54 protein-coding genes, 1 pseudogene and 1 riboswitch (2 of these 56 cut by a window edge) are annotated in these 57671 nt (G+C 43.2%); of the genes and pseudogenes, 43 read left to right on the forward strand and 12 right to left on the reverse strand.

Features of this window, described 5'->3' with window-relative positions; genetic code table 11:
- From J2Z69_RS17005 to J2Z69_RS17015, 3 genes are all read left to right on the forward strand, one after another.
- Nucleotides 1–2434: the 3' portion of a heavy metal translocating P-type ATPase gene (locus J2Z69_RS17005; RefSeq protein ID WP_209865392.1), read on the forward strand. 14 nt of this gene lie to the left of the window's left edge; the window shows 2434 of its 2448 coding nt (coding positions 15–2448); its start codon lies off the left edge, out of view; it ends in the stop codon at nt 2432–2434.
- A gap of 282 nt (nt 2435–2716) precedes the next feature.
- Complete coding sequence (locus tag J2Z69_RS17010) at nt 2717–3691, forward strand: ring-cleaving dioxygenase (RefSeq protein ID WP_209865395.1); 975 nt, start codon at nt 2717–2719, stop codon at nt 3689–3691.
- Between the two features lie 34 nt (nt 3692–3725).
- A complete protein-coding gene (locus J2Z69_RS17015) occupies nt 3726–4583 on the forward strand; it encodes a VOC family protein (protein ID WP_209865396.1) in 858 nt (285 codons plus the stop codon).
- A 64-nt stretch (nt 4584–4647) separates the two neighbouring features.
- Here J2Z69_RS17015 and thrS read toward each other — a convergent pair whose 3' ends face one another.
- Nucleotides 4648–6561, reverse strand: coding sequence for a threonine--tRNA ligase (gene thrS / locus J2Z69_RS17020; RefSeq protein WP_209865399.1), 1914 nt, complete (start codon nt 6559–6561; stop codon nt 4648–4650).
- Between the two features lie 547 nt (nt 6562–7108).
- On the opposite strand from thrS, the gene J2Z69_RS17025 reads away from it, so the two are divergent.
- The 3 genes from J2Z69_RS17025 to J2Z69_RS17035 all read left to right on the forward strand — a co-directional run bounded on the left by J2Z69_RS17025 (nt 7109) and on the right by J2Z69_RS17035 (nt 10664).
- Nucleotides 7109–7552, forward strand: coding sequence for a GNAT family N-acetyltransferase (locus J2Z69_RS17025; protein WP_209865402.1), 444 nt, complete (start codon nt 7109–7111; stop codon nt 7550–7552).
- A gap of 111 nt (nt 7553–7663) precedes the next feature.
- The gene (locus J2Z69_RS17030) at nt 7664–8596 is read left to right on the forward strand and encodes a manganese-dependent inorganic pyrophosphatase (protein ID WP_209865404.1); all 933 of its coding nucleotides are present in this window, start codon (nt 7664–7666) and stop codon (nt 8594–8596) included.
- 184 nt (nt 8597–8780) lie between these two features.
- On the forward strand, nt 8781–10664 hold the full coding sequence (locus J2Z69_RS17035) for an LTA synthase family protein (RefSeq protein WP_209865407.1): 1884 nt from the start codon (nt 8781–8783) through the stop codon (nt 10662–10664).
- 208 nt (nt 10665–10872) lie between these two features.
- Here J2Z69_RS17035 and ytxJ read toward each other — a convergent pair whose 3' ends face one another.
- Entirely contained in the window at nt 10873–11211 is a 339-nt protein-coding gene (gene ytxJ / locus J2Z69_RS17040; RefSeq protein ID WP_209865410.1) for a bacillithiol system redox-active protein YtxJ, read from the reverse strand.
- Between the two features lie 192 nt (nt 11212–11403).
- Here ytxJ and J2Z69_RS17045 point away from each other — a divergent pair, with 192 nt between their 5' ends.
- The 3 genes from J2Z69_RS17045 (at nt 11404) to J2Z69_RS17055 (ending at nt 15514) form a co-directional block, all read left to right on the forward strand.
- Nucleotides 11404–13668 (forward strand): PAS domain S-box protein, encoded by a 2265-nt coding sequence (locus tag J2Z69_RS17045; RefSeq protein WP_209865413.1) that lies wholly within the window; start codon nt 11404–11406, stop codon nt 13666–13668.
- A 143-nt stretch (nt 13669–13811) separates the two neighbouring features.
- Nucleotides 13812–14306 carry a MarR family winged helix-turn-helix transcriptional regulator gene (locus J2Z69_RS17050; RefSeq protein WP_209865416.1) on the forward strand — a complete coding sequence of 165 codons (495 nt, stop codon included), beginning with the start codon at nt 13812–13814 and terminating at the stop codon, nt 14304–14306.
- On the forward strand, nt 14306–15514 hold the full coding sequence (locus tag J2Z69_RS17055; protein ID WP_209865419.1) for an MFS transporter: 1209 nt from the start codon (nt 14306–14308) through the stop codon (nt 15512–15514). The genes J2Z69_RS17050 and J2Z69_RS17055 overlap by 1 nt, the downstream gene beginning before the upstream one ends.
- A 197-nt stretch (nt 15515–15711) precedes the next feature.
- Here J2Z69_RS17055 and J2Z69_RS17060 read toward each other — a convergent pair whose 3' ends face one another.
- A complete protein-coding gene (locus tag J2Z69_RS17060; protein ID WP_209865422.1) occupies nt 15712–16455 on the reverse strand; it encodes a YwaF family protein in 744 nt (247 codons plus the stop codon).
- Nucleotides 16456–16594: 139 nt separating this feature from the next.
- Here J2Z69_RS17060 and J2Z69_RS17065 point away from each other — a divergent pair, with 139 nt between their 5' ends.
- The 5 genes and pseudogenes from J2Z69_RS17065 to J2Z69_RS17080 all read left to right on the forward strand — a co-directional run bounded on the left by J2Z69_RS17065 (nt 16595) and on the right by J2Z69_RS17080 (nt 19390).
- Nucleotides 16595–16855 carry a YqkE family protein gene (locus tag J2Z69_RS17065; RefSeq protein WP_342591612.1) on the forward strand — a complete coding sequence of 87 codons (261 nt, stop codon included), beginning with the start codon at nt 16595–16597 and terminating at the stop codon, nt 16853–16855.
- Between the two features lie 148 nt (nt 16856–17003).
- On the forward strand, nt 17004–17639 hold the full coding sequence (locus J2Z69_RS17070; protein ID WP_209865427.1) for an NAD(P)-dependent oxidoreductase: 636 nt from the start codon (nt 17004–17006) through the stop codon (nt 17637–17639).
- A gap of 240 nt (nt 17640–17879) precedes the next feature.
- A complete protein-coding gene (locus J2Z69_RS17075; RefSeq protein WP_209865430.1) occupies nt 17880–18344 on the forward strand; it encodes a hypothetical protein in 465 nt (154 codons plus the stop codon).
- Nucleotides 18345–18504: 160 nt separating this feature from the next.
- Nucleotides 18505–18813: pseudogene (locus tag J2Z69_RS19215) on the forward strand (MBL fold metallo-hydrolase); the annotation flags it as partial.
- Nucleotides 18713–19390 carry a TetR-like C-terminal domain-containing protein gene (locus J2Z69_RS17080; RefSeq protein WP_245339428.1) on the forward strand — a complete coding sequence of 226 codons (678 nt, stop codon included), beginning with the start codon at nt 18713–18715 and terminating at the stop codon, nt 19388–19390. The pseudogene J2Z69_RS19215 and the gene J2Z69_RS17080, both read left to right, overlap by 101 nt.
- A 358-nt stretch (nt 19391–19748) precedes the next feature.
- Here the strand turns inward: J2Z69_RS17080 and J2Z69_RS17085 are convergent, their stop codons facing one another.
- Nucleotides 19749–20318 carry a type II toxin-antitoxin system PemK/MazF family toxin gene (locus J2Z69_RS17085; RefSeq protein ID WP_209865435.1) on the reverse strand — a complete coding sequence of 190 codons (570 nt, stop codon included), beginning with the start codon at nt 20316–20318 and terminating at the stop codon, nt 19749–19751.
- 342 nt (nt 20319–20660) lie between these two features.
- Here J2Z69_RS17085 and def point away from each other — a divergent pair, with 342 nt between their 5' ends.
- On the forward strand, nt 20661–21257 hold the full coding sequence (def, locus tag J2Z69_RS17090) for a peptide deformylase (RefSeq protein WP_209865439.1): 597 nt from the start codon (nt 20661–20663) through the stop codon (nt 21255–21257).
- 97 nt (nt 21258–21354) lie between these two features.
- Here def and J2Z69_RS17095 read toward each other — a convergent pair whose 3' ends face one another.
- Nucleotides 21355–22272 (reverse strand): NAD(P)/FAD-dependent oxidoreductase, encoded by a 918-nt coding sequence (locus tag J2Z69_RS17095; protein WP_245339429.1) that lies wholly within the window; start codon nt 22270–22272, stop codon nt 21355–21357.
- Between the two features lie 362 nt (nt 22273–22634).
- Here J2Z69_RS17095 and J2Z69_RS17100 point away from each other — a divergent pair, with 362 nt between their 5' ends.
- The 10 genes from J2Z69_RS17100 to J2Z69_RS17145 all read left to right on the forward strand — a co-directional run bounded on the left by J2Z69_RS17100 (nt 22635) and on the right by J2Z69_RS17145 (nt 32089).
- Nucleotides 22635–22772: a hypothetical protein gene (locus J2Z69_RS17100; RefSeq protein WP_209865442.1), complete on the forward strand. Its 138-nt coding sequence runs from the start codon at nt 22635–22637 to the stop codon at nt 22770–22772.
- Nucleotides 22773–23029: 257 nt separating this feature from the next.
- A complete protein-coding gene (locus J2Z69_RS17105; RefSeq protein ID WP_209865445.1) occupies nt 23030–23911 on the forward strand; it encodes a LysR family transcriptional regulator in 882 nt (293 codons plus the stop codon).
- 150 nt (nt 23912–24061) lie between these two features.
- Entirely contained in the window at nt 24062–24337 is a 276-nt protein-coding gene (locus J2Z69_RS17110) for a glutaredoxin family protein (protein ID WP_209865448.1), read from the forward strand.
- A gap of 63 nt (nt 24338–24400) precedes the next feature.
- A complete protein-coding gene (locus J2Z69_RS17115) occupies nt 24401–25729 on the forward strand; it encodes an LLM class flavin-dependent oxidoreductase (protein WP_209865451.1) in 1329 nt (442 codons plus the stop codon).
- 56 nt (nt 25730–25785) lie between these two features.
- Nucleotides 25786–25944, forward strand: a complete 159-nt coding sequence (locus J2Z69_RS17120; RefSeq protein WP_209865454.1) for a hypothetical protein — start codon at nt 25786–25788, stop codon at nt 25942–25944.
- Nucleotides 25889–26962 carry an LLM class flavin-dependent oxidoreductase gene (locus tag J2Z69_RS17125; protein WP_209865458.1) on the forward strand — a complete coding sequence of 358 codons (1074 nt, stop codon included), beginning with the start codon at nt 25889–25891 and terminating at the stop codon, nt 26960–26962. Before J2Z69_RS17120 ends, J2Z69_RS17125 begins: the two co-directional genes overlap by 56 nt.
- Before the next feature lie 180 nt (nt 26963–27142).
- Nucleotides 27143–28438, forward strand: coding sequence for a homocysteine synthase (locus J2Z69_RS17130; protein WP_209865461.1), 1296 nt, complete (start codon nt 27143–27145; stop codon nt 28436–28438).
- Nucleotides 28439–28759: 321 nt separating this feature from the next.
- Complete coding sequence (locus J2Z69_RS17135) at nt 28760–30727, forward strand: heavy metal translocating P-type ATPase (protein WP_209865463.1); 1968 nt, start codon at nt 28760–28762, stop codon at nt 30725–30727.
- A gap of 149 nt (nt 30728–30876) precedes the next feature.
- Nucleotides 30877–31818, forward strand: a complete 942-nt coding sequence (gene trxB / locus J2Z69_RS17140; protein WP_209865466.1) for a thioredoxin-disulfide reductase — start codon at nt 30877–30879, stop codon at nt 31816–31818.
- Between the two features lie 43 nt (nt 31819–31861).
- A complete protein-coding gene (locus J2Z69_RS17145) occupies nt 31862–32089 on the forward strand; it encodes a glutaredoxin family protein (protein ID WP_209865469.1) in 228 nt (75 codons plus the stop codon).
- Between the two features lie 138 nt (nt 32090–32227).
- Here the strand turns inward: J2Z69_RS17145 and J2Z69_RS17150 are convergent, their stop codons facing one another.
- Nucleotides 32228–32425, reverse strand: coding sequence for a hypothetical protein (locus tag J2Z69_RS17150; protein ID WP_209865472.1), 198 nt, complete (start codon nt 32423–32425; stop codon nt 32228–32230).
- 287 nt (nt 32426–32712) lie between these two features.
- Here J2Z69_RS17150 and J2Z69_RS17155 point away from each other — a divergent pair, with 287 nt between their 5' ends.
- Complete coding sequence (locus J2Z69_RS17155) at nt 32713–33846, forward strand: transglutaminase domain-containing protein (RefSeq protein ID WP_209865482.1); 1134 nt, start codon at nt 32713–32715, stop codon at nt 33844–33846.
- A 66-nt stretch (nt 33847–33912) separates the two neighbouring features.
- Here the strand turns inward: J2Z69_RS17155 and J2Z69_RS17160 are convergent, their stop codons facing one another.
- The gene (locus tag J2Z69_RS17160) at nt 33913–35376 is read right to left on the reverse strand and encodes an amino acid permease (RefSeq protein WP_209865484.1); all 1464 of its coding nucleotides are present in this window, start codon (nt 35374–35376) and stop codon (nt 33913–33915) included.
- A gap of 161 nt (nt 35377–35537) precedes the next feature.
- Nucleotides 35538–35741, reverse strand: a riboswitch (Lysine riboswitch).
- Nucleotides 35742–35857: 116 nt separating this feature from the next.
- Nucleotides 35858–37003 carry a virulence factor gene (locus J2Z69_RS17165; protein WP_209865486.1) on the reverse strand — a complete coding sequence of 382 codons (1146 nt, stop codon included), beginning with the start codon at nt 37001–37003 and terminating at the stop codon, nt 35858–35860.
- A gap of 180 nt (nt 37004–37183) precedes the next feature.
- On the opposite strand from J2Z69_RS17165, the gene J2Z69_RS17170 reads away from it, so the two are divergent.
- Together J2Z69_RS17170 and J2Z69_RS17175 are read left to right on the forward strand one after the other, a co-directional pair.
- Nucleotides 37184–37879, forward strand: coding sequence for a response regulator transcription factor (locus J2Z69_RS17170; RefSeq protein ID WP_209865488.1), 696 nt, complete (start codon nt 37184–37186; stop codon nt 37877–37879).
- Nucleotides 37876–38967 carry a sensor histidine kinase gene (locus J2Z69_RS17175; RefSeq protein ID WP_209865490.1) on the forward strand — a complete coding sequence of 364 codons (1092 nt, stop codon included), beginning with the start codon at nt 37876–37878 and terminating at the stop codon, nt 38965–38967. The genes J2Z69_RS17170 and J2Z69_RS17175 overlap by 4 nt, the downstream gene beginning before the upstream one ends.
- A 50-nt stretch (nt 38968–39017) precedes the next feature.
- Here the strand turns inward: J2Z69_RS17175 and J2Z69_RS17180 are convergent, their stop codons facing one another.
- Nucleotides 39018–39176 (reverse strand): hypothetical protein, encoded by a 159-nt coding sequence (locus J2Z69_RS17180; RefSeq protein ID WP_209865492.1) that lies wholly within the window; start codon nt 39174–39176, stop codon nt 39018–39020.
- On the opposite strand from J2Z69_RS17180, the gene J2Z69_RS17185 reads away from it, so the two are divergent.
- From J2Z69_RS17185 to J2Z69_RS17200, 4 genes are all read left to right on the forward strand, one after another.
- Nucleotides 39163–40452 (forward strand): cell wall-binding repeat-containing protein, encoded by a 1290-nt coding sequence (locus J2Z69_RS17185; RefSeq protein WP_209865494.1) that lies wholly within the window; start codon nt 39163–39165, stop codon nt 40450–40452. The genes J2Z69_RS17180 and J2Z69_RS17185 overlap by 14 nt on opposite strands.
- 244 nt (nt 40453–40696) lie before the next feature.
- Entirely contained in the window at nt 40697–41056 is a 360-nt protein-coding gene (gene cydS / locus J2Z69_RS17190; protein WP_209865496.1) for a cytochrome bd oxidase small subunit CydS family protein, read from the forward strand.
- Between the two features lie 110 nt (nt 41057–41166).
- On the forward strand, nt 41167–42132 hold the full coding sequence (locus tag J2Z69_RS17195) for an MBL fold metallo-hydrolase (protein ID WP_209865506.1): 966 nt from the start codon (nt 41167–41169) through the stop codon (nt 42130–42132).
- Nucleotides 42133–42224: 92 nt separating this feature from the next.
- Nucleotides 42225–43859, forward strand: coding sequence for an ABC-F family ATP-binding cassette domain-containing protein (locus tag J2Z69_RS17200; RefSeq protein ID WP_209865509.1), 1635 nt, complete (start codon nt 42225–42227; stop codon nt 43857–43859).
- Between the two features lie 71 nt (nt 43860–43930).
- Here the strand turns inward: J2Z69_RS17200 and J2Z69_RS17205 are convergent, their stop codons facing one another.
- Nucleotides 43931–44116, reverse strand: a complete 186-nt coding sequence (locus tag J2Z69_RS17205; RefSeq protein ID WP_209865512.1) for a hypothetical protein — start codon at nt 44114–44116, stop codon at nt 43931–43933.
- A 124-nt stretch (nt 44117–44240) separates the two neighbouring features.
- On the opposite strand from J2Z69_RS17205, the gene J2Z69_RS17210 reads away from it, so the two are divergent.
- A complete protein-coding gene (locus J2Z69_RS17210) occupies nt 44241–45134 on the forward strand; it encodes a cation diffusion facilitator family transporter (RefSeq protein ID WP_209865515.1) in 894 nt (297 codons plus the stop codon).
- Between the two features lie 286 nt (nt 45135–45420).
- Entirely contained in the window at nt 45421–46185 is a 765-nt protein-coding gene (locus tag J2Z69_RS17215; protein ID WP_209865518.1) for a C40 family peptidase, read from the forward strand.
- Nucleotides 46186–46317: 132 nt separating this feature from the next.
- On the opposite strand, the gene J2Z69_RS17220 is transcribed toward J2Z69_RS17215, so the two are convergent.
- Nucleotides 46318–46719: a hypothetical protein gene (locus J2Z69_RS17220; protein ID WP_209865521.1), complete on the reverse strand. Its 402-nt coding sequence runs from the start codon at nt 46717–46719 to the stop codon at nt 46318–46320.
- A gap of 144 nt (nt 46720–46863) precedes the next feature.
- On the opposite strand from J2Z69_RS17220, the gene J2Z69_RS17225 reads away from it, so the two are divergent.
- Complete coding sequence (locus J2Z69_RS17225) at nt 46864–47430, forward strand: hypothetical protein (protein WP_209865524.1); 567 nt, start codon at nt 46864–46866, stop codon at nt 47428–47430.
- Between the two features lie 200 nt (nt 47431–47630).
- Here the strand turns inward: J2Z69_RS17225 and J2Z69_RS17230 are convergent, their stop codons facing one another.
- Entirely contained in the window at nt 47631–47795 is a 165-nt protein-coding gene (locus J2Z69_RS17230) for a DUF1328 domain-containing protein (RefSeq protein ID WP_209865526.1), read from the reverse strand.
- Nucleotides 47796–48032: 237 nt separating this feature from the next.
- Here J2Z69_RS17230 and J2Z69_RS17235 point away from each other — a divergent pair, with 237 nt between their 5' ends.
- The 8 genes from J2Z69_RS17235 to J2Z69_RS17270 form a co-directional block, all read left to right on the forward strand.
- On the forward strand, nt 48033–48542 hold the full coding sequence (locus tag J2Z69_RS17235) for a DUF948 domain-containing protein (protein WP_209865639.1): 510 nt from the start codon (nt 48033–48035) through the stop codon (nt 48540–48542).
- Between the two features lie 40 nt (nt 48543–48582).
- A complete protein-coding gene (locus J2Z69_RS17240; protein WP_209865528.1) occupies nt 48583–49125 on the forward strand; it encodes a hypothetical protein in 543 nt (180 codons plus the stop codon).
- Nucleotides 49126–49245: 120 nt separating this feature from the next.
- The gene (locus tag J2Z69_RS17245; protein ID WP_209865532.1) at nt 49246–49587 is read left to right on the forward strand and encodes a YflT domain-containing protein; all 342 of its coding nucleotides are present in this window, start codon (nt 49246–49248) and stop codon (nt 49585–49587) included.
- Between the two features lie 224 nt (nt 49588–49811).
- The gene (locus J2Z69_RS17250) at nt 49812–50972 is read left to right on the forward strand and encodes a PP2C family protein-serine/threonine phosphatase (protein WP_209865535.1); all 1161 of its coding nucleotides are present in this window, start codon (nt 49812–49814) and stop codon (nt 50970–50972) included.
- A complete protein-coding gene (locus J2Z69_RS17255) occupies nt 50973–54632 on the forward strand; it encodes a response regulator (protein WP_209865538.1) in 3660 nt (1219 codons plus the stop codon).
- 58 nt (nt 54633–54690) lie between these two features.
- A complete protein-coding gene (locus tag J2Z69_RS17260; protein ID WP_209865541.1) occupies nt 54691–55563 on the forward strand; it encodes a CheR family methyltransferase in 873 nt (290 codons plus the stop codon).
- Nucleotides 55564–55602: 39 nt separating this feature from the next.
- On the forward strand, nt 55603–57270 hold the full coding sequence (locus J2Z69_RS17265; protein WP_209865544.1) for a response regulator: 1668 nt from the start codon (nt 55603–55605) through the stop codon (nt 57268–57270).
- Nucleotides 57271–57387: 117 nt separating this feature from the next.
- Nucleotides 57388–57671, forward strand: the 5' portion of a protein-coding gene (locus J2Z69_RS17270) for an STAS domain-containing protein (protein WP_209865547.1). It continues 55 nt past the right edge of the window; only the first 284 of its 339 coding nucleotides appear in the window; it begins with the start codon at nt 57388–57390; its stop codon lies off the right edge, out of view.

A 57671-nucleotide genomic window follows, 5' to 3' on the forward strand; every position in this document is an offset into this window, starting at 1 on the left:
AAAAGCAACCGAAGAAGGTAAAAATAATAAACACGCGGTCCTCCAGATTACGGGGATGACATGTGCAGCATGTGCGAACCGCATTGAGAAAGGGCTTAGCCGGATGGAGGGTGTATCCGAGGCCAACGTTAATTTTGCACTGGAAAAAGCCTCGGTGACTTATGATGCCTCCCAACTTCATCCTCATGAACTTGAACAAAAAATAGAACATCTCGGTTATGGCACGGTCAAAGAGAAAGTAGATCTCCAAATTACGGGGATGACGTGTGCAGCTTGCTCAGCTCGAATCGAGAAGGGGCTGAACCGCATGGAAGGGATATCCCATGCCTCTGTGAACCTAGCCTTAGAGACGGGGCGAGTAGAATTTGTGCCCGGTGAGATTACCGTGCAGGATGTGGTCCGCAAAATAGAGCAGCTAGGCTATAAAGCTATCCCTAAGCAAGATGTCCCTAATTCAGGTGATCACCGCAAAAAAGAAATTACAAGGCAAAAACGTAAATTGCTAATTTCAGCTATCCTTTCTTTTCCATTACTATGGGCGATGGTAAGTCACTTTTCCTTCACCTCGTTCATTTGGCTACCTGACCTATTCATGAATCCGTGGTTCCAGCTGATCCTTGCCGCCCCGGTTCAATTTATCATTGGAGCGCAGTTTTATGTAGGAGCCTACAAGGCATTACGCAATGGTAGTGCGAATATGGATGTGTTGGTTGCGCTTGGAACATCGGCGGCATTCTTTTATAGTCTGTATCAATCGATTATGAATGCAGGACATGGAGGGCATCATGAAGTTCAGTTATATTATGAGACGAGTAGTATTCTAATTACGCTGATTCTAATGGGTAAATTGTTCGAGGCTTTGGCTAAAGGTCGATCCTCAGAAGCAATCAAAACGTTAATGGGACTACAAGCGAAAACCGCCCGAATTATGCGAGACGGTGAAGAGGTTGAGGTACCGATTGAAAACGTGATAAGTGGAGATATCTTATTAGTAAAACCGGGAGAAAAAGTGCCTGTGGATGGAGAGGTCGTTGAAGGTTCTTCTTCCATCGATGAATCGATGCTAACGGGGGAAAGTCTTCCTGTGTCCAAAGAACCCGGCAGTCTGGTCTTTGGAGCTACGTTGAACAAGAATGGTGCGCTGCGTGTACGGGCAACAAAAGTTGGCCGGGACAGTGCATTGGCTCAGATTATTCGTGTGGTGGAAGAAGCGCAGGGGTCTAAGGCACCTATTCAACGGATAGCCGATCGTATCTCGGGCATATTCGTTCCGATTGTGGTAGGTATTGCAGTGATCACTTTTTTGGTCTGGTACTTCTTAGCAGATCGGGGTAATTTCTCGGGAGCGCTTGAAAAAGCGATTGCCGTACTGGTCATTGCTTGTCCGTGTGCATTAGGGTTGGCTACACCTACCTCTATTATGGCTGGCTCAGGCCGTGCCGCAGAACTCGGTGTTCTGTTCAAAGGCGGAGAATTCCTAGAGGCGACACATCGGGTAAATGCCATTGTACTCGATAAGACAGGGACCGTAACGGAGGGAAAACCTTCCCTGACAGATGTATGGCTCATATCTAGTAATTATTCCGAGCAGCAATTGCTGGAATGGGTGGGTGCCGCAGAGCGTAACTCTGAACATCCACTAGCAGATGCTATTGTGGAAGGTATTATTAAGCGAGGAATCCAGCCACCAGCTGTGCAATCTTTTGAGGCGGTTCCGGGTTACGGAATTCGCGCTGAGGTCTCGGGCCATCAGCTTCTCGTGGGTACACGAAAGCTTCTAGCTCAATCTGAGATATCATCAGATGAACTTGAGGAGAAGATGACGGCACTTGAGTCTGAGGGCAAAACAGCCATGTTGATCGCTATAGATCAGCAAGCTGTAGGGCTTGTAGCTGTTGCTGATACGCTCAAAGCTACTTCCAAAGCAGCTGTTGCTCGTATAAAAAACCTCGGCATTGAGGTGACCTTGATGACTGGAGATAATGAGCGAACTGCCCGTGCGATTGCGTCCGAAGTAGGTATTGATCAAGTGCTTGCAGAAGTGCTTCCCGAAGGCAAAGCTGCTGAGATTCAGCGACTTCAAAGCACGGGACTCAAAGTAGCGATGGTTGGTGATGGCATCAACGACGCGCCTGCGCTCGCCACGGCTGATATTGGCATGGCTATCGGTACAGGGACAGACGTAGCCATGGAAGCCGCAGACATCACGTTGATGCGTGGGGACCTGAATAGTATTCCTGATGCGATCTCAATGAGCCGCAAAACGATGAACAATATTAGACAGAACCTATTCTGGGCTTTAGCTTACAATATAATTGGCATCCCTATAGCAGCCCTTGGTTTCTTGGCGCCTTGGTTAGCGGGAGCCGCAATGGCATTAAGTTCTGTATCTGTAGTGCTCAATGCACTCCGTCTGCAGCGCATGAAGGGATGAAATATATCCAGCTAAGCATTTTAAAGTAAGCAAGCTCAGCTTGTCTCTGCATTGTGGAGATGAGTTGGGCTTTTATATATTTCCACACAAATGGGAGCAAGCATGCTTATTAATTAGTTACATATACTACATCGATGCATTTTTGAATTTCACTTGAAATAAGAAGAAAGGTAAGTTATTATTTAAAAGTAACTTACTTTTAGTTAATTAATGAATATAATTTAATGTGCTATTTACACTTATATAACACTCTCTCAATTTAACTCGATGGAGGTATGCATAATGGAACTTAAAGGAATTCACCATGTATCTGCAATTACAGCACATGCCTCACACAATTTTGAATTCTATACAAAAGTGCTTGGACTTCGTCTCATTAAAAAAACAGTCAATCAAGATGATATCGGGGTATATCATTTGTTTTATGGAGATGAACAGGGTAATCCAGGAACAGAACTTACGTTCTTTGAAATCCCCAATGCAGGGCGTAACCGTGATGGTGTAGATAGTATATCGGCTCTATCTTTACGTGTTCCAAATGATGCAGCGCTTCAGTATTGGCAAAAGAGACTTACCGAGTTTGGCGTGGAGCAGGATGAGATCATAGAGCTTGGTGGACGTTCAGCTCTAGCCTTCCGAGACGAAGAAGGGCAACGTGTGATTTTGGTCTCTGACGAGAACAATCAGGGGGTTGCGGCAGGTAAGCCATGGGTAAAGAGCCCTGTGCCGATAGAAGTGGCTATCACAGGCTTAGGTCCTGTTAAGCTTACAGTTAGTAATCCCGAACCTACGGTCTTGGTACTTCAAGATCTTCTAGGTTTCCGAGCTAAAGGAACGTACCCATCGTCGATCTCTGGACAGCCAGATATTCTTGTCTACGAGACAGGAGAAGGCGGTTCAGGAGCCGAAATTCATGTGGAAGAACGGCGTGATTTGGACCCCGAACGCTTAGGGAGAGGCGGCGTGCATCATGTTGCTTTTCGTGTAGATAACGATGATGAACTTCAAGCTTGGATTAAGCGCATCAGCCAAGTGCAGCTGCCCAATTCGGGGTATGTAGATCGCTTCTACTTTCACTCCCTATATTTCAGGGAGCCGAATGGTATTTTGTTCGAACTAGCGACCGATGGCCCGGGATTTGCAACAGATGAGGAGATTGAACATCTTGGCGAGACCCTGGCCTTGCCACCTTTTTTGGAATCCAAACGGGCACACATTGAAGCTAATTTGAAGCCGCTTGATACGAAGCAAGGATAACATAAATTTGTTACTGAATAAGGAGAGTTAGAATATGACGATCATTCACCCACAGACTACACTTGGGGTAGTGCAACTCAGAGTCAGCGACTTGGAGACTTCAACTATATTTTACACAGAAGTAATAGGACTAAATATATTGCATCAATCAGATTATAAAGTTGAACTTACAGTAGATGGGGAGCATTCCATCGTAATCTTAAGTGAGCTGACGAAAGGGACCGTACTCCCTCAAAGATCAGGAGCAGGGTTATATCATTTTGCGATTCTGGTCCCCGATCGTGCCTCTTTGGGTCTTGTTGTCCGAAATTTAGTGAAGCACAATATTCCTGTTGGACAGGGGGACCATCTAGTCAGTGAAGCCCTGTACATTAGTGATCCCGATAATAATGGGATTGAAATCTATCGCGATCGTCCGCGGGATACATGGACCCGTGATGAGCAGGGGCTCATTGTAATGACGACAGATCCTGTGGATGTGGAGGGTCTGCTTGCGGCATCGGAAGGGCTGACTTGGAGCGGACTTCCCGAAGGAACCGTGATTGGACATGTACATTTCCATGTGGCTGATCTCAATCAAGCTGAAGCTTTTTACGTAGGTGTATTGGGGTTTGAGATTGTAGCACGTTACGGTGATTCTGCATTATTCATCTCTGCCGGGGGATATCATCATCATATTGGCCTGAACACATGGGCAGGTGTTGGAGCAAGTCCAGTGCCTGAGAATGCTGCCGGGCTAGACTTCTATGAGATTATAGTACCGAGTCGGCAGGAACTTGATGTGGTTGTAGGACGCTTGCGAGCCTCTGGAACTGAGGTGCATGACGGGGATGACGGGGTCTATTATGCCAAAGATCCTTTTAATATCAAGGCGAAACTTAGCGTAGCTTAAACTTTGAGGGTATTCCTCTATAACAAAACGGTGTTCCTCCTTCAGGAGAGAACACCGTTTTTGTTTATTTCCGAGCTACTATTAAGGCACTTACCTCATCGATGAATGTCTTTACAGGTACAGCACCTAGTTCACAAGCCCCTTTGCGCCGAACAGATACTTCTCCAGCAGTCTGCTCTTTTTCACCTACGACAAGAGTGTAAGGGATTTTCTGCATGTTCGCTTCTCGAATCTTGTACCCGAGCTTCTCACTACGGATATCTACCTCTACCCGTAAATTCACAGCAGCCAGTTGAGCTTTAACCGATAGAGCATAGTCTAGAAAATGCTCGGACACCGGAACAATCATCGCCTGCACAGGGGCTAGCCAAAGCGGGAAATCGCCCCCGTAATGTTCGGTAAGGATACCTACGAATCGATCGAGAGAACCATAGATAGCGCGGTGTATCACAACAGGACGATATTTCTGATTATCTTGGCCAATGTAGGACAATTCAAAATTCTCTGGCATCTGGAAATCAAGTTGAATGGTTCCACACTGCCAACTGCGTCCGATGGCATCGAGAATATGAAAGTCTATCTTAGGACCATAGAAGGCACCGTCACCTTCATTTAACTGATACGCTACTCCACGCTTATCTAGCACATGCCTTAGAGCATTCTCTGCTTGATCCCAAAGTTCTGGAGCGCCCATGCAATCTTCAGGACGAGTGGATAACTCTATATGGTAAGTGAAGCCGAACACGGCATAGATGCGGTCAATCAGTTCCATAATCTGCTGGATTTCTTCCTCGATCTGATCGGGCCGGACGAAGATATGCGCATCATCTTGGCAGAACGTCCGAACACGCATCATCCCATTCAGTGCTCCAGAGAATTCATGCCGATGCACTTGGCCGAACTCTGAAAGGCGTATGGGCAGTTCTCGGTAAGAGTGCAGACTATTTTTGTAGATAATCATGTGTCCGGGGCAATTCATTGGTTTGAGTGCAAATTCTTGTTCGTCTACCTGTGTGAAATACATATTGTCCTTATAATGATCCCAATGGCCCGATTGTTCCCATAGCTTCTTATTCATCATGAAAGGTGTTCGTACTTCCTCGCATCCCCATTGCCGCTGCATGTCGCGTGAGAACTCCTCCAGTTCTGTGCAAAGCGTCATTCCCTTAGGCAAGTAGAAGGGCATGCCCGGGGCTTCTGCGGAGAACATGAATAATCCGAGTTCCTTGCCAAGTTTGCGATGATCCCGAGCGCGTGCTTGTTCTAGACGCTGCAAATGATCTTGAAGTTGGCTCATTTTGGGAAAAGCTGTACCATACACCCGCTGTAACATCTTTTGCTTCGCATCTCCGCACCAGTAAGCCCCAGCTGTGCTTAATAATTTGAAAGCCTTGATCTTTCCTGTGGAGGGAAGATGAGGTCCGCGGCAAAGATCTACGAATTCACCTTGCTGGTAGAGACTAATCTCTGCATCCAAGGGAAGATCCTGAATAATCTCTATTTTTAAAGGCTGATTCATTTCTTGAAAGAGAGCTAAAGCTTGTTCACGACTAACGACTGTACGAACAATAGGCAGGTTCTCGCTTACTATCAGAGCCATTTCCTGTTCAATGCGCCCGAGGTCTTCAGGAGAGAGGGTCTGGTCCAGATCCATATCATAATAAAATCCATCTTGAATAACAGGTCCTATTCCGAACTTCACTTGACTAGCTCCATAGATTCGCTGTATGGCTTGAGCGAGCAGATGGGCGGTGCTGTGACGATGGATTTCCCGTCCTTCGGGACTATCTAAGAGTAGAACTTCAAGCTGACTATCTTCATGGATGGAATAGCTTAGATCAACCAACACGCCATTTACTTTTGCGGCAGATGCCGATTTACGGAGTTTGGAACTGAGCGAACCGGCGATCTCATCCACCGTTGTTCCAGCGGGGAACCTTCTAACAGCACCATCGGATAAAAAAATTTGAACATTCATGGGTAGAACCTCCACTTCAAAATGTACGCATGACCGCGCCGAGCTGTGAACGCAAAAAAACACTTCATCCCAAGGGACGAGTGCGTTCAGCTCGTGGTTCCACCCTAATTCGATCTGCATAGCCCATTCCTCGCAAAAAAACTGCGGAGAACAGACAAGTACAGCATCCTTATTAGTATCCGTTAACGCCGGAAAGATCGGTGATGTCTAATGTCGCCTCATACGAATAGGCAGGTTCAGCATCACAGCTACAAAGGGGTAATTCACTTCTGGTCATCTGAAGAGGCTCTCACCACACACCTCTATCTCTGGCAGGCCATGAAGGGAATCATGTCTTTGATACTCGCTTCTGTTCTATATGTTTTCCAATTATAGGGGCAAGGATTCACCCCGTCAAGCCCGAATGATGATGCACTCTCTCAAGCTTACCGACATATGAAATTTGAATATAGGACTGTTATAATGAACTCTAACACTAGTAACTTTGAAAGTGAGATGGAAGAATAGATAGCTATTTTCGTAGGTTGTACAAGAAGGGGGGAGCCGTATGGAGATTGTGATCAGAACAGTTGATGCAGATCATGAAGACTTGAAAAGATTAATTGAGCAGTTAGATTCTTACTTGCTGACCTTATATCCCCAAGAGGAAATCTTCACCGTTCAATTGAATAAAGGGCATTTTATCGTAGCTTATGATGGTGAACAAGCCGTAGGTTGTGGCGGTATCGTACCGTACACTGAACAGATTGCAGAGTTGAAGCGATTTTACGTCGATCCATCGATTCGTAATCGCGGTGTAGCGAATCATATGCTTGTCCATTTAGAGCATCTAGCTAGGGCTCAAGGCGTGCAGGAGCTGCGATTAGAGACTGGAGAGCCTCAATATGAAGCCGTTCAATTTTACATAAAGCATGGATTTGAAGAAATGGAGCGTTTCGGTGAATACACGCAGTGTGAGAGTAGCCGCTGTTATGTGAAGAAATTTACGTAATAATTAGGATTAAAGGCATTGGAATAAGGCGAATTAACCGCTATAATCAGAAATAGGGCTTAATTCCGGCGGCATATGTCGTCAAATAACGAATAAAGGGGAATTTCCGAAATGGCAAACACTTTAATTTTTGGACATAAAAACCCAGACACAGATACGATTTGTTCGGCAATCGCTTATGCAGATCTGAAACATCAATTAGGCTTGGAAGCGGAAGCTGTACGTCTTGGGGAAGTTAGCTCCGAGACGCAATATGCATTGGATTATTTCAAAATTGCAGCGCCTCGATTGGTGGAGACGGTTGCGAACGAAGTGCAAGATGTCATTTTGGTAGACCACAATGAATTTCAACAAAGCGTGAGTGACATTGCAGAGGTTCGTGTCGTTGAAGTTATCGACCATCACCGTATCGCTAACTTTGAGACAAGCGGTCCGCTCTACTACCGTGCGGAACCAGTAGGATGTACCGCTACAATTCTGAACAAAATATATAAAGAGAATGGTGTTTCTATTAAAAAAGAGATTGCCGGACTCATGTTGTCTGCTATCATTTCCGATTCCCTGCTATTCAAATCTCCTACATGCACAGAGCAAGATATCGCCGCTGCTCGTGAACTCGCAGAAATTGCTGGTGTAGATGCAGATGTATACGGCCTAGATCTACTCAAAGCTGGAGCGGATCTTAGTGATAAGACCATTGCTCAGCTCATTACAATTGATTCCAAAGAGTTCCAAATGGGAACTTTCAAAGTGGAAATTGCCCAAGTGAATGCCGTCGATACAAATGATGTGTTGTCACGTCAAACCGAAGTAGAAACTGCGTTACAGGCTGTTATTGAACAGAAGGGCCTAGATTTGTTCCTTTTCGTAGTTACAGATATCTTGAACAATGATTCTGTAGGTCTAGCTCTCGGTGCTCAAGCCGCAGCGGTTGAAGAAGCATATAACATTAAGCTAGATAGCAACAAAGCAGTGCTTAAAGGTGTAGTTTCCCGTAAATCACAGATTGTTCCTGTACTTACTGAAGTATTGAACAAGAAATAAGATAGGTTACAAAATAAAGGATCAGGTTCCTGTAATATGGGGAACCTTTTTCTGTCTTTAAAAATAGATGAATACAGAATGATATATGGAGAAAATGATACTTAATCATGGAAAATAGCCACAGGATGTGGATGGTGTTATACTATTTTTATTAACTTTTTTGGGAGAGGATAGGGCATCTGCGATGAACAATCGAACAAGGGGCGACTATCTTGTGACGCCTTTTTTTGCTGTTTTTATTTTGCTTTTTCTGAAGCTAATTCTGCTTAGATATTTTTTCTTTGATGGGATTGAGTGGCTGCGGCTTGCGACAGATGCACTTGCTGTATTGTCATTGTTAAGTATATTAGAACTTCTTCTGCCTTCGAGAGCGAAGGGAGTTGGCTATTGGATGTTCAATCTAATCTTCTCCTTGCTGCTGTTTTCATCGACCGTATATTTTAACCACTTTAACTCAATTCCTACGTACACCGCACTGAATGAACTGCATCAAGTCACCAAGATTAAGTCCAGCATTCAATCGACACTAAAATGGTCGGATTTTATATATTTTGTAGATGTATTTGTATTTGCATTCGTTTGGATTATCTATCGAATTCGAGGAGTGCGAATACCTAGAAGAACATCGATAAGAAAGACAGGTATGATTCTTACTGCAATCATCAGCCTTGCTCTGTCAGCAATCTATATTAACAACGGTAAGAGCATTGCCAACGAGCTTGCCCAAGCGGAAAATTTGGGTTTTTTCGATTACCAAGTGGCGGCAGCGCTCAAGGCAAAAGAAGAAAATATTGCCGTGCTTAGCGGTAATATTCAAGATACGATTGCCCAAGTGGATGCGCTTCAGGCATCATACCCCTATCAATCAGACAAATTAAAGACGGCGGTAACACCTGCATATTTCGGTAAAGCTAAAGGGAAAAATCTAATTATGGTTCAAATGGAAGCTTTTCAAAATTTCCCGATTCATTTAACGTTGGATGGACAACCTGTGACACCGGTCTTGAACCAATTGGCCTCGGAGGGGTTGTATTTCCCGAATGTATTTCAAGAGATTGGGCAGGGGAATACTTCGGATGCGGAATTCATGTCCAATACCTCCATTTATCCAACAGGAACGGTAGCGATGTCTTCAGGTTTTGGGGATCGCGAACTCCCGAGTCTGCCTCGACTGCTTCAGAAGTACAATTATGAAGCCAGTACGTTCCATGTGAATGACGTGGGATTCTGGGATCGAAGCAAACTGTACCCTGCGCTTCATTTCAATCAGTACTATGACAAGCCATTTTATAATAATGATCACTTTAATGATTTTGGAGCTTCGGACGAAGAACTTTACCGCGTGGGGGTAGACAAGCTGTCAGCGTCACAGTCGGAAGATAAACCGTTTTATGGTCAGTTTGTGACGGTATCGAGTCATTTTCCTTTTAAAATTCCGGATGATCAAGTTCGAATTAACATTCCTGCGAACATGCAGGGTACGGAGATTGGCGAATATATCAAAGCGGTGAATTACACCGATTATGCCATTGGGACTTTAGTTGAAAAGCTGAAAGCGAACGGAATGTGGGATGATACGGTACTCGTGTTTTATGGGGATCACTTTGGTCTGCAGCCCCAGGATATTGATCCATCGACGCTCAGTACGCAGCTAGGGATTCATTATGATGAGCGTATTACAAGATTCAATATACCATTAATCATCCATATTCCAGGACAGACAGAGGGCAAAGTGATTACGCAAGTGGGGGGTCAACTCGATATTATGCCAACGGTGGCAAATCTATTGGGGATATCCCTAAGTAAGGAAAAATTCACGGCGTTTGGACATGACCTCATGAATACCGATAAGAATATCATTGGTTCACGTTATTATCTTCCTACAGGTTCCTTTTTTAATAACGACATTCTTTTTGTGCCTGGAAAAGGTTTTGAAGATGGAAAGGCAGTTTCCCTCAAAACTATGGAGCCTCTCGCAGACTTTACCAAATATAAAACAGATTATGACTATATTCTCAAATTAATGAATTTGTCGGATACCTATGTGAAAATGTTGCCGAAGCGTTAAGATCTATGTAACTTTAGGGAATGTAGATAAGTAAAGAGGGTTCTCCAAGGAGAACTCTCTTTTTTATGGGAGAACGGAAATGTGGCGGTTAGAGGGCACTCTGCATTTCTCTACAGAATAAACGGGCATAAAATAAGCCATAGAGAGGGAGAAACTTTCCCTTCTATGGCTCTGAAGTGAATCGTATCCATGTGATCCTTATAATTAATTAATCTAATACGGCCTTGATGTGCTCTTCTGTGATGGCCCAGTGTGTAGCGCTCCAGTATTTAGCCTTATCTTTGATGTAGATAACCTGTGGTGATTCATGTTTTACACCGAGGTCTTCAGCAATTTGATTGGAGATGGGACGGGACTCAATTACTTTCACTAAGCGATAATCCACATTGGAATTCGGGTTAGCTTCAATGTAATCATTAAACTCTTTTAAAGCGTTGGAACTTACAGGGCATGTCGTGCTATGTTTAAGCACCAATTGACCGCGCTCAGCGGATTGTTCCAAGATTTGATTCCATTCTTCAGCCGTTGTGAATTCTGTCCAGTTCATTGTCTTACAGCTCCTTTTATATAGATCTTTCGAGATTTCTAATCATTTGTTCTTCTATAGAATAGTAGCACTTTAAGAAGAGAAGATTCAAGTTTGACACATAGCAAGAGTTACATATAACATTAGGTGCAGTTACTAATTCATTACCAAAATATTTCATGTTATGTACTATATAATGACGGAGGCGTATGCATGCTGAACGGACCGTTTAACCCACTACCTTCGCCATATGATCAAGTGTTTGATACAGCTCCTATAGCGATGGCTGTGCTATCCCTTGAAGGCGGAATACTTCGGGCCAATCAGAACTTCGCAACGTTGATCGGTGGACTCGAAGAAACGCTTACGGGGACATCTATTGAAAGTATCATTCAAGCAGAGAGTCTCAGCGCATTCTATCAATATAGAGATGCCATATTAGAGGGAGAGCAGGAATGTAAAGGGATTACAATTGAGCTGATGCATGCGAATCAAAGTGTATCTCAGGTGACTATGAGCCTCACGCTCGTAAAAGATAATTCCTCCCTGCCTGTCTACTTAATCGTATATGCGGACGCTATTAAGACATTGCCAAGTAAAGGCGAACTTCAGCTTAAAGAGGCTATGAGTCTTGCTGCTATTGGAAGTTGGGAATGGATTGCGGCTACGAACCAAGTGACTTGTTCTGAGCAAGTCTATAAGCTGTGTCGGTTACCCCTGGAGGTAAAGGAGAGAACACCGGCTCAAATTCTGGAATTAATTCCTGAGCCCGAGCGGGAACGGTTTGCTATGCTAATTAGGGAAGCGATATATGAGCCGCAATTTAATCTAGAATTCACTTTGGAACAAACGGATCAGCGGTTACAATATTTAGATCTAAGAGGCAAGGTTGTTCTGGACCAACAGGGGCAGATCGTTAGAGTCTATGGAACAATTCAAGATCAGACGGTACGAAAAAAAATGGAGTTACAGTTACAGGAGAGTGTGGAGCGTTATAATTCTCTGAAGAAATACAATCATGATGCTGTATTTTCACTGGATCTACAAGGTTATATTATAAATTGTAATCAAGTAGCCGAACGACTGACAGGATTTAAGATTAGCGAGATGGCAGGGAACAGCTTCACGACCTTCATCCAAATGCCGCATCTCGATGCCATACTGCTTCAAAGTCCTGATGAATCGACAGAAGCTAATATTATACAAGTGACGCATAGAGATGGACACATCTCCGAAGTCATTCTGACCATTGCTCCCATAATTATTAATGGATTAAATGCCGGATGTTACGTTATGGCGAAGGATGTTACGGAGCAGCGTAATTTATTAATGGCGAAGGAAGCGGCTGAGACGACCAACAAGGCCAAAAGTGAATTCCTTGCTGTTATGAGTCATGAAATTCGTACGCCTATGAATGGGGTCATAGGTATGACAGATCTACTTCTAGAGACGACAGAGCTAGATGAGACGCAGCAAGAGTATGTAGAAATTATTCGTAAAAGTGGAGATTCCCTGCTGAATATTATTAATGACATTCTTGATTTTGCAAAAGTCGAATCGGGCAAAACGGAACTCACGGAAGAACCTTTCGACTTAAGAACGATAGTTGGAGAGACGTTGGATATTCTTCGTCCTAGAGTGATGAAAAAAGGTTTGGAGCTGCATTCTAGAATCGATGATAATGTTCCTGATCGGATTGTGGGAGATGCTGAGCGCTTGAAGCAAATTTTTATTAATCTGCTAGGAAATGCGATCAAATTTACCGATCAAGGTGAAGCGTCCATCCATGTCTCAGTACTTAGGAATAACCATGAAGGAATCAAACTTAAGTTCGCTATTGAAGATACAGGAATTGGAATTCCCGAACATCAACGAGATCTATTATTTGAACCGTTTCAACAATTAGATCATTTTATGAGCCGCAATTATGAAGGAACAGGTCTTGGTCTAGCCATCTCAAGAAAATTGGTTGAACTGATGGGTGGGCAGATAGAACTGATGGTCAAGGAAACAGCAGGCGCTTTATTTGAGTTTACGGCCTGTTTCCATAGTCCTAAGCTGCATTTAATGGAAGAAGCCATCGATGTAATTAGCGCAGAAGAAGATGCTCGGAGTAAACTGAATATTTTGATAGCTGAAGATAACGAGACCAATCAGTTGGTGCTTCAGCGGATTTTGCAAAAAGAAGGATTATCGGCGGATGTAGTTAGTGATGGTTGGAAAGTGCTTGAGGCACTCAATCAGCAGGAATACGATATGATTTTTATGGACGTGCATATGCCGGGATTAAGTGGACTTGAGGCAGCCAAGATGATTCGAAGCGATATTGCCAAGGACCGACAACCTATTGTTGTTGCAGTTACAGCGAATGTACTTAAGGGTGATCGAGAAGTTTGCTTGGAAGCGGGCATGGATGATTACATTAGCAAGCCCATCAAATCGCAAATGATCAAGGATATGATCGCTAAATATTTCTAGCAGAAAGAACCGTGCCGTGGCACGGTTCTTTTGTTGTTTTAAGAGGAGGGTACATTAGAGTACATTGACATCCATCCATCATTCAGAATATAGTTGTCTTAACAACTAAGTGTTATATCCGATAAGTAAGGAGTGAAATGCATATGGGTTCCTCTTTAGATGATTCGTTTGGCTTCTATATGGGCATCGCTTATCGCAAACTGAATCAACTGTTTCACCAACGTATGAAGAGTTTTGATATTACACCAGAGCAGTGGGTTGTATTACACCGAATATGGGAGCAAGACGGTATGATTCAGAAAGAAATTGGTGAGAAATCTGGCAAAGATAAACCTACGACGACCCGAATACTTATGATGTTAGAAGAGAAGGGGTTAGTTCACAAAGTATGTGGCGATCAAGACCGCAGATCGTATACGGTACATATCACGGCTGCTGGGCAGCAATTAATGGAGCAGACTCAGCCACTAGAAAGACAGGTGCTTCGGGATGCAGTAGGAAACCTGGACGAAGCTCAGATACACCAATTAAGAACCATGCTGCAACAAATTATTGAGCAGACAGATCATTTTTTAGACCAAGAAGACAAAAATAAAGACAGTGAAAAGCATAAACACAACCAGAAGGAGAGAGCCTAATGAAGCCTACTGAACATCATGAAGGGCTGTGGACCAAAGCTTTTATCGTTCTCACCCTCAGTTACTTATTGTTATTCCTAGGGCTACAGATGTTGTTATCGCCCTTTCCTACTTATGCCAAACAGCAGTTCCATCCCAATGATTTTACTGTAAGTCTAGTGACGAGTCTATTCGCACTATCGGCGATTGCGACTAGATTCACGATGATCCCTGTATTGAGACGGGTACATCGTAACATCATTTTATTTTTGGGTATTTTCCTTGCGGGTTTGGCCACCATCCTATACGCCTATGCAGGGAACATGGTTCAGCTGCTCCTCCTGCGCATCTTGTTCGGAATTGGTTTTGGGATGGCGAGTACAGTCATGCCAACGCTAGTCTCACAGATTATTCCCAAACGACGCTTGGGCGAAGGGATAGGTTACTTCGGATTATCTACTAGTCTAGCCATGTCCATTGGCCCATTAGTGGGCCTGTCCGTCATGAAAAACTATGGCTTTCCCCTGCTTACCGTGATGGGAACGATCGTCATTCTATTCATCGTCCCGTTGCTTCTGCTTACACGGAGTATCCCTGCCCCTTTGCCGGTAGTATCTATAGCTCAGGATGCAGACACAGAGAATAAAAAGGGATTTCCTATAGGTATCCTTCTTCCGGCAGGACTTAATATGCTGATTTCGATTACGTATGGCGGTCTGTTAGGCTTTTTAGCCCTATATGGTGAACAGATTCATTTAGGAAATATCGGCTTATTTTTCTTATTTAATGCTTGTACTTTATTAGTGATCAGACCCATTTCTGGGAGGTTATTTGATAGTAAGGGACCGGGGGCGGTATTGATTCCTGCCGGTGTACTAGTGTTCGCAAGTCTTATTGTATTATCTTATACACAGTCTCTGGGATTTCTGATTGTCTCTGCTTTATTATATGGACTAGGATTTGGTGCGATTCAGCCAGCAACTCAAGCTTGGATGCTCCGCCAGACCCCGCCTAGACAACATGGCTTAGTCAACAGTCTATTCTATAACTCCATTGATTTCGGCGTAGCGGCGGGTTCCATGGTACTTGGAATCATTGCCTCAGCAACGAACTATGCAATGATGTACCGACTATCTTCAATTGCCATGATTCTATTCCTAGCAGTATATGTAATGTCGGTTATGTCTCAGCGTAAGAAAAAGGCGGCCACCCAATCTGCGCCAATGTAAAAGAACATGAACAATGAAAAAGAGCATGAACCATGTAAAAAGGCATAAATCAATGTAATCCGGTAGGTAATGGATACAAACGATGCCATTAAAAAGAAGCTAACCTTGCTGCTCCAAGGGCAGCGGATTAGCTCTTTTTTACCTATAGTAAGATTCCAAAACCTTAGAAGATAGGGTTAGGATTTAAGCTTTTCATATTAAAATGAAGAATGCCGTCGCTTAGGTTTGTTATACGTAGGCAGTAGGGCAAAAGGAAGGTACAAAATGAAAAAGAGGACTAAGGCTACCCCCTCAAGCGATAGAATATACCATGGGTATGGCCCGAGTACGTCCATTAAGGAAGCGGTGAGTGGCTTGTGCGCGAGGAACATATAATTACCGCCTGTGTAATAATTCACTATAGATATGAAGACCAACAGAATATTGAGGAAAATCATAGTTAGGCCCAGAGATCTGAGCGTGGGGCGCATGTGTTCAACCCACACCATATAGAGAATACAAAGAATAATGACCATATGAGCAATGAAAAACTCTAAAAATCGATAATGAGGAAAAGGATAGTCCAGCGCAGGAGTGAGTAAAGCCTGAAGTGCTCCTCCAATGCCGGTAAAATATACAATTTGAAAGATACGATAACTTCTAAGTAGAAGCATAAAGACACACATGTATAGAGAAATACTACATAACTCTAAAGGTAGCGTTTCCTTGAGACTATATGTACCTTGTTCTATACTCCATACATTCAGAGAAACTTCGCACAGAATAAGTACCCCTGCAAATGCATATTTGGCTAATGCTCTACGACGGGAACTTGCTCCAAGCCATTGCCGGTTTAGATACAAGAGGATAGCCCCTGCCAATAAAATTCCTAACATGAACAAATGAGACGTAGAAAATGCCATGAATGAATCCGATGGTGCTCTCTCAAAAAAAGACTGCATCACGATTAACCCCTCTCTGTATATCCTAAATTTTAACTTATTATTGAGCGATGTATATATTTTAATTGTGATAAAATCTATTAGGTATGGAACAAGTATAATTCATGAAATGAGTTACATTATTAACGAGGTGAAAACAGTGGCAAAAAAAACAAATAGACCTACGGTAAAAGCAACGCGAACAGAGGATAAGCCTACTACACTGAAAGATTTGCTTCGACCTGAGGTGCTGGGCAAGTTACAAGCACAAGCTGCTGAAATGAAGGCATCTGAATTAAGCAAAGCGGAGGAAATCCGAAAACAAGCGGAAGAGACCAGAAAAGCGGAGCAGAAGAAATTAGACAACAATTTTGAACATTTGCTTGAGCAAAGTGCATTAGATTGGCATAAGTTCAAATGATAAGGGGTGAACCTGGAAGTTCAGGTTCATCTTTTTTTTTTGAGAATGGACTACAGATGGGAGGACAGTCAGAAAGTTGACTTTTAAACTTTATGTAACTATATTGGTTACAGGAATTATATTATAAACCCATAATGGAGGAATGAACATGGCTAAGATTGCGGTTATTGGAGCAACAGGTAAAGCAGGGAGTCAGATCATTAAAGAAGCGAACAATCGTGGGCATCAGGTTACAGCGATCGTTCGAGATGCATCCAAATTAATTAGTCCCGTAGATGCTATCATAGAACGGGATATCTTAGATTTGAAGAATGAAGATGTTAAGGGGTTTGAAGTGGTAGTGAATGCATTTGCGGCCCCTCTAGGTCAAGAACATCTACATGTGGATGCCGGAAATATACTGATTCATGCACTTCAAGGAACAGATACACGTCTACTGGTTGTCGGCGGGGCAGGTAGCTTATACGTAGATCCAGAGGAGACGATTCGTGTAGTAGATACACCTGAATTTCCAGATTTCATCAAACCAACAGCCAACAATCAAGGTAAGAATCTTGAGATATTGAAAAACACACCGGATTTGAAATGGACATTTCTTAGTCCGTCGGCAGAATTCGCGATTGGTGAACGAAAAGGTGAATATAAAGTCGGAAAAGATCAATTATTAGTGAACTCTGCCGGTAAAAGTTACGTATCATATGCAGACTATGCTATTGCTGTAGTCGATGAAATCGAACATCCCCAGCATATCGGCGAACGATTCACTGTAGTATCGGAATCTTAATTCCCCGGACAAGAAGAACAAAAGGACTAGAAAAAGATAAGAAAACTCATGGATATAGCTAGTCCTTTTCATACAGAAGTAGGCAATTGGAATTAAGATACAAAACTATTTTTGTGAAAAGCTGAAATTTATGAGCAAATAGACCGATTATTATAGGGAGAAGTGATCTACCGGAAGGCTTACCCGAGGACGGTCACGCTAACAACTGGGTCGATGGTTCTATAAAGGGAGGCTTTTCCTATGTATTTATTAATTCCAAGTTCCTACCAAAGTTCAGATCGTGCAGGTCTGGATATGCACAAATTCGGACAACTTCTGGAACAACGTAGAGTCAAGAAGTATGGCGAAGAGGATGAGCGCACATGGATTGCGGCTCAACGTTTTGGAACTAGTCAAAGTAGGTTTATGGCGTTATATCTATTAAAAGATACGTCCACATTCCGTTATTATTACCGGAGAAAGTTAGAGCTAGGATTGGATGATGTATTTAATGTCATCATTTGTAGCTTATATTATGAAAAAGAAAAAAGTCAGTTGAAGCAAGAATTAATTCGTTCGTTAAAGTTGACGCAGAACTTAGTTACGGAAGAGGTAGCTTTATTCCAGATCAAGCAGTTCAATCGTGACCTGCATGCCCTATTATCGGAAGAGAGACAAATGTCGATAACACCATGGTCTGATGTGAGATCAGCTACAACGGTATAAATAGTTTCCCCTCGTGAAGTATGAAGTGCTCAATGAATATGATAAATAATGAAGCAATAAACTGATGAATAGATACGTTGAAGCCCTCTTTTTCCTACGTGGAGATAGGGGGTTATTTCTGCGATAAAATCATTCCGTAGGAAAAAATCAAAACATAAATCATACGCCGGGCTCCATGGCGCTATATGATGTGCGCAGCGGAGCGCTTATCGCAGGCGATGCGATGCAGCTGCGCGGGGGTATGGCTGTCAGCGGGCAGATCCGCCCGCTGTTCCCATTCCCCGCCTGGGCCACGTGGAGCGGAGAAGAATCGCTGAAGTCCGCGCAGAAGCTGCGCGATCTTCAGCCTTCGCTGCTGGCCGTAGGCCATGGCGCTATGCTGCGTAGCCCGGTCCCGGCTATGGACCGGGCCATCGCTACCGCGGCGCGTCACCTCGCGCGCGGTGCAGCTGGAGGCGGCCGTGCCTAGGGCCGGCCTGGACCTTGCGGCCGTCACTAACGCGGCCGCTGCTTTAGCGGATGCGCACGGGCTAAGCGCCGTGACGCTCGCTGCTGTCGCCCAGCGGCTGGGCGTGCGCAGTCCGTCGCTGTACAATCACATCGACGGATTGTCTGCGCTTCGCAGCGAGCTGGCTGTGCGGGGCCTGAACCTGCTCCAACAGCGATTGGAGCAGGCTCAGGCTGGAGTGCAAGGCGAAGCAGCGCTGCATGCTTTTGCCCAAGCCTATGTTGCCTTTGCCGATGAACATCCCGGGCTGTATGAAGCATCCCTAAGGGTTGCTGAACCCGGTGATGAGGAATGGCAACAAGCAGGCCAGAATCTGCTGGAAATGATCAAAGCCTTGCTTAAGGACTACTCATTGCCTAGCAAGGAACATACGCATGCGATAAGAGGATTAAGAAGCATCTTACATGGCTTCTGTGACCTAGAGCACAAGGGTGCTTTCATGCAGCCTATCTCCAAAACAGACAGTCTTATCTATATCATGAATGCTTATATTGCAGGACTTTCCAAAAAGGTGATTAAGTCTCAGCCCAGCGGGTAAACAATACTCAAGAAGTACAAATGGGTGCTGGGGCAGGGGTCCAGCGACACGGAAGCATAGAACAAAAATAACCCCCGACCGAAAGACCGGACGGGGTGACTTTGCTCACGACCTGGTGAGCGACATATTAATATCCTATCTTTGGAAATCAAATTTAATACCAAATTAGGAAGTTATTTAAAAGTAGGGTAAAAATGAAAGAGGGAGCTACAAGGCTCCCCTTCGGACTCAAGACACGTAAAACGTGTGAATTTTTCCACGACGAGGTGGAAGACATAATTTACTGGTTAAGAATAACTCTCTGAACTAAGAGTAACCTGTCCGTAATTTATTGTCAATACAATTTTCACGTTTTTTTTCACAATCCGAGTGTCCACTTCATTCGATTTTCTAATCGATTGATGTCTTCTTCATCCAAATTTCCGAGATGTTCTTTCAGACGTATTTTGCTTACCGACGTAGTTTCTTCTGTTTTTGCAGCTGAATCAAAGGCCAAGAACCCATACTTACTAACGAATAAGAAATAATGGCTCTGAAAGCGGGGCACGGGTTTGCCGTCCCGAGTAAGTACAGGTTGTTTCGTTTTGAAGTTGGTTTTCGCTTTTAAATTTTTTGTAAGTGGAATGACAATGACATTGCCTGAAGTCGAATTAACCGTATTATTGGAAATGATAACGACAGGACGTTCCTCGTTCTGCTCACAACCTACATTTTCGCCAAAATGACAGAAATGTATAGCTCCTCGTACCATCTTTCGACTTAATTGTTTTTTCTCATTCTCTATCCAATAATGGGCCATCTTAATCTTAGCAGGCATCCATTCCATAATTTGCTGTTCTTTGAGCGCTTTCTCGGTCATGATGCGTTCTGCTGCTCCTCTATTTACGGTTCTAGTGGGGGTGGGCTTCTCGTCCCGTTGTTCGTACATAAGATCCTCTCCTGGTACAATCGATTATATGATGCTTAAGCTATAAAAATATCCTTTATTATGATTTACACTTATTTATGGTCATATTAAACAAGATCGCGGCAATTTTATTCTTTTCTCATCATAGGGTCATTCCTTCAGACGCAGAATAGGCGTAAAGTATATGATATTAGGTGTTTTTGAACCTAGAAGTAGCAGTTCTCGCTTTGCTTGGGTAAATGACTGCTTGCTTTGACAGGAACCATGGGAAGTGATAGTTTAAGAATGCTCAGCATAGGGATAATTGAATTGCTAATTCTAATAACATTAATCATCAAATAAAGGTGGATGGAGTTCTAGGTTATGAGTAAATTTAATGCGAATTATGTCATTGTAATGGAAGATATCGTACGTGAGGGAAACCCAATCCTTCGTGTAGACACAGAGCCTGTGAGTATGCCTCCAACAGAGGAAGATCGTGAAGAAATGGCATCGATGATGCAGTTTCTGAAGAATAGTCAAAATGAAGAGATGGCTCGTAAATATAAGCTTAGAGCAGGTGTAGGAATCTCAGCCAATCAAATTGGACTTAATAAACGTATGTTCGCGGCACTGCTTACTGATGTTAAAGGGAAAGTCACAGAATATGCCTTATTCAACCCCAAAATTATTAGCCATTCTGAGGCGATGACGTATTTGCCGGAGAGTGAAGGATGTCTGTCGGTAGATCGGCCCATTCAGGGGTTCGTTCCTCGTTATGAACGTATTCAGATTAAAGCCTATCTTGCAGATGGTAGTGAGGTCAAACTCCGTTTCAAAGGATTTCCCTCCATTGTGATGCAGCATGAGATCGATCATCTGAATGGCATCATGTTCTTTGACCGTATTCATGCGGATAACCCATTCAAATTACCCGATCATGTTCAAATTTCAAGTCTCTACAAAGCATCGGATTCCTAAAAGGTTCAAATTACTAAAAAATGGAATATATATAGTTTCGATCTTAAGGGCGTTCATTCCTGCTTGATAAGAATGAATGTCTTTTTGCGTTGCGTGCTCAAAATTCCTCTTGTAACAAATCCATATGAATTCCCATACCCGCACGGCACCCGTCTGCAGCTGCAATCACAAGTTGAGCAGGAGCAATTAACGCGGTATCACCTGCGGCATAGACGCCCCAAATTGAAGTTCTTCCATAATCATCTGTCACCCAGCCTCCTGCAGGAGAACGGGCACAACCCAAAGATTCTCCAATTCTGGAATGTTGAAATACCTGAGGGATAACGAACCCTCCACTTCGCTCAATGGAATAACCATCTCCAAAATGAACACGTTGTAGACATCTTCCCTGACCGCTAAAGCCCACGATGGGTTGATCTATAATGCGTATATTCCGCCGATAAAGGGCATTTCGCTGATATTGATCTAAACTATCATGCCCCATGGTACAGACAATTAGATGACGACTCCAGTGATACACCATTTTGCTCATCTGAAAGATCTGATTCGTAGTACCTATAACAAGAAGAGGTTGATCTCGTAATTCCCAACCATCACAGTACGGACAACTGAATAGACTGGTGCCATAGTATGTCTCAATACCTTTGATTTCAGGCAAAACTTCTCGAAGACCTGTGGCCATCAATAGTTTTTTGGTATGGAATATACTTCCGCTGTGGGTATGCACCTCGAACGAGTTCGTATGTCTAATCATTTCAGTAGCTTGTTCCTGCCTTCTATGAACAGATGGGTATCGGGCTAAATCGTCTGTAGCTAATCGGCGGAATTCATTTGGTGCTATACCATCGCGCGTAATAAACCCGTGGGAAGCATGGGTCACTTCGTTTCTTGGATGCGCATCATCAAGTAGCACGGTGGTTCGCCGAGCACGTCCGAGAATCAATGCAGCATTTAGTCCTGCGGGCCCACCGCCAATAATTAATGCATCAAGCATCTGAATTGCAATCGCCTCCAAGTCAGCGTTCCTTATGTTAAGTATATTGTGGAGGGATATGTTACTTTCCTATTTTAATTTCCTGCATCTTTCATTAGAAATGTTCTCGTAAGAATCTATGCCAAGGGCAATCAAAGAAATAGACGCATGTCCAGATCTGGACCCACCCATGTACATGGAGCTGTAGATTATAGAATATGAGTATCTTTAGGATTGGTGAGCCTGGATGTAGAAGGAAAAATAGTACATTTATTGCTGTTTTTCCTACATATTTAAAAGATCGACTTCCTTTGCAGGTATGGGAAGGGGTCATACCACAGAGGGATTATCTAAAGTTTCCAGAACAAGATGTCCTGATGAGCAGAATAGTCACACCTAGTCACATGAAAGTACGCATTATGGCTAGTCGGAATCCGCACCAGGCATATCACACTGTCCAAGCTACGATCGAAGAAGCTTATTTTATTCGAAAACGGGATAAAGATCGTTTATATCAATCCCATCATCATTTTAAAATGTAATTGTATATGTAGTAGAATTGCAAGATGAGCTGTAACATGTTAGGTCTCTATATCTAAGCGTTGAATTTTAAAAGCTCAGTCCAAAGAGGACTGAGTTTATGATATGTGTAGCGCAAGTTATAAACTAAAATAGATAGGATTGACGCTTTACCGCGCTGTACTATATACTCAGTTCCAACAAGAAAAGGAAACATTTTAACATTAATTCCGACTTAATCCATAAGTTAAATAAGTTATAGGGTGGAGATGATTACAAGATGAACATAGATAACATTGAAGCTTTTGTCTACGTTGTGCATTTTGGGAGTTTTAACAAAGCTGCAGATGCCTTATTTTTATCTCAACCTTCAGTTACCGCAAGAATTCAATCCCTTGAGCGGGATTTGGATTGTAAGCTGTTTGATCGAATCGGCAAGAAAATCAATCTCACCGATAAAGGACAAAAGTTCCTCTTGGATGCTCAGCAGATTCTGAGAATCTACCAGCGAAGCAAACAACATTTACAAAGTGAGGAGACCGTCCCCAACGAACTGCGAGTCGACTGTACCGTATCGGTCTCAAATTATATCATCCCCGAGATATTGCCAAGAATTAAGCGGTCATTCCCCGACATCAATATTAAGCTATCTACCGCAACGAGTGACACGATATTGAAGCGAGTCTTGCGCAAAGAAACGGATTTGGGATTAGTTAGAAATGTCGTGCATCCCCATATTCATTCCGTGAAGCTGTGGGAAGATCCGATTAAGTTATATGTCTACGAAGGACATCCCTTTGCTGAGCACCAAACGGTATCAGCGGAGCAGTTAGGCTCGGAACCTTTTATCTTTTTCGAGTGTGGTTCACTGGATTGGGTACGAATTCATCGTTCCTTCGAAAGCCTAGATCAACCCCCGCAGATTGATTTTCATGTGGATAACCTGGAGACAGCTAAAAAACTGGTCATGAATAGGGCGGGGATTTGCTTCCTTCCAGAGCAGTGCACGAAAAACGAGGTGCAAAATCACAAGCTGATTCCTGTGCATGTACCCGAAATTTCAGGAAATGCGCTGCATACGCACATCATTTCCATTCAAGGCGAGCATACCCTCGTGAGTCATGCTTTTTTGGAGGCGGGAAAAGAAGCACTTATGCGCTGATGAGATAGCATTAGCAACTACATTAAAGATATCTATTAAGGTATAGAAAGAGTTAATTATCGATTCGATATGGTGGAATGGTATATTAACGTCATAAATACAATTTAACGGGTAGGAATAATAGATAATTCAAATTATGGAGGTGCTTATATGTCCATTCAACCTAACATTGTAGTGTGGAGTAAAACAGGCTGTCATTTTTGCGGAGAGATCAAGGCTTATTTAGAAGCACATCATTATGCTTATGTGAATCTTGAAGTTGCAGGTCATGATATTCTGCGTGATGTATTAGAAGCCAAGTACGGAATACGTCATGTTCCCGTAGTAGAAGTGGGCTACGGCCAGACTTATAGTGCTCTGATTGAGGCCGATATAGAAAAGTTGGAGCAACTTCTAGAGCAAAGTAGGAATCTGCAATCCATTTAAAGCAGGAGCGAAATCTACGAATTCTTAGTCAAAAACTACTTCTTTACGGGGAGGATATCAATGATGACGGAGAAGAAGAAAATAAAATTTGGTGCTCTTATCCATGGAATAGGCGGGTCGATGGCATCTTGGAGACATCCTGAAGCAAGTACGGATGCGAGTGTGAACTTCGAGTTTTATAAACGTCAGGCGCTCAAGGCAGAAGAGGGGAAATTTGATCTAGTATTTATTGCAGATGGATTGTTCATTAATGAAAAATCACTGCCGCATTTTCTGAATCGGTTCGAACCCATTACAATCTTATCTGCACTTGCTGCTGTAACTTCAAAGATTGGGCTCGTCGGAACGCTCTCTACTTCCTATAGTGAACCCTTCACCGTATCTAGGCAGTTCGGCTCCCTAGATCACATCAGTGGGGGCCGTGCAGGATGGAACGTGGTAACTTCACCGCTTGAAGGTTCAGCTAACAATTACAGTAAGACTGAGCATCCGGCGCACCCCACTCGCTACAAAATCGCCGAGGAATACCTCCAAGTAGCCAAAGGCCTCTGGGATTCTTGGGAAGATGACGCTTTTATTAGAGATAAGGAATCGGGTGTATTCTTCGATAAAGAAAAGCTTCACACGCTGAACCATCAGGGGGAATTCTTCTCGGTTCAGGGGCCACTCAATATAGCTAGATCCAAACAGGGACAGCCTGTTATTTTTCAAGCAGGATCTTCTGAAGATGGCAAAACGCTCGCAGCTAAAAGTGCAGATGCTGTCTTCACGGGACACGACAGTCTGGAGGAAGCAAAGGCGTTCTATCAGGATGTAAAGAGTAGAACGGTGCAGTATGGACGATCACCTGAAGATATTGTCATTTTGCCAGGAATTAGCCCCATCATTGGGCGAACGGTAGAGGAAGCAGAACGTAAATACCATGAATTAGCTGAACTAATCACGATCGAAAATGCTCTGAATTACCTTGGACGTTTCTTCGAGCATCATGATTTCTCGCAATATCCACTGGATGAGCCTTTTCCCGATCTTGGGGATTTTGGAAGCAACAGCTTCCGAAGTGGTACAGATAAGATTAAGCAGAAGGCTAAAGAACATCATCTTACGCTGCGCCAAGTAGCGCTTCAAGCGGCAACGCCAAAAAGTAGTTTTATCGGTACTCCTGAGCATATTGCCGATCTAATTCAGCAATGGTTTGAGGAGGGCGGAGCCGATGGTTTTATTATTCATACAGAACTGGCTAGTGGACTTCATGATTTCGTAGACCTAGTAATTCCCATTCTGCAGGAGCGCGGATTATATCGTCTAGATTACGAGGCGGATACGCTGCGTGGAAATCTGGAAGTACCTATTCCTGTGAATCGCTATGCTCGGGTAAAAGCGAGCACATAATCGATGCTCCGTCCATAATGTATGCTGGATGCTCTGAAATTTTCATTTACTAAGGCATGGATTCCAGCAAAGAGGTGGCAGCAATCTTGCATGTTGAGGCATTGCAGAATCAAGGCAATGCAGTGCCAATGGCACTCATAAGCAAAGGGGAAGATCAACATGAAATTTGCACTGTTCAGTCTCATGATGAACATTCCGAACTCGGTTACCGGTGAAACGCTGACAGCGCAGCAAAAGTTTCAAAATGTACTGAATCAAGCGGTACTGGCGGAAGAGTTGGGATTTGAGGCTTACGGCGTAGGAGAACGGCATGGTGAGCCGTTTCTTTCTTCATCTCCACAAATGGTATTGACGGCGATTGCAGCCAGAACCTCGAAAATTCGGCTGTTGACCACGGTGACTGTACTGAGTGTTCTCGATCCGGTTCGGGTGGCTGAAGATTATGCTACACTGGATCATTTATCACAAGGACGCCTTGAAATGATTATCGGTAAAGGCAATGATCCTCGGCACTATCCGCTTTTTGGCATTACCGAAGAAGAGCAGTGGGATTCACTAGCGGAACGTTATGCTTTATTAAAGCGATTATGGACTGAAGAGCATGTGAACTGGCAAGGCCGGTATCGTACAGCTCTTACGAATGTTACAACGCAACCCAGACCTTTTCAATCATCCATTCCCGTATGGCACGGGAGTGCTTCAAGCACATTATCTACAGAGCTTGCAGCCAAGCTTGGTGAACCTATTTTCTCTTCGAACGGCTTCCATCCCCAAGCCAAATATAAGGCATTGATTGACCATTATCGGGAACGTTTAGCTCATTATGGGCATGACCCAGCCAAGGCCATAGTAGGTGCTGGGGGAGGGACGTTATATTTGGCAAATACGAATGAAGAGGCAGTTAGAAAATATTGTCCTTATTACAACGCTTTTCAATCTACGGAATCAGCTAAGCATAACCAGTCGCCCTTTAGAGACCTTGAAGATAATATAGAGCGTGGTCCTGCTCTTGTTGGCAGTGCAGATCAGGTCATTGAGAAGATTTTGGACTATCAAAGAGCTTATGGTAACCAAGTGCTTAGTATTAGTGTCGATGGCCTGACGGAATCAGAACAACGGGAACAAGTGGAGCGTTTTGCTCGGGATGTTATGCCTGTACTTCGGCGAGAGATCCCAAGTACGGTCTGGAATCAACAGGGACCTTATGCCAAACAATCTGAAATACATGCTTAATTACGGGTGTATAGATTTTTTATATACAAAAATTAAATTTTAATTCATATATAATCTATCGGAATTACCTTCCCAAATGGCAAATCTTGTGAGAGAATGAAGGTAGATCAACTTATTGTTTTCAAGGTTACATTTTATTCATGTCATACTTTTTAAATGCAAAGGGGAGGGCAACACATTATGTCAGATCAACAACGCAAATTAGGTTTGGAGACCATTGCTATTCATGGGGGACAGGAGATTGATCCTACGACTCAATCCCGTGCAGTTCCTATTTATCAGACGACCTCATATGGTTTTCGGGATACGGAGCATGCGGCGAATCTGTTTGGACTAAAAGAATTCGGCAACATCTATTCCCGGATTATGAATCCTACGAATGATGTTTTTGAGAAGCGCGTTGCAGAGCTAGAGGGCGGTGTAGGAGCGCTAGCAACGGCTTCCGGGCAAGCTGCAATTACATTCTCCATTCTTAATATTGCGGGAGCTGGCGATGAAATTGTTAGTTCTTCTACATTGTATGGCGGTACATATAACCTCTTCTCCACTACACTGGCCAAGCTTGGCATCACAGTTAAGTTTGTAGATGCATCCAATCCCGAGAATTTCCGAGCAGCTATTACAGATAAGACCAAAGCACTCTATGCAGAGACATTGGGCAACCCTAAAGGAGATGTGCTGGATATCGAGGCTGTGGCAGCGATTGCCCATGAGAACCAGATTCCATTAATCGTAGACAATACGTTCCCTAGTCCTTATTTGCTTAGACCGATTGAGTTTGGGGCAGATGTCGTCGTACATTCCGCTACGAAGTTCATTGGAGGACACGGCACGACCATTGGTGGCGTCATTGTAGATAGTGGTAACTTCGACTGGAAAGCGAGTGACAAGTTCCCTGAACTTACAGAACCTGACCCGAGTTACAATGGGATTATTTATACGGATGCTGTGGGTCCGCTAGCCTATATTATCAAGGCAAGAGTGCAGCTTCAGCGGGATTTAGGAGCTTCCTTATCTCCATTTAACTCATGGTTATTGCTTCAAGGACTGGAGACGCTGCATCTTCGTGTTGAACGACATAGTCAGAATGCCCTGAAGGTGGCGCAAGCTCTTGAGGCACATAAGGATGTAGAATGGGTAAGTTATGCGGGGCTACCTAGCCATGCCTCTTATAGTTTAGCGCAGAAATATCTGCCTAAGGGGCAAGGTGCAATCTTAACCTTTGGAATCAAAGGGGGATTAGAGTCTGGCCGCAAGCTGATTCATAACGTCAAACTATTCTCCCATCTTGCCAATGTAGGAGATTCCAAGTCTCTGATTATTCATCCAGCGAGTACCACCCATTTACAGCTCTCCGAACAAGAGCAGGCTAATGCGGGGGTAACACCGGGACTGATTCGGTTATCCATCGGCACAGAGTCGATTGATGATATATGGCATGATCTGGAGCAGGCCATTGAGGCCAGCCAGCGTTAAAGCAGCACGTTTTGCAAGGCATTGGTAGTATATTCTCCCTATTGCGTCATGTCTCGGAAGAAACCGAGGCATGACGCCTTTTTTGTATGTAAATAACTATTTGCTTAAAATATTAAATCTTAGACCATCGCCTATTTACTTCGTACAGATAAAGGATTACTATAAAATAAAAGTTTCCTTTAGTAAACACTATTGGACAAATACAACAATGATTATCATTCTCAATCACATGCTGCGCGGGGCTTTTCCCAGCGCAGCATGTACTATTTTAGAGGCATTAATAACGGAAATCATTCTCAATTAGAAAAGGACGTGATCCTCATGCAAGCTATGAACAAGCGACTACCGCAAGCCAAGAAAATAACAATAAGCAGGACAAAGCTGAAGCTGACCAACGAGCCCAATCCACAGCGAAATAAACGGTCTATAATACTAAACCTACTTAAACATAAAGAAATGCTGCAGGCCTTAGGTAGTGGAGCGTTAATGCTTGGTGCCTGGGCAATGCACGATCTTTCACCCGTTGTATCTGTCTTTATGTATGTGTTTGCATATGGGGTGGGGGGATGGTCCAAAGCGAGAGAGGGAATCGAGACATTGATCAAAGAAAAAGATCTCGATGTGAACTTACTTATGATTGCAGCAGCCATGGGGGCTGCGGCTATCGGATACTGGAATGAGGGAGCGATGCTCATCTTTATTTTTGCACTAAGTGGGGCATTGGAGTCTTTCGCTAACGATCGAAGTCGCAAGGATATCTCGGCACTGATCTCGCTTCGTCCTGAAACGGCGCTACGTATAGAAGAACAGGGCATGCGAAGAGTGAATGTGGATGAACTTGTCCCAGGTGATCTACTACTTGTCAAACCCGGTGAGCTGGTTCCGGCAGATGGAACCGTACAAGGGGGGCGTTCGTCTGTGAACCAGGCTTCGATTACAGGGGAGTCGATTCCTCTAGATAAAGCGGTGGGTGATGGAATCTTTGCCGGTACAGTGAATGGTGAGGGTGCTTTATATATAGAAGTAACTCAAGCTGCTGAGGGATCGCTTTTCACAAAAATTATTTCACTTGTCGAAGAGGCACAGAGCGAAGTTCCGCAGACCCAGCGGTTCATTGAAAAGTTTGAAGGGATCTATGCTCGCCTTGTGGTCGGCGTTACAGCTAGTTTACTGATCCTATCTCCGCTATTATTTGGCTGGAGTTGGAATGAGACTTTTTATAAATCGATGGTGTTCTTAGTTGTTGCTTCTCCGTGTGCATTGGTCTCGTCCATCATGCCTGCCATGCTGTCGGCCATGTCGAATGGAGCACGTAAAGGTGTCCTGTTCAAAGGAGGAGCCCATCTTGAAAATTTGAGTTATACCTCGGTGGTAGCTTTTGATAAAACAGGCACGCTAACTCGGGGGTGCCCAGAAGTGACGGATCTGTTCGTGGAAGAAGGCTTTCCGGCAAATCAAGTTCTTCGAGCAGTGGCTTCGGCTGAACATCTTTCTGAACATCCTCTTGCTCGAGCGATTGTCCTTAAAGCAGAATCAGAGGGGATTGAACTGTTGCAAGCAAAGAACATGCGAGCCCTTCCGGGATGGGGCATCGAAGCCGAGGTAGAAGGGGTAATCTGGAAAATAGGTAAGCCGCAAGGGATAGAAGTTCCCCTGTCATCAAGTTTAAGCTCGGCTCTTAGGCGATTAGAAAATGAAGGGAAGACGGTATCCATTATTTTGAAAGATAAGCTAGCGGTGGGTCTTGTGGCGATGCGTGATAATATTAGGCCGCAGGCCAAAGCAGCCATTGCTCATCTTCATCGCCTTGGCATCCATACTGTCATGTTAAGCGGAGATCATCAAAGAACCGCCGAGGCGATCGGTAATGAAGCTGGGGTAGGTCAAGTCTATGGAGACTTGCTGCCCGTAGATAAAGTGAGTTACGTAAGTGAACTGCGTAAGCAGCATGGACATATCGTAATGGTTGGCGATGGTGTGAACGATGCCCCAGCACTTGCGGCAGCGACCGTAGGTATAGCTATGGGAGCTAGTGGTAGTGGAACTGCACTGGAAGTGGCGGATGTTGTGCTTATGAACGACGATTTGGAGCGAATTGCAGCCGCAATTTTTTTAGCTAGAAGGGCACGAAAGATTGTGAAGATGAACATGACGTTCGCTATTGGAGTTATTCTGTTGCTGATTGCCGGTAATTTTATTGAAGGTCTAGCGCTTCCACTAGGGGTAGTAGGGCATGAGGGGAGTACCATTCTGGTGATTTTGAATGGACTTCGCTTACTTCGCTCCTAACTTCATCAATCCTTCATTTAACCTTCACGAAACGTGGCTACTCCAGCGATTGACGATATTCTCTGAAGCTAGGATAATAAGAATAAGAATTTAGTAGTGCACAAATTAATTGAAATGTTCTTACTATATAGATCAGGGAGCGATCATTTATGTACAAATCCGTTATCATTGGCACCGGTCCTGCTGGACTTACAGCGGCCATTTACTTGGCCCGCGCTAACCTTAGCCCACTCATTATTGAAGGTCCACAGCCGGGTGGACAGCTGACCACAACAACAGAAGTAGAGAATTTCCCAGGTTTCCCAGAGGGTATTATGGGTCCTGAATTGATGGACAATATGCGCAAGCAAGCTGAGCGTTTTGGTGCGGAATTCCGCACAGGTTGGGTGAATAGTGTGGATACTTCGGAGCGTCCTTTCAAACTGCAAGTAGAAGGTTTCGGTGAAGTGGTAACGGAGACATTGGTATTGTCCACAGGAGCAACTGCTAAGTACTTAGGGATTCCAGGTGAACAAGAAAATGTGGGCCGGGGTGTAAGTACCTGCGCTACATGCGATGGATTCTTTTTCCGTAACAAAGAAATCATTGTCATCGGAGGCGGAGACTCTGCGCTGGAGGAGGCAGGCTTCTTGACTCGCTTTGCTTCCAAAGTTACACTGGTGCACCGCCGCGAAGAACTTCGCGCATCCAAGATCATGCAGGACCGTGTTCGTGCGAATGAAAAAGTTGAATGGGGCTTGAACCGTACACCGCTTGAAGTAATTGCGGGTGAACAAGGGGTTACGGGTCTGAAGGTGCTTAACAATGAGACAGGAAAAGAAGAGATCATCGAAGCGAGCGGTGTGTTCGTAGCGATTGGACATCATCCGAATACTGGTTTTCTTGCGGGGCAGATTACAACAGATGCTAATGGATATATCGTCGTGAACCCAGGAACCTCGGAGACGAACGTAGAAGGGATCTTTGCTTGCGGTGACGTGCAGGATACAAGATATCGCCAAGCGATTACAGCTGCTGGTAGCGGATGTATGGCGGCCATGGATGCGGAGAAATATTTGGAACTCGTAGAACATCCCGTTGTAGTTCAGTAATATATACAAGAGTCACAAAATAACAAATTGGAGGAGATTAACGATGGCCCAAGCGATTGTCTATACAAGTACCAACTGCCCTCACTGCAAGCAAGTGAAAAGCTTCTTAAGCGATAAAGGTGTGTCTTATGAGGAACGCAACATTGAACAAAGTGATGAATTTGCTCAGCAAGTATGGGATCTTGGTCTGCGTGCAGTACCTGTTACACTAATTGGCGAATACAAAATTGTAGGAATGAACAAGCTCCAATTCGAGAAAGCCCTAGCATAGTACCCCGTTTGAATTGCAGGATGATGATATAGCGAAAAATGGATGTAGCGTAAGATTAGAAAAGGGATGCTCCACAGACGTTTGAAGTCTGCAAGCATCCCTTTTTGATATGCATCCCTACATTAAGTTAAGTATAGTTCAAGTGACTAGATTGACCACAATCATAAAGATTACATAGGCCACCACACCTGCACCCATAAGAGTTAAGCCGGCTTTCTTTCTCGACTGGAATAGACGAAGAGCCCCCAGACTGAACAAGGGTGCAATAATTAAGAGGAAGAAAAATACGGTGATGAACATTTGAACTGAAATATCCGAAATATTAGGAATTGTCATAACGCTATTCTCTCCGTTTCATAGATGGTGACGGTTGTGGTCAACAATGACGATCGCACGCTGTTTCTATTATAACGAAAAGCATTCTCATTTGGGAATTTTATTCATAAAAAATGAGTCGATCTGAAGTCTATTGTACCGAAACTCGTCTTGAATTCTCTCCTCATCCGACAAAAGTAGAAGGCCTTTGACGCTTAAGCCTATGATACAATAAGGCCGTAAGGAAGAAAAAGGAAAATATAAAGTATAGATCTACGCATTCATAGGGAAGGCGGAGAAAATCTGGGATGAAGAATATTAGAAGAGTTGAGACGCTCTCATTTATACTCTGCGGTTCACTTTTGCTAGGAGCTGTTCCTTCTACGATGCATTGGAACACGGTCTATGCAAGTGCTGACACATCTTCATTCGCTTCTCGACAACAGATCGAAGCTAAGATTTTACAAGCAGCCCAACATCGTGAAGAGACCATTTCTTTCAAATATAAAGGCCCTACATCTAGTCTAAAGACTATGCTTACGGATGCCTTGAACACCGCGCTGGAACAGGATGTCTATACGAAATATGTAGTAGATAGCTATGCTTTTAGCTGGAGAGGTAATGAGACTTCCGCCTCGATCACTGTGAGGATGACCTACCGCGAGACGGCGGCACAGACCGCTTATGTGGCAGCTCAAGTCAAAGCAATCATTAACTCATTGAAGCTTACATCTATGAATGAACACGAGAAAGTAAAAGCTATCCACGATTGGGTTGTGCTTCATCTCAAATATGATCAGTCCCTCGGCAAGTATACGGCGTATGAAGGATTGAAGACAGGGGAAGCCGTATGCCAAGGATATTCCTTACTTACCTTTAGACTCTTAAAGGAAGCAGGAATTCTGAGTCTTATTGCAGAGGGAAGTGCTGGTGGACAGCTACATGCTTGGAACTTGATTCAGCTAGATGGTCGATGGTATCACATGGATACGACATGGGACGATCCAGTCCCGGATCAGCTTGGGAAAGTACATTATAACTACTATCTCCGTACGGATGCCCAAATGGCTAAAGACCATGTATGGAAAAAGCCTGTACCTGCTGCCGTATCCAACTATCGCATGATTCTGGAGAATACGATTTCTTCTGCACAAGGTTCTGTGAAAACCCGCTTACAGTCGTTGCAAGCGGATTTGAATTATGATCTGTATCAGAACGGTAAGGCTGTACATACCGCAGAAGGTCTGAAGCAAAAAGTGCAAGAAGCGATGGCGCAGGGCATTACGTCCATCACCTTAAGGTATACGGGTACTGTGACGCAGCTGCACCTGGATCTCCCCAATCTATACGATTTAGACATCGACGCAATTACCTATTCTTCAGAACCCTTGGAGGATACAAGAGATCTTAAGGTGAAAGTCAATTGGAATATTCATTCGTAACAAAGGGACGATTCAAAGCCGTTGTGGCTTTAGATCGTCCCTTTTCATAGGGTTAGCGCGCTATATTTAGTCGATGCTAGCCCCTGTAGTTAAATCACACTCTGCTAAGGGGACAACTTTCGTCTTTTTCTTCCATTTGTATCCGAGCCATACGATAAGGAAAAGAGGAATACTCACATAGGATACAGCAATGCCATACCAGTCGATAGATCCCTCAGAGAAGGCACTGAGACTCTGACCTAGAATAACAATTATACATAGGGCTAGGGCGAACAAGGGACCAAATGGGAACCAACGAGCTTTGTAGGGTAGCTTGTTCAAATCTAGTCCCTGTACAGTGTAAGCACGGCGGAACCGATAGTGACAAAGGGCAACACCAAGCCAAGTAATGAAGCCGCACATCCCTGAAGCATTGAGCAACCAAGTATAGACTACGCCATCACCGAATAGGGAAGCGAAGAAAGCAACCATACCTACCAAAGTAGTAAGCAGGAGCGCATTAATGGGAAGACCGCGTTTGTTAAGCTTAGCAAGGAATTGGGGTGCTTTACCCTCCTTGGCGAGGCCATACAATACACGTGATGAGGCGTACATGCCTGAGTTGCCAGCAGATAGGACAGACGATAGGATAACCGCGTTCATCACCGAAGCAGCAAAGGCAAGTCCTGCTTTTTCAAATACAAGGGTAAAGGGACTAACACCAATATTGTCTACGCCGCTTTTCAGCAAATCGGGATTCGTATAAGGAATGATAAGACTGATTACTGCGATGGCAAGAATGTAGAAAATGAGGATGCGCCAAAATACTTGACGAATCGCTCTAGGTACATTTTGTCGTGGGTTTTCACTTTCTCCTGCGGCAACTCCTATGAGTTCAGTGCCTTGGAAGGAAAATCCGGCTGCCATAAATACCCCTAGGAAGGCGAAGAATCCGCCATGGAATGGTGCATCTCCCATAGTGAAGTTTTTGAATCCCGTGGGCTGTCCACCAATAATACCTACAATCATGAGAAGTCCTACGATAATAAAAAGAATGACAACGGCAATTTTGATGATAGCGAACCAGTACTCAGATTCTCCGTAACCTTTAACAGAGAGTACATTGAGTCCTAGAATGACGGCCAAGAAGAGCAAGCTCCATAGGAAAGAAGAACTTTCCGGGAACCAATATTTAATAATTAAGGTAGCCGCGGACAATTCAGCCGCGATCGTAATAGCCCAGTTGTACCAGAAGTTCCAACCCAACGCGAAGCCGAGGGAAGGATCAACAAAGCGAGTGGCATACGTTCCGAATGATCCGGAATCCGGCATATAGGTGGCCATTTCTCCTAGGCTTGTCATGAGAAAATAGACCATGATGCCTACAGCGGCGTAGGCAAGCAAAGCGCCGCCTGGTCCTGCTGATGCAATGGCTCCTCCACTTGCGAGGAATAGACCGGTTCCGATTGAACCGCCTAACGCAATCATGGTCATATGTCTTGCTTTCAGTCCCGCTTTTAGAGAGGTGGGTTGAACTTTTGGATGGCTCATGTAAATCACTCCTTACTTATACCTTTTTTTATATTGATGTTAAATGTTAGAGGCCAATATATGAATTCTATATACAACTTGATATTGTTCAGAACTGAATGCAAAAAAGCCGCAGAAATGTGATTTCTGCGGCTTCATAGATCTACCCGCTTCATCAACCTTTTAAAGATAGCTCAACACCGCTAGCTTTGGTATAAGCTAAGCGGTGACAGTCCTAATCCTTTCGGAATTAGTCCCAGCAAGAGCACGCAAGGGAAGCTGCGTACTTTCACTTCGGCGGATACACCTTTCCACATACGACATCATCGACGGCTTCCAGCGTCTCCTTCGTTGTACTATTTATATCCGCAACCTCTACCTCATCTTGGATGATGAGGCTATATTTAGTTTGTTATTCATAATTGACCTTAGGTTAAACCAGTAATCAGTATAAGCCAAGCGTTAAGGAATAGGCAACTGCAAAATAATTCAAACGATACCTTTAAGCATCGGACGAGTCATTTCGCTTCGCCATTTGTTGCCATACCGTACCAGCGGCTTCTTCGCCGGATTCAATCCGTTCCAAGGCCATACGGGCCTGTAAGCTCACTTCAAATTCCGGGTCGCCGGCTGCCACTTGCAGCGCTTCCCTAGCTTCATCGGTTCCTACTTCGTAGAGGAACCGCGCCGCCCGCCAGCGCACAAGCTTGCTGCGGTCGGAAAGCGCCTCAATCATCGCCCCGGTAGCGACCGGGTCACCGATATCGGAGAGCGTATCGCCTGCGGTGCGGCGCACGGCAGCAGAGCTATCGCGCAGCGCTTGCATCAGCAGCGCGAGTGCCTCTGGCGACCGTATGTCGCCGAGGTAGATCACGGCAAGTCTCCGCACCTGCATTTGCGGATCCTGAAGAGCACGCCCCAGCAGCGGCAATGCTTCGCCACTAGGCTGTAACGCATCCAGCGCTGCATAGCGTATGCGCCAGTCGTCATTTAACATCCTTGATTCCACCTCTTCAAGACGAAGCTCGCGGCGTTCCTCCACGAATTCGTCTTCCTTTGCACCGTGTGCAATGGCTTGTTGAATCAAGCTCTCCAACCGATCGGCCGGGAAAGCGGCCTCAATCTCCTGTTCAATTTCTCTAGCAATGTCGGGGAGCTCCCCATAGCGTACACCGTAGTCTACGAGCTTACGCTCTTTAATTAGACTTGCACTAGCTACTTCCGTTACCGCTTGGACAAACCGAGCAGATAAGGAGATGCGCTCTTCTTGCAGACCGGATTTGACCCGAATCTGCATGGGAATGCTGCGGAAGAATTGGACGAACACTTGCGCTTCGCCATAATGGATAGCATCGGAAGCCTGTTCAGGGCTCCAAGCGGACTCCACGCCTTCTTGACCGAACTGTTCTTGAACGCTAGCTAGAATATCGGACCAATCGGCGCTGGACTTACGATCAAGAGCCACAAAATCAGCGGTGTGGAACACACTTTTAACGCCATGAATTTTAAGTAAGTCTTGAATCCAGACTGGGGCGGAACGCACATTCTCCAATGTATAGGTTTTGCGAATACCCGCGGCCAGTGTTTCATCCAGATGAAGCTTCATACTATTTGGACTTGGGGTAGGCTCTATAAAAACAATTTTCATAGGTAGATTCCTCCATCTAACGAATTCATGTGTATCGTACTTAAGTTCACTCTTAGTGTAACTGAATTCAAAACGTATTGCTAAGTGTTAGGCCATTTAAGCGAATGTAAGCTTTAAATTAATATTTTTATATATACCCCCATAGGGTATAATGAAGTGGAGATACAGGAGGTGACTTTATTGAAAAAAGTACTTGTGGTGGATGATCAACCTTCAATTACAGAAGTTTTAGCAGCGTACCTTATAAAGGAAGGATTTCAGGCGCTGCAGACAACGAGCGGCAGAGAAGCGGTTCAGTTGATCCGAGAGCAACGTGTGGATTTCGTCATTCTGGATCTCATGCTTCCCGATCTGTGCGGAGAGGAAGTTTGCCGGGCGATACGCAGATTCAGCAGCATTCCAATTCTAATGCTGACCGCGAAAGCGGCAGACCATCAACGCATTCAGGGGTTATCATTAGGTGCGGATGATTATGTAATCAAGCCGTTTGACCCCAGGGAAGTGATGGCGAGAGTGCGCGCCATTTTGCGAAGATCCGGTGAGGATGAACTTTTAGCCGATCGTATTTCATTTTATAATGAAGAGCTCGTGCTTGATTCCTATTCGCATGAAGTACAGTCACAAGGTGAGATTGTCAACCTTACGCCTTATGAATATAAATTATTGCTCCTTTTAGTTAGGCACCCGAATCGACCTTTTAGCCGAGAGGAACTCTCCATAAAAGTATTAGGATTTGATTATGAGGGGGATGGTCGCACAATTGATCAGCATGTTAAAAATTTACGTCATAAAATTGAACCTGACAGCAAACGACCTAAGTACATTATAACGGTCTATGGTATGGGCTATCGCTTTCAAGGGGAGGCAGAGGCATGAAGAAATTCCGTATTCGGACCCGGCTGGCTGCAGTCATTATTATCATGGCCGGAAGCATGCTGGTCATCTCAACGCTCAGTACGTTGTTCATTACGCATTATCACATTTCCATGGTACAGTCTTCAGATCCTGGAGTGAATCAGGCACTTCCAGAGCTGCATCAACATTTGGAGAGAGCTATGATTCAATCGGTATTATGGACATTTGGTGGGACTATTCTACTTGCCATTATTCTTAGTCTATTCGTCGCTTCAAAGATTTCGGCCCCCCTATTAAAAATGAGGCACGCTGCTGATCAAATGCGTAGAGGTAAGCTTTCCATGCGGATCTACGTGAAAGGGCAAGATGAATTATCGGATTTAGGTCATTCTTTTAATGCTTTAGCTGAACAACTTCAAGATCAGGAGAAGATGAGAAGACAGATGTCTGAGGACATTGCTCATGAACTTCGAACACCGCTGGCTACACTCCAAAGTCACACTCGCGCACTGCAAGACGGAATTTGGGAGCCTACGCCGCTTCGAATTCACACATTGTACGAAGAAATAGAACGAATGACGCATTTGGTCACGGAGCTAGAGGAGCTGAATATGCTCCAATCGCCCGCTTTTACCATGGAATGCAGTTCTGTAACCGTTACAGAGTTATTAGATACCAGTGTGAACCGAGTAAAGGCAGCTTTTCTAGAGAAAAATGTACATCTAGTCTATGCATCCTCTTCCGATCTCATCTTATGGGCGGATCGCAATCGTATGATTCAAGTGATGGTTAATCTGCTTACCAATGCCCTGAAGTTCACCCCTTCTGACGGAAAAGTACAAGTTCTTGCTGCGCGTGAAGAAGACCATGTTATTATTCGTGTTCAAGATTCGGGGCCGGGAATTCCTGTACAAGATTTGCCTTATGTATTTGAGCGATTTTATCGAGGGGATAAGTCTAGGAACCGTCATTCGGGAGGAAGTGGTCTAGGCCTCACGATTGTACGGACTTTGATTCTGGCACACGGGGGACATATACAGGCGGAGCCTTATACTATGGGTGCCTCTTTTAGACTAAGTCTGCCTACTTATCCGGTCGCTGTAAAATAAAGCACTTAAGTCAGTTCATAGATTCGCCAAATTTCAGCCTCAAGTTAGCCTCAGTTCAGCCCATAGATCAGCGCAGCAACCACTTTTCGGTCCATCTCCTTCACAGTTTCTTCATAAGTCATGGGTACACTTAGAAATAGCAGCATGACTTTAAGGTCAAACGGCTGAAGAAACTTATATAGGAGGTTACCCGAAATGACAACTAGCAAGCGATTGGCGATTCCTGTAATACTACTCGTTTCTCTTTCTTTGAGTGGATGCTTTAACACATCACAACCTGCGGCTAACCAAGCCCAACATAATATGGCGGACATGCCCGGAATGTCTTCGTCAGGTGGACAAGAAAATACGAATAGCGGTACATCGGATGATATGGCTAGTAGCGCATGGGTCGGTACTAAAAATACGACGCGCATTAACTCTAGTGACCCCATTCAAGCTGCGGTGCTTATATCGCAGACGTTATGGATGTCTACTGAAGAGAGCAACAGACCTGGTGGCGTCATTTTAACAGATATCTCGAATTGGCAAACTGCACTTGTAAGCAGTGATCTGATTCATCATCCGAATAATGGTCCAGTGCTGTATGTGAATGCGGAGGGCATACCCGATGCTACCCTCAGAGAATTGCAGCGATTGAATCCTAAAGGGGTGAAAGACAACCAAGGAACTAAGGTCATCCTAGTTGGAGATATGAATGCTGAGGTTGCAGAGCAAGTGAAGAAGCTTGGCTTCAAGACAGATATTATCCCAGGGGGGAGTCCAGCTGCCGTTGCTAAAGCGGTCGACGCCTACTATACCAAGTCGGCGGGCTCTAACCCGATGTCTGTGATTATCGGTTCATCGGATGAGGCCAGTAAGGCCTACACATTGCCTGCTGTGAATTGGATTTCTCATATGCCTGAACCTTTACTCTATGTATCCAAAGATCAGATCCCAGCCGAGACGGTGGAGGCACTGAAGACACGTGAAGGGAAAGCCAATATATATATTTTAGGACCAGTCGATGTAATTTCTGAACAAATAGCCAAAGAGCTTGCCAGCTATGGTAAAGTTGTGCGTATTGGAGGCAGCAGTCCGGCTGACAATGCGATTGCTTTTGCGCGTTATAAAGATCCAGCGACCGATTTTGGATGGGGCATCACGACACCGGGACATAACTTCTCTTTCATTAGTGAGAGTATCCCGCTACTAGCCCTTGCAGCCGCTCCATTCTCTCATCTGGGCAAGCATGCGCCTATGTTATGGACTGCCCAAGATAAGCTTCCAAACAGCGCCATGAAATACCTAATGCAGGTGGAGCCGAAATATAGCATATCCCCTGTCGAAGGGCCATATAATCATGCTTGGATTACAGGTGATATGTCTTCAATTAACCGCTTTGTACAAGGTCAGATCGATAGTGCACTTGAGATCACTTCAGCCTCAGGTAGCGGACATGATATGAGCAATATGGACAATAGGAGTGAGATGGATCATAAGTAAGTAAATTTAGGTCTATTAAATAACAATTAACTTTGAGCTGTTCCTTAACCAGATCTCTGGCTGAGGAACAGCTTTTTTAGTTGTAAAGAAGTGTACGGGAATTGGAATAAAAAGTGAAACATACGGGCAACTTACTTCCAGTCCGATCCAATTATTGCAGTTAGGTAGGAGGTAACGACTGTACCGGATCTTTCCTTTTGTATGTTTCGTCATTGCTATGTAAGGGGTGTGGAAGAAAAAATTCATGGGCTGGGCCTTCTTACTCGTCATGCTTCATTTCGCATCTGCTTGGTATGGATATGGGAAATCCCAACTACCTTACATTTTATATAAATATGTGAACATCTATCAGAATTTCACGAATGAAGCGATGGCACTTGCTATGATTACTGTATTTTGCGCATGTTTCATCGTATTGGTTCTATCACTTGACTCATCATGCGCCTATTCTTGTTCGATGCGCAGTACATTCGTGGAAATTCACCAGAGAAAGGATCATAAGCTAATGGTTGAGCATTTTATGATGATGATTGCACCCGAAATCGTGATTGCGGGTTCCGTACTCTTTTTATTTGTGTACGCTCTAAAGTATCGGGAGCCATAAGATTGAATTTGAGTAGTGGGTCTGCTAACGTATTACTAAATTGGGGTAATAGATTAATATACTTGCTCTATATATAGCTAAGGGAACACAGAAGGAAGGAGCCCTCTTCAATGCCGAAATCTAAATATCGTTACAACAATATCGATAATGTGAGTACCGACAAGACACTGAAGCAGTTCAGTCAGTGGCGCGAAGAGCGCCGTGGCAAAAATAAAGACTATTCCTACGTAGTACCACACGCGGATCCAGAACTTGATTATTTACGTAATAACCGAGAAGAGACGTCCATAACTTGGATTGGACATTCTACCTTTTTCATTCAATATCAAGGACTGAATATTGTGACGGATCCTGTATGGGCACCGCGCATGGGTTTTCAAAAGCGGTTGAGTTCTCCCGGGATTCCGATTGAACACATACCTCCTATTGATATCATTTTAATTTCGCATTCTCATTATGATCATATGCATATTTCTTCGATTCGAAAATTGTACCGGAGTGGGACAACGATTCTGGTCCCGGACGGACTGAAACGTAAAATGCAGCGTAAAGGATTCCATCATTGTCATGAGATGAAATGGTGGGAGGAGCAGACGATTAAAGGCATTAAATTTTCTTTCGTACCTACGCAGCACTGGACGCGCAGAACTCCATTTGATACCAATTCATCCCACTGGGGTGGATTTGTGCTTGAACCGGTGAAGCCGCAAGTTCCAGGTTCTGGCGAGCCAATTATTTATTTTGCAGGAGATAGCGGATATTTTGATGGATTCAAAGATATTGGGCAGCGATATAACATTGATGTGGCGCTGATGCCGATTGGAGCTTATGAACCCGAATGGTTCATGACTTCCCAGCACGTGAATCCAGAAGAAGCGATTCAGGCGTTCGTCGATGTTAAGGCGACGACAATGATTCCCATGCATTTCGGGACGTTTCGTTTAGCCGATGACACAGCCCGCGAAGCATTAGACCGCATGGAACTAGAGCGTCAAAAGCGAGAGATTCCAGAAGATGCTATTAAAGTGCTCCATTACGGTCAAACCTTAAGATATCCTATAGTGCATCCACTTTAATTGTCGTCAAGTCCTACTTAACCATTCAATTGCAATTTATGATATAATTATGAGTCAAGTACGCGATTAACGATAAAGGATGGTAATTATACATGATTAGCACTAGTGGTGTAACGCTCCGCTACGGAAAACGGGCACTTTTTGAAGATGTAAATATAAAGTTCACGCCTGGTAATTGTTATGGTCTAATCGGTGCCAACGGTGCTGGTAAATCTACTTTCCTCAAAATTTTGTCTGGTGAAATTGAGGCGAACATCGGTGATGTTCACATGACACCAGGCGAACGTATGGCTGTCCTCAAGCAGAATCATTATGAATATGATGATTTCCCAGTGCTTGAGACTGTTATTATGGGTCATACTCGTCTGTACAGCATTATGAAGGAGAAAGATGCTCTTTATGCCAAGGCCGATTTCTCTGAAGCGGATGGCCTTCGTGCTGGCGAACTCGAAGGAGATTTCGCTGAACTAGATGGATGGAATGCTGAATCGGATGCAGCATCCCTTTTGATTGGACTAGGAATTGAGAAAGATCTGCATGACAAGAACATGAGTGAGCTAGGCGGGAATGAGAAGGTGCGTGTTCTCTTGGCGCAAGCTCTATTCGGGAATCCGAATAACCTGCTACTCGATGAGCCTACCAACCATCTGGACATTGATTCCATTGGCTGGCTGGAGAACTTCTTGCTCGATTATGAAGGTACAGTCATCGTAGTATCCCATGACCGTCACTTCTTGAACAAAGTATGTACTCATATTGCTGATATCGACTTTGGTAAAATTCAGTTATATGTAGGTAACTATGATTTCTGGTATGAATCCAGTCAATTGGCGCTTCGCTTGAACCGGGATTCCAATAAGAAGAAAGAAGAGAAGATTAAAGAGCTGCAAGCCTTTATTCAACGTTTCTCTGCAAATGCCTCCAAATCCAAACAAGCGACTTCCCGGAAGAAGCAACTGGATAAGATTACACTGGACGACATTCGTCCATCGAACCGTAAATATCCATTCCTGCATTTCAAAGCAGAACGTGAAGCCGGGAAGCAACTACTTACGGTTGACAATGTATCGAAGACTTTGGAAGGCGAGACCGTCTTCAGTAATGTAAGCTTTGTGGTGAACAAAGGCGATAAGATCGCTTTTGTAGGTCCAGATAGTCTAGCTAAATCTACTTTGTATTCCGTACTTATGGGTGAGACAGAAGCGGATGCGGGAGAATACAACTGGGGTGTAACTACAACTCAAGCCTATTTCCCGAAAGATAACTCTGAATACTTTGATGGCGTAGACTTGAACCTTGTGGAATGGCTTCGTCAGTATTCCAACGATCAGGATGAGACGTTCCTTCGTGGTTTCTTAGGCCGGATGTTGTTTGCTGGTGAAGAAGCATTGAAAAAAGCGAGTGTTCTGTCGGGGGGCGAGAAAGTTCGTTGTATGTTAGCCAAAATGATGCTGAACGGTGCTAACGTTCTGATTCTTGACGAACCTACCAACCATTTGGACTTGGAATCGATCACAGCGCTCAATAATGGATTGATCGACTTTGATGGTACGATCCTCTTTGATTCTCATGACCATCAGTTCATTCAGACCATTGCGAACCGAATCATTGAAGTAACGCCGAACGGCGTGATTGATCGTCAAATGTCTTATGATGAATATTTGGAGAACGAAGATGTCCAAAAGCTTCGCAAAGAGTATTATCCAGCAGACATGCTAAAAGCATAAGTATATAAAGCAAAGGCAGCCTAAGTTACTTAGGCTGCCTTTTTGTGTGCCATTAGAAATGAAGATGGATCTTAGGATCCTCCGGTACGACGACGTTGGTTGTTAGGTTTTTTATGATTTTGGCTACGCAGTGCCTTAGTCGTGTGTGTGGCTTCGCCGCCTACTTTACCCGTTGCTTGGTTTTGTTTCTTTTGCTGCAGCTTGAGACGCATAGCTTCGGCTAGGTCGATTTTTTTAGGTTCTTGTTGTTCCGACATCTTTATCATTCTCCTTTTACGTAGAGGGGGTGCTAATCTTTATTCTATACGTTTTTAAATCCCCCTTCAACGGGAATAATGATTATAGAGTAAGTTTGCTTGGAAAAAGGAGGCCGATGATGGCTTGAATGCTTATGATGATATTAAAAAAGGCGAGCGGGGCGCATGGATCAGTATTGCAGCTTATCTCGTGTTATCGGCCATCAAGCTTGTTAGTGGCTATAGCTTTCATTCAAGCGCACTAATAGCAGATGGTTTCAATAATGTTACGGATATCATAGCATCCTCGGCTATTTTAGTCGGACTGAAAATCTCCAGAAAGCCACCAGATTCCGATCATGCTTATGGTCACTTTCGCGCAGAAACGGTAGCCGTGATGGTAGCTTCTTTTATTATGGCTACGGTGGGAATTCAGGTCTTGATTGAGGCGGTGCGAGGTCTCTATAAAGGGAAGCGGGTAGCCCCTGATCCGTTGTCAGCGGGTGTGGCGCTTTTTAGTGCCGCTGCAATGTTCGTCGTCTATATGTATAATCGCAAATTAGCTAAAAAAATTAATAATCAAGGTTTAATGGCCGCAGCAAAAGACAGCTTATCGGATACTTTTGTGAGCATTGGCGCGGCAATTGGAATTTTTGGTGCCCAATTCGGATTGCCTTGGCTAGATCGCGTTGCAGCAATTGGCGTAGGACTCCTCATCTGCAAGACAGCTTATGATATTTTTAAGGATACGACGCATCGTCTAACCGATGGTTTTGATGTACAGCAACTGAATGACATGCGAAGCTCCATTTCGCGTGTTGAGGGGGTAGAGGCAATCAAGGATGTCAAAGCTCGTGTACATGGAAGTCTTGTCTTAGTAGATGTGGTCATCGCCGTAGATCCAATGCTAAATGTCTCAGAAAGTCATGAAATTACGGATCGTATTGAAGAGAATATGGCGAATAGCCATAATATACTGCATGTCCACGTCCATGTGGAACCTGGTGAGCGAATTGAAAACAGAGACAGTCCTTTTTAACCCAAACAAATGAATCGGTAATTGTTACCACTGCATAAAGATTAAAAGGTATTCAGGGGCCTAAAAAGCCCGATAGAATACCTTATTTGCGTTTGACTAGTGATAAAGTCCCTGAAGTGATACATAGGACCTAAGTCTATGTTATGGAAAAAAGTTGTAGTCAAATGTGCAGATGGTCGCATAGTCCATGAACCCGGCTTTGATTATACTTAGGGGCAAGTCTTTTGAGTAAAGAAGGCAAAGTAGACGGTATCTCATCCATGAACTACACAATAGGAGGAACAGCATGAAGAAAAAATGGAGCCTAGCCCTCTTAAGTGCAGCCATGCTTCTATCTTTGGGTTGGACAGACGGAATTCCTGCTTCCACTGCTTCTGCAGCAGAATTTGCATCGGAACCATCAGGAACGATTCAGCACCGAGTATATTTAAGAGCTACGCCTTCATCCGATGGAGAAATTATTAGAATGCTTGAGAAGGGTGAAAAGATTAAGTTTGTAAGTCAAAAGGGTAGCAATTATTATCATGTACAAACTTCAGAAGGTACAGCCGGGTATATCCGTAGGTTGGACAAGTATGTAACAGTAACTTCAGAAAGCGCAGCAGACCGCATGAATAAGATAAATCTTGTGATAAACACAGGGTCCAAGTATTTAGGCACACCTTATGAGTTTGGATCAGACCGAGATACAACAAAGACCTTCGATTGTTCGGATTTCACGAGACAGATCTATAAAGAGGCAATAGGTATAACTCTTCCTGTAGACTCACGTCAGCAAGGAGCATGGGTGAAAGATCATAGTAAGGTGATTACAAAAATTAGTGATTTACGTCCGGGAGATCTAGTATTCTTCATGAATTACAAAGGCTCATCTGATCATGATTATCAAGGAATTAATCCATCCAAGGAAAGAATTACACACGTAGCGATATATATAGGAAATGGTCAGATTATGCACACATATTCGGCTATTTCAGGTGGAGTTCGCAAGGATAGCTTATCTGGTAATTGGAGTCGTCGATTCCTGTATGGGGGAAGTATAATTAACTGAGATGCTCAACGAGAAAAGATCGCCCTCCTATGGTATAGGGGAGCGATCTTTTCTCGTTGAGCCGCACTGGTAGTCAATGTTCTATGTATGAGGCCGCGGCTTAATTGGATGTAAGCAAGATGATGTTGTATATTATTTAGTGTACTCAGGTGCCCAAACCCAGCCTTTACCCAACCAAGTGTAGATTTCTACCCAGTTTCCAATAACTTGACCTGTAGGCTCAAGCTTTTGTGGATCTAAAGTAGACCATGCTTTACCATTAGGATCTTTGTAGAATGTAGTGATTTTTGTGATGTCCCATTTTTTTGGAGGATTGATGATCGTCAGATCCGACCAGATAACGGGTTTCATTGTAGTTGTTGTAGTCGTTGTAGTAGAAGGTGTAGTCGTTGTTGGTGTAGTTCCTGTTGTGGTAGTAGTTGTTGGTGTAGTCCCCGTAGTTGTAGTTGTAGTTGTTGTAGCGTCTGCGGACGCTGCTGTTGCGAATGCTGCGGATAGAGCTAGTGCTGCTGTGATGGATGCGATCTTTTTCATTTTTATTTCCTCCCTTGGGTATGTTTGGTATTGATTTATATATTCTAAATAACCAACCAAGCGACTTGAGAATCATTTATTTAAAAATAATTTTAAAAAACTAGGAATGATTGCACAGTTTACTAGAGAAAGAAGGCTGAAATTTTGCGAAAACGTTGGTTATGGTGGATTCCTATAGGACTCATACTTATTATCATTGCAGGAGCAGTATTTTATATTAGACCGGTACATACGCTAGACTTGAATGCATCTGAGATGAACTGGAAGCCCAAACTTCGGGAGATGTTAGAGACACGTACCCCCATTCTGCATCTTAATCAGGATGAAGTGAATCAATTAGCCAAGCAAAAACTGGCTACAGCTGTGAATGAGGGCACACTAAAACTTCCATTTACACTTACTGGAGCAAAGTTCATACAGCAGGGACATCGGATAAAGGCGGAAATTAATGGGAGATGGGGAATTATTCCCTTTGGAGCTACAGCCGTTTATGAAATAGATTATGAGGGAGGATTAATGGTTCTTACTCCTATAGAAGTAAAAGTTAAAGATCTCAATATTAAGCCATCAAATTTAGGTTTAAAAGTAGAGCGAGTATCCCCCGATAAAGAGTTACCGAGTGTAATTCAGATCAAAGATATACTCTTCCAAGATCAAGGAATAGAGATTCCTTTAACATTGAATTGGCTAGAGCTTCTGAACATTTTCTAAATTGAAAGCTTCTTCATCCAGTCTCTAGTTAGTCTCAGTCAATATCATTACTACGAAGGCTCAGAGTCTATTTAAAATTAATGTATAGAAGAAGAGTGTCAAGTCTGCGTTATCCGCTGTTATTAAACTAAATAACGTGTTCAACATAGCAAAAGGGTGCATTCCTAGTGGAATGCACCCTTTTGCTACCTCCTTAAGTGTTATAAAGGACGCTTTCTTCTAAATAAAGAAATAACGAAAAGAACAAGAAATAAGAAGAAAATAACTTTAGCGATCATAGCAACAGCAGCAAATACAAGATGGAAGAACCCGATAACACCTGCAATTAAGGCTATTATTAGAAAAATAAAGGACCATTTTAACATGATGACCCTCCTTTCTTCATACAAAATTAGGGAGGTATGTAAGTATAAAGTTACATTCGACTCATGAGAACGTAGTATGGGTCCTTTAACCAAGGGGGGCCTGCCACGAAACGCTAAGACGGAAGTCCCGATAGGAGAGTTAGTGAGCAGTTGTTTCGTCCCAAAAAGGATAGGGTAACTAAGGAATAACAAAGATTATTTTGAGATGAGAAAGAGAGGTCATTAAGTATGGATGGATTGATTTGGCAGTTGAGTGTGGCCGTGATTGCGTTGGCATTTGTAGCGCTGGTTGTGTTCTTAATTAAGACACTGAAAGCCGCTGAGAATTCCTTGGATAAAACATCACAGACTCTGCAAGAAGTACAGAAAACCATTGATGAATTAAGTTATGAAGTCAAACAGGTCGTTAGACATGCAAACGGAATTACGGAAGATGTTCAAGGTAAGATGAAGAAGATTGATCCCGTCCTAGAAACGGTTAAAAATGTAGGTGACATTCTAAATGAAGTGACCATTAGTGCTAAACAAGTTTCTTCTGCACTAATCGATCGGTTCAAGAAGTCTCCGGCTGAGATTCGTGGAGAATCAACTTTCTCTTCTGCCTCGGCAGCCAAAGCAGCTGTTCAATCCCCTTCTGAAAGAACGGTAGATTCATATGCAGCTGTATACAGTGACAAGAAGACAAAACAAAGCTGGGTAAAATGGGTAGATGTTGCTGCTGGAGTATGGCAAAGATATCGCGCTTAAAGTATAGCTTGAATGAGAGGTTCTAGAAAGGGTGAGCAGCATGTTCAGCACATTCGCGTTGTTATTAAGTATGATGAGTCCACTAACGGGACCGACCCATACCATCCCTCATCAAAATGTCATGGTTGCTTCGGTCCAATATCCTTGGACTGTAAAAGCTCAAACGTCTTCAGCGATTGCTTCAAGCGAGACTGAACTTAAGCCGATAGAATACTTCAATACATTAAATGATATTGCTCTAAGTGATCAACGTTCGGATGTAATCCGGATTAAAGGTGAACCTAATCATATTTCTACAGACTCTATAACAGGTTATACCGAATATCACTACAATGATACTATCGTAGGAATGTATGAAGATCATGTGTACTATGTACATGTTAACACTGAGGCGCAACAGATGAAGATTAATGATGAATGGATATCCCTGCAACCGAATGTGTTGAGACAAACTCTAGGAAACCCAGATTATAAGGCTGAAGATGGCGATGTATATATGAAAGAATCTGGTGCTATAAAGATCTATAAAGACGCTACTCAGAGCATTAAGGGCATAGATCTCTTTGATGACAGTAATTCATAATGAATTGGAATGAATGCCCTATGAACAACTGTTTCATACACAAGGATTTGTGGTTAAAAGTTCAATAGAAAGAAACGACAAGATGTGTCAAATCATATGAAATTAAGGAGCGTGACTGTAATGGCTGAAACAACAAAATCATACGCAAAAGTAGTGGAAAATGGAGTACATGCTGTTGAGACCGTAAAAGAATTAAGTGCAACAGGTTATGATAAAGACCATATCTTTGTACTTGCTCATGATCAAGACCGTACAGAACGCATTGTGGATACTGCGAATGCACAAGAAATTGGGATGAAAGAAGAAGGCATGTTTGATTCTATTGCTAACTTGTTCCGTTCCCGTGGAGATGAACTTCGCTCTAAGATTGTGTCTCTTGGATTCACGGAATCCGAAGCTGATTTTTATGAAAAAGAATTAGACTTGGGTAAAGTATTGGTTATTGCAAAACGCAGTGAATAATATTTTTAAATATAGCTAAATGAAGCTCATGCATAGATAAGGAATGGGGATTGTGCCCATTCCTTATCTATATTTTTGGATATTTCAGCATAAATCGCCATATTCCTCGTTTTTTACTTGATTACACCCCGTTAATAAATGATATAGTTAAAAAGATCGGCATAGTCGATAGGAAGGCATATTTGGGATTTCGCCGACTTTCATGAGTCATGAAGGAGAGAATTATGAAAATTTTAATTGTAGACGACAATCCAACAAACATCATTATTATTCGCGAAATATTGAAAAAAGAAAATTACCGGAAGACAATCGCTGTTTCTTCAGCTGCTGAGATGTTCGAGCATTTGTCTTTGGATCATGGTGCAGGGGCCGTTACGGGACCTACCGATATAGATTTGATACTGCTGGATATGATGATGCCTGAAATGGATGGCATTGAAGCTTGCCAGATTATTCAGAAATATGAAGAACTTCGAGATATTCCAATTATTATGGTTACTGCTGTTGGAGATTCTAAGAAACTAGCGGAAGCTCTAGATGCAGGGGCAGTGGATTATGTTACGAAGCCAATTAACAAGGTTGAACTGATGGCGCGAATCCGGCTTGCCCTTCGCCTGAAACAAGAGAAAGATTGGCATAAGGAGCGAGATCAAAGATTATCAGAAGAATTAAAGCTTGCTGCTCTAGTTCAAAATGCTGTCTTAAGCCCGCCGATAAGTGATGAGAAGTTTGAAGTAAATGCGCTATACAAACCTTCTTATGAACTTGCAGGTGATTTATATTCTTGGTATCCCCTAGGCAATGGAAAGTATGGGGTCATTCTGTTGGATATGATGGGCCATGGTATTTCTTCTTCATTAGTCTGTATGTTTGTAGCTTCCGTCTTGAAGGATGCAGTTACAACTTTTGTGGAGCCCGAACAAGTAGTACAAGAACTTAATCGTAGATTTAGCCAGCTTCATATAGATAGTCAATTGGTTCAGTACTATTTTACTGCAATCTATCTTGTAGTAGATACGAATTTGAAGCGTATTGATTATGTAAATGCAGGCCATCCGCCAGGTCTTTTATATATGAATGATGGAACAGTCACGCAACTGGATACAACATGTGCGCCTGTAGGCTTATTTGATACTATTGAGGCAGATTCTCGAACGCTTTACTATGAAGGGGATGGCCATCTGGTTCTATACACGGATGGGCTTCTTGAGAATTTGGAAGGGGATCAAGACAGACAGATTGATTATCTGAAAGTGCATCTGAAGGATCAGCATCTTCTGGACATCGATGCGATGCAGCAGATGTTCTTTGATGACACAATTCCACAAGAGCGGGACGATGATAAATGTCTAGTCTGGATATCATTAAAAGAAGGAGATTTATAGATGAAAATCAGAACTAAACTTCTGATCGGCTTTGGTTCGCTTATGCTTATTTTGCTTGTGTTAACCTTTATAAGTTATGACCGAATGGACTTTCTTAAGAAACAAGTAGATCAGGTATACGAACAACGATATGTGAAAGTACGGAATTCTAGTGATATGCGCGGGCAGGTCAACGAAATGACTAAGGAAATGGCCAATGCCCTTTTAAATACAGATATTGCTGTGAATGATGTCAAAGCTGATTTGAATAGTGCGAGAGATAAAGCCGATAAGAATTTGAACTCCTTGCTAAAAAGTCAATCGACTTCTGACGAGAAGCTTACGCTGAACAATGTTCAAAAAGTATGGGATAAATATAAAATTTATGTGGATACTCAGATCTCGTTGCTTGAGCAAGGAGATCGTGCAAAGTCCATGGCTTATCGGAAGTCAACCGGAATTGAGATCCAGAATGAAATTATAGAATCTTTGAATTCTTTACTCGATTATCAGGACCTAGAGATTGAGCAAGAGGTAAAGGATGCGGATGTGGCTTATCAGAACTCCGTTAGAATCACAGTCCTAGTCATGGCCTTAGGTTTATTGCTAGCGCTAGGCGTGATGTTATGGCTTCTTCCAAGTATTAATCGTGGACTGAACACCGTCAATCTGATGATGAATAGCTTTGGCAAAGGGAAATTAAAAGCGATTCGTAGGATTAAAGTAACGACGGATGACGAGATTGGAGAAGTAGCTCGTGTGTTCCAATCCATGTCAGAAGATCTGGAACAAAAACAGGAAATGGAACAGAAATATACCCAAGCTCAACAAGATAGTACGTGGGTCAATGCGAATTTAGCGAGAATTACGGAATTGTTCCGTGGAGCTAATTCATTGAAGCAGGTCTGTCAATTGTTCATTAATGAATTCACACCGGTATTAGGTGGACGTTATGGTGCGATCTATATTCGTGAAGCAGAGAAGAATCCCAACGAAATTCGTCTAACAGGAGCTTATGCCATGGATGAAGCGAATAGGCCGCATTCCATCTTCAGAATGGGTGAAGGGTTAGTTGGGCAAGTGGCTGCGGATCAAACTGCACTGAATTTAAAAGAAGTTCCAGAAAATTACTTATCGGTTCGTTCGGGACTAGGGGAATCTAAGCCTGCTGATGTGATGATCTATCCGATCGTTTTTGAAGAAGAAGCCATTGGTGTCGTCGAAATAGCAGCCTTCCATCCGTTCACACCGATTCAAATGCAGTTATTGCAAGAACTTACTGGAAGTCTAGGTGTTATTCTTACAAGTATCATGGGCAGAATTCGAGTGGAAGAGCTGCTGAGAGAATCCCAAGCACAAGGTGAAGAACTTCAAGCTCAATCGGAAGAACTTCAGACGCAACAGGAAGAATTACGTCGATCTAATGAGAACTTAGAAGAGCAGACCATCGCGCTCAAACGTTCTGAAGAATTGTTGCAAAGACAACAAGAAGAACTGGAACATTTCAATACGGAATTAATAGCGAAGACGCATGCTTTGCAAGAACAGGTCCAAGAAGTGGAAGAGAAGAATGATGAGATTCAGAAAACAAAGACGCGTCTGGAAGAACAAGCTAGACAACTTGAACTCACAAGCAAATATAAGTCTGAATTCCTGGCGAATATGTCGCATGAATTACGTACACCTCTGAACAGTCTGCTCATTCTGTCCCAGTTGTTATCAGAGAACAAAGAGAACAACCTTTCCACTAAACAAAAAGAATACGCACAAACCATCTATATGTCAGGTGCTGATTTACTTAAGATGATCGATGAAATTCTAGATTTATCTAAAGTTGATGCAGGTAAGATGGAGATCAACCGCGAGGAACTTCATATGGATGAACTGAGAAAGTTTGTGTTGCAAAACTTCCAGGAAGTAGCTCATAAGAAAAATTTGGTTTTAGGTGTTGAAGTCGATTCAGATGTACCGGAAATCATGGTTACGGATGGGCACCGAGTCAAACAGATTCTAAGAAATTTGTTATCCAACGCTTTCAAATTCACAAGTCAGGGTCAAGTCACCTTTGAGGTATCAAGAGCCCATGCAGATGATTTGCCTTATGCTCTGGATGCCACTCGCTCTTATCTGGCACTAGCTGTGCGGGATACAGGAATAGGTATATCCAAAGATAAAACAGATCTAATTTTCGAAGCCTTCCAGCAAGCGGATGGAACAACAAGTCGTAAATATGGCGGAACGGGTTTAGGACTGTCGATTAGCCGCGGATTAGCTAATCTTCTTGGTGGAGCAATTCATCTTACAACGACTGAGGGAGAAGGAAGCAAGTTCACTCTTTATTTGCCTGAGAGCTCTTTGGTCATGAACAAAGTGAATAAAATGGAACGTGAATCATTATTAACTGCTGATCCCGTCTTCCGTGAACGCACAAAGACGCAGATTGCCGCTACTTCATCAAGAACTATTATTCCAATGATTGAAGATGATCGTGCAGATATCCAGTCCCAAGATAAAGTATTGTTAATTGTGGAAGATGACATTCATTTTGCTCGAATTCTTATTGATATGGCTAGAGGGTATGGATTTAAGACATTAACGTCAGCCCAAGGTGATGAGGGTCTAAAAATGGCAAAGTCTTATCTCCCTGATGCTATTATTCTAGACATTCAGCTACCAGTCATGGATGGGTGGTCTATATTGGCAGAATTAAAAGGAAATCCAGATACTCGCCACATTCCTGTTCATGTCATTTCAGTAGTGGACGATGTCAAACAGGGGATGATGATGGGAGCAATTGCCTATCTGCAGAAGCCTTCCTCTAGAGAAGGATTGGAACAAGCTTTTAACCATATTGAGTCTTATATTGAGAAAAGTCTCAAGCATCTCCTTATTGTAGAAGATGATGAGATTCAGCGGAAAGCTATTATAGAACTCGTCGGACATGACGATGTTATGATTACTGCTGTATCTACAGGGCAAGAAGCAATCCATGAACTTGCAAAACAACATTTTGATTGTATGGTGCTTGATTTAATGTTGACGGATATGACTGGTTTTACCTTACTTGACCAAATTCGGGATGATGAGAACCTTCGTGATTTACCGATTATTATATATACAGGTAAAGAACTGAATAATAAGGAAGAGACTCAACTTCGTAAATATGCGGAATCGATTATCATTAAGGACGTTAAATCTCCTGAACGATTACTCGACGAAACGACGCTGTTCCTGCACCGGGTGGAGGCTGACCTGCCTGAAGAGAAACGTAGTATTCTGCGCAAGCTACACAACAAAGAAGAACTTTTCGAAGGTAAGAAAATTTTACTTGTAGATGATGATGTGAGAAATGTTTTTGCTCTTTCTAGCGTTCTTGAAGGGTACCGGATGAATGTTGTCTTTGCAGAGAATGGACGCGAAGCGATTGATACACTGGTAGAGCATGGGGATTTTGATCTTATTTTGATGGATATGATGATGCCTGAGATGGATGGATATGAGGCGATGACTCTAATTCGTCAAATGCCAGAGTATGAAAAATTACCGATTATTGCACTGACAGCGAAAGCAATGAAAGACGATCGATTTAAGTGTATTGAAGCAGGGGCTTCTGATTATATGAAGAAACCTATACAAACGGATCAACTTTTATCATTAATGCGTGTTTGGTTGTATTCGTAACGGTGCTTTCTGGGTAAAGGTATATTGAAAGCAGATCAACGTAGAAGGGGTTTAGTGCATGACTTCAGGCGATTTTTATGATTTTGATGTTCAATCCCCTCAAGATGCGGGTGAGAACGAACGGGAGACAATTGAAATAGAGCTATTATTGGAAGGAATACATCGATTATATGGGCATGACTTCCGTAATTATGCTCTACCTTCCTTGAAGAGAAGGATCTGGCATTCCGTTCATGGAGAGAACCTGAAAAGCATTTCCGGTTTACAAGAAAAAGTGCTGCATGATCGTGCTTATTTTGACAGACTAGTCCATAATTTATCTATACCTGTAACTGAAATGTTCCGTGATCCCGAGATGTTCCGTACGTTCCGGGAGAAGGTCATTCCTATTTTACGGACGTATCCATATATTCGAATATGGCATGCAGGATGCTCAACAGGCGAAGAAGTCTATTCCATGGCGATTTTGCTGCATGAAGAGGGACTTTATGATAAAGCGAGAATATATGCTACAGATATGAACGACCGTTCCCTAGCCCAAGCGAAGGAAGGCATCTACAATATACAGAAAATGAAATTGTATACGAAAAATTATTTGGAGGCGGGCGGCAAAAGATCCTTCTCTGAATATTATACAGCTAAGTATAATTCTGTAATTTTTCATCCTTTTCTTCGTAAGAATATGATTTTTGCTGAACATAATCTGGCAACAGATCGTTCCTTTAATGAGTTCAACGTGATATTATGCCGTAATGTAATGATTTATTTTAACGATACTCTCCGTAACGGAGTTCATAAATTGTTCCACGAAAGTTTGAGTAATTTTGGGGTGCTCGTTCTAGGTTCTAAAGAATCCATCAGTTTTACGGACTATTCGGATTGTTATGAACCGCTGGATCGCGTCGAGAAGATGTACCGCAAGATTAAATAACAAGATTAAATAAGATGACACACATTGAGGGGGGATTCTATGGGGTATCATGAACCAATTCATATATTGCTGGTAGATGACCGCCCCGAGAATCTTATGGCTCTTGAGGCCGTATTGGATAGTGAACATTACAGTCTTGTTAAGGCCACCTCGGGGGAAGAGGCTCTTAGACATTTGCTTAAAGGAGAATTTGCAGTCATTGTTCTCGATGTGCAGATGCCAGGAATGGATGGTATTGAGACCGCAAAGTTAATTAAAGCAAGAGATAAGACGAAGGACATTCCAATTATCTTCATCTCTGCTAACGATAAGGAAGCCGATCAGTTATTTGCTGGATATTCAGCTGGAGCCATCGATTATATGGTAAAGCCATTTATCCCACAAATTTTAAGATCTAAAATTGAAGGTTTTGTAAGTATGTATCTTACGAATAAGAAGCTTAAAACTCAATCCATGTTACTGCATCAGAAGACGCAAGAACTGGAAAAAATAAATGAAGAATTAGTAAAAGCTAAAGAGGAAGCCGAAATTGCTGCTAAAGCGAAAACGGATTTTCTGGCGATGATGAGTCATGAGATTCGTACCCCGATGAATGGGGTTATTGGAATGGTAGATCTTCTAATGGAAACCGAACTTGAAGGCGAACAACAAGAGTATGCAGAAATTATACGTAAAAGTTCGGATGCTTTAGTGTCAGTTATTAATGATATTTTGGATTTCACAAAATTAGAATCCGGTAAAATGGAATTGGATGAAACGCCATTTGAATTAATTCATGGTGTGAAGGAAGTATTTGATCTTTTCACTGTAGAAGCCAATCGTAAAAATCTTGAATTAGTGTATTTTATCGATGAGCAAATACCTGCTGTGGTGCAAGGAGATATGGCCAGACTTCGTCAAGTATTGATTAATCTCATTGCTAATTCTATGAAATTTACTGAGCAGGGTGGTATTTATTTGGTGGTCTCTGCCAAAGAGCATGCACATCAACGTATGATGCTTGAATTCACAGTGCGTGATACAGGTATTGGTATTGATCCTAACAAGGCCGAAAAGCTCTTTAAACCCTTTTCACAACTCGATTCATCTATGGCAAGGAAATATGGAGGAACGGGGCTGGGACTTGCAATCTGCAAGAACTTAGTGTCGATGATGGGTGGAGATATCCAAGTTGATCCTGTTGAGGAAGAAGGCCCAGGAACGGCATTTACTTTCACCATTAAAGTAGGGAAGAGTGAAGAAGATCTACAGCATGAACTGCAAAGAATAACGAGAGATAGAATAAATTCTATGCCAAAGGAAAACACTAAGCGTGTTCTTGTTGTAGATGATCACCCTATTAACCAAAAGTTAATGGTTAGTATGCTGCGGAAGTTAGGTTTAGCAGCAGATGTGGCTGGAGATGGTCTGCAGGCGATTGAAATGGCTAGATCTTCTTATCTTTATGATTATATCTTTATGGATATTCAAATGCCTGAAATGGATGGACTTGAAGCTACACGGAGAATTTGTTCAGAGCGTGAACAACAGAATCAAAGGCCCATTATTTTTGCAATGACAGCTAATGTGATGGATGGTATTCAAGGACGTTGCAAAGAAGCAGGGATGACAGATTACGTCAGCAAACCCGTGAAACTGGATCACATCAAAAACATGATTAACAAATACTCCGATTCTTTGGTATCGGACTCCAATGCAACAGGGTAAAATTAAAAAGAAATTTATTACCAGCCTGTCCTTGTGTTTCAAAGGATGGGTTAAAGGTTTATTTATTAGAGAATAAGCTGTAAGATATAGAAAAACATAATTCAGGAGAGATTGTCTATGAATACTAATAAAAACGAGAAGTTTAATGCAGAAACGCAAGTGGAAGATGGTACTTGCACCGTATATTTGACGGGTGAACTGGATTTGTCCGTAGCTCCTGATTTTAGACAGGTTATGGAGCCATTAGTTGGGGATAGTAACTTAGATCTTGTAATCAATCTTAAAGATCTGAAATACATCGACAGTACGGGTATTGGTATTTTATTATCTATCCTTAAAGCAAGACATGGTATGAGTGCACAGTTCTTTGTTCGTGAAGTACCGCCGCAAATTCAAAAATT

Source organism: Paenibacillus shirakamiensis, assembly GCF_017874255.1.
Taxonomy (GTDB): domain Bacteria; phylum Bacillota; class Bacilli; order Paenibacillales; family Paenibacillaceae; genus Fontibacillus; species Fontibacillus shirakamiensis.

Excerpts from the sequence above, each read along its gene's own strand:
- J2Z69_RS17010 (WP_209865395.1), top strand. The coding sequence starts at position 2,717 with ATGGAACTTAAAGGAATTCACCATGTATCTGCAATTACAGCACATGCC.
- J2Z69_RS17015 (WP_209865396.1), top strand. The coding sequence starts at position 3,726 with ATGACGATCATTCACCCACAGACTACACTTGGGGTAGTGCAACTCAGA.
- thrS (WP_209865399.1), bottom strand. The coding sequence starts at position 6,561 with ATGAATGTTCAAATTTTTTTATCCGATGGTGCTGTTAGAAGGTTCCCC.
- J2Z69_RS17025 (WP_209865402.1), top strand. The coding sequence starts at position 7,109 with ATGGAGATTGTGATCAGAACAGTTGATGCAGATCATGAAGACTTGAAA.
- J2Z69_RS17030 (WP_209865404.1), top strand. The coding sequence starts at position 7,664 with ATGGCAAACACTTTAATTTTTGGACATAAAAACCCAGACACAGATACG.
- J2Z69_RS17035 (WP_209865407.1), top strand. The coding sequence starts at position 8,781 with ATGAACAATCGAACAAGGGGCGACTATCTTGTGACGCCTTTTTTTGCT.
- ytxJ (WP_209865410.1), bottom strand. The coding sequence starts at position 11,211 with ATGAACTGGACAGAATTCACAACGGCTGAAGAATGGAATCAAATCTTG.
- J2Z69_RS17045 (WP_209865413.1), top strand. The coding sequence starts at position 11,404 with ATGCTGAACGGACCGTTTAACCCACTACCTTCGCCATATGATCAAGTG.
- J2Z69_RS17050 (WP_209865416.1), top strand. The coding sequence starts at position 13,812 with ATGGGTTCCTCTTTAGATGATTCGTTTGGCTTCTATATGGGCATCGCT.
- J2Z69_RS17055 (WP_209865419.1), top strand. The coding sequence starts at position 14,306 with ATGAAGCCTACTGAACATCATGAAGGGCTGTGGACCAAAGCTTTTATC.
- J2Z69_RS17060 (WP_209865422.1), bottom strand. The coding sequence starts at position 16,455 with ATGCAGTCTTTTTTTGAGAGAGCACCATCGGATTCATTCATGGCATTT.
- J2Z69_RS17070 (WP_209865427.1), top strand. The coding sequence starts at position 17,004 with ATGGCTAAGATTGCGGTTATTGGAGCAACAGGTAAAGCAGGGAGTCAG.
- J2Z69_RS17075 (WP_209865430.1), top strand. The coding sequence starts at position 17,880 with ATGTATTTATTAATTCCAAGTTCCTACCAAAGTTCAGATCGTGCAGGT.
- J2Z69_RS17080 (WP_245339428.1), top strand. The coding sequence starts at position 18,713 with ATGGCGCTATGCTGCGTAGCCCGGTCCCGGCTATGGACCGGGCCATCG.
- J2Z69_RS17085 (WP_209865435.1), bottom strand. The coding sequence starts at position 20,318 with ATGTACGAACAACGGGACGAGAAGCCCACCCCCACTAGAACCGTAAAT.
- def (WP_209865439.1), top strand. The coding sequence starts at position 20,661 with ATGAGTAAATTTAATGCGAATTATGTCATTGTAATGGAAGATATCGTA.
- J2Z69_RS17100 (WP_209865442.1), top strand. The coding sequence starts at position 22,635 with ATGAAAGTACGCATTATGGCTAGTCGGAATCCGCACCAGGCATATCAC.
- J2Z69_RS17105 (WP_209865445.1), top strand. The coding sequence starts at position 23,030 with ATGAACATAGATAACATTGAAGCTTTTGTCTACGTTGTGCATTTTGGG.
- J2Z69_RS17110 (WP_209865448.1), top strand. The coding sequence starts at position 24,062 with ATGTCCATTCAACCTAACATTGTAGTGTGGAGTAAAACAGGCTGTCAT.
- J2Z69_RS17115 (WP_209865451.1), top strand. The coding sequence starts at position 24,401 with ATGACGGAGAAGAAGAAAATAAAATTTGGTGCTCTTATCCATGGAATA.
- J2Z69_RS17120 (WP_209865454.1), top strand. The coding sequence starts at position 25,786 with ATGGATTCCAGCAAAGAGGTGGCAGCAATCTTGCATGTTGAGGCATTG.
- J2Z69_RS17125 (WP_209865458.1), top strand. The coding sequence starts at position 25,889 with ATGAAATTTGCACTGTTCAGTCTCATGATGAACATTCCGAACTCGGTT.
- J2Z69_RS17130 (WP_209865461.1), top strand. The coding sequence starts at position 27,143 with ATGTCAGATCAACAACGCAAATTAGGTTTGGAGACCATTGCTATTCAT.
- J2Z69_RS17135 (WP_209865463.1), top strand. The coding sequence starts at position 28,760 with ATGCAAGCTATGAACAAGCGACTACCGCAAGCCAAGAAAATAACAATA.
- trxB (WP_209865466.1), top strand. The coding sequence starts at position 30,877 with ATGTACAAATCCGTTATCATTGGCACCGGTCCTGCTGGACTTACAGCG.
- J2Z69_RS17145 (WP_209865469.1), top strand. The coding sequence starts at position 31,862 with ATGGCCCAAGCGATTGTCTATACAAGTACCAACTGCCCTCACTGCAAG.
- J2Z69_RS17150 (WP_209865472.1), bottom strand. The coding sequence starts at position 32,425 with ATGACAATTCCTAATATTTCGGATATTTCAGTTCAAATGTTCATCACC.
- J2Z69_RS17155 (WP_209865482.1), top strand. The coding sequence starts at position 32,713 with ATGAAGAATATTAGAAGAGTTGAGACGCTCTCATTTATACTCTGCGGT.
- J2Z69_RS17160 (WP_209865484.1), bottom strand. The coding sequence starts at position 35,376 with ATGAGCCATCCAAAAGTTCAACCCACCTCTCTAAAAGCGGGACTGAAA.
- J2Z69_RS17165 (WP_209865486.1), bottom strand. The coding sequence starts at position 37,003 with ATGAAAATTGTTTTTATAGAGCCTACCCCAAGTCCAAATAGTATGAAG.
- J2Z69_RS17175 (WP_209865490.1), top strand. The coding sequence starts at position 37,876 with ATGAAGAAATTCCGTATTCGGACCCGGCTGGCTGCAGTCATTATTATC.
- J2Z69_RS17185 (WP_209865494.1), top strand. The coding sequence starts at position 39,163 with ATGACAACTAGCAAGCGATTGGCGATTCCTGTAATACTACTCGTTTCT.
- cydS (WP_209865496.1), top strand. The coding sequence starts at position 40,697 with ATGGGCTGGGCCTTCTTACTCGTCATGCTTCATTTCGCATCTGCTTGG.
- J2Z69_RS17195 (WP_209865506.1), top strand. The coding sequence starts at position 41,167 with ATGCCGAAATCTAAATATCGTTACAACAATATCGATAATGTGAGTACC.
- J2Z69_RS17200 (WP_209865509.1), top strand. The coding sequence starts at position 42,225 with ATGATTAGCACTAGTGGTGTAACGCTCCGCTACGGAAAACGGGCACTT.
- J2Z69_RS17205 (WP_209865512.1), bottom strand. The coding sequence starts at position 44,116 with ATGTCGGAACAACAAGAACCTAAAAAAATCGACCTAGCCGAAGCTATG.
- J2Z69_RS17215 (WP_209865518.1), top strand. The coding sequence starts at position 45,421 with ATGAAGAAAAAATGGAGCCTAGCCCTCTTAAGTGCAGCCATGCTTCTA.
- J2Z69_RS17220 (WP_209865521.1), bottom strand. The coding sequence starts at position 46,719 with ATGAAAAAGATCGCATCCATCACAGCAGCACTAGCTCTATCCGCAGCA.
- J2Z69_RS17230 (WP_209865526.1), bottom strand. The coding sequence starts at position 47,795 with ATGTTAAAATGGTCCTTTATTTTTCTAATAATAGCCTTAATTGCAGGT.
- J2Z69_RS17240 (WP_209865528.1), top strand. The coding sequence starts at position 48,583 with ATGTTCAGCACATTCGCGTTGTTATTAAGTATGATGAGTCCACTAACG.
- J2Z69_RS17245 (WP_209865532.1), top strand. The coding sequence starts at position 49,246 with ATGGCTGAAACAACAAAATCATACGCAAAAGTAGTGGAAAATGGAGTA.
- J2Z69_RS17250 (WP_209865535.1), top strand. The coding sequence starts at position 49,812 with ATGAAAATTTTAATTGTAGACGACAATCCAACAAACATCATTATTATT.
- J2Z69_RS17255 (WP_209865538.1), top strand. The coding sequence starts at position 50,973 with ATGAAAATCAGAACTAAACTTCTGATCGGCTTTGGTTCGCTTATGCTT.
- J2Z69_RS17260 (WP_209865541.1), top strand. The coding sequence starts at position 54,691 with ATGACTTCAGGCGATTTTTATGATTTTGATGTTCAATCCCCTCAAGAT.
- J2Z69_RS17265 (WP_209865544.1), top strand. The coding sequence starts at position 55,603 with ATGGGGTATCATGAACCAATTCATATATTGCTGGTAGATGACCGCCCC.